This is a genomic window from Shimia haliotis, from assembly GCF_900114415.1.
GTDB classification, from domain to species: Bacteria; Pseudomonadota; Alphaproteobacteria; order Rhodobacterales; family Rhodobacteraceae; genus Shimia; species Shimia haliotis.
Map to the genome: position 1 here is coordinate 1 of NZ_FOSZ01000012.1, position 56,158 is coordinate 56,158.

The 56,158-nt window shown below is 57.6% G+C and carries 51 protein-coding genes and 1 tRNA gene; 19 read left to right on the forward strand and 33 right to left on the reverse strand.

The features are described 5' to 3' along the window. Window positions 1-229 precede the first annotated feature (229 nt). The 5 genes from BM069_RS18650 to BM069_RS18670 all read right to left on the reverse strand — a co-directional run bounded on the left by BM069_RS18650 (window position 230) and on the right by BM069_RS18670 (window position 5,463). Entirely contained in the window at window positions 230-985 is a 756-nt protein-coding gene (locus BM069_RS18650; protein ID WP_093325969.1) for an ABC transporter ATP-binding protein, read from the reverse strand. An 11-nt stretch (window positions 986-996) separates the two neighbouring features. Next, on the reverse strand, window positions 997-1,752 hold the full coding sequence (locus tag BM069_RS18655) for an ABC transporter ATP-binding protein (protein WP_093325971.1): 756 nt from the start codon (window positions 1,750-1,752) through the stop codon (window positions 997-999). 12 nt (window positions 1,753-1,764) lie between these two features. Then, the gene (locus BM069_RS18660) at window positions 1,765-2,964 is read right to left on the reverse strand and encodes a branched-chain amino acid ABC transporter permease (RefSeq protein WP_093325972.1); all 1,200 of its coding nucleotides are present in this window, start codon (window positions 2,962-2,964) and stop codon (window positions 1,765-1,767) included. Between the two features lie 4 nt (window positions 2,965-2,968). Then, window positions 2,969-3,991, reverse strand: a complete 1,023-nt coding sequence (locus BM069_RS18665; RefSeq protein WP_093325974.1) for a branched-chain amino acid ABC transporter permease — start codon at window positions 3,989-3,991, stop codon at window positions 2,969-2,971. A gap of 119 nt (window positions 3,992-4,110) precedes the next feature. Then, window positions 4,111-5,463, reverse strand: coding sequence for a substrate-binding protein (locus BM069_RS18670; RefSeq protein ID WP_093325976.1), 1,353 nt, complete (start codon window positions 5,461-5,463; stop codon window positions 4,111-4,113). Between the two features lie 223 nt (window positions 5,464-5,686). On the opposite strand from BM069_RS18670, the gene BM069_RS18675 reads away from it, so the two are divergent. The 5 genes from BM069_RS18675 to BM069_RS18695 all read left to right on the forward strand — a co-directional run bounded on the left by BM069_RS18675 (window position 5,687) and on the right by BM069_RS18695 (window position 11,586). Further along, window positions 5,687-6,976 (forward strand): helix-turn-helix transcriptional regulator, encoded by a 1,290-nt coding sequence (locus tag BM069_RS18675; RefSeq protein WP_093325978.1) that lies wholly within the window; start codon window positions 5,687-5,689, stop codon window positions 6,974-6,976. A gap of 91 nt (window positions 6,977-7,067) precedes the next feature. Then, window positions 7,068-7,436, forward strand: a complete 369-nt coding sequence (locus BM069_RS18680) for a response regulator transcription factor (protein WP_093325979.1) — start codon at window positions 7,068-7,070, stop codon at window positions 7,434-7,436. Next, window positions 7,433-7,699, forward strand: a complete 267-nt coding sequence (locus tag BM069_RS18685; RefSeq protein WP_093325981.1) for a hypothetical protein — start codon at window positions 7,433-7,435, stop codon at window positions 7,697-7,699. The genes BM069_RS18680 and BM069_RS18685 overlap by 4 nt, the downstream gene beginning before the upstream one ends. Next, window positions 7,699-10,386, forward strand: a complete 2,688-nt coding sequence (locus tag BM069_RS18690; RefSeq protein ID WP_093325982.1) for an ATP-binding protein — start codon at window positions 7,699-7,701, stop codon at window positions 10,384-10,386. Before BM069_RS18685 ends, BM069_RS18690 begins: the two co-directional genes overlap by 1 nt. Window positions 10,387-10,452: 66 nt before the next feature. Further along, on the forward strand, window positions 10,453-11,586 hold the full coding sequence (locus BM069_RS18695) for a FliM/FliN family flagellar motor C-terminal domain-containing protein (RefSeq protein WP_093325984.1): 1,134 nt from the start codon (window positions 10,453-10,455) through the stop codon (window positions 11,584-11,586). Between the two features lie 56 nt (window positions 11,587-11,642). Here the strand turns inward: BM069_RS18695 and BM069_RS18700 are convergent, their stop codons facing one another. Genes BM069_RS18700 through BM069_RS18715 form a run of 4 tightly spaced genes read right to left on the reverse strand, consistent with a single transcriptional unit; the run spans window position 11,643 to window position 13,846 of the window. Continuing rightward, complete coding sequence (locus BM069_RS18700; protein WP_093325985.1) at window positions 11,643-12,065, reverse strand: protein tyrosine phosphatase family protein; 423 nt, start codon at window positions 12,063-12,065, stop codon at window positions 11,643-11,645. Between the two features lie 9 nt (window positions 12,066-12,074). Then, entirely contained in the window at window positions 12,075-12,509 is a 435-nt protein-coding gene (locus BM069_RS18705) for a DUF6691 family protein (RefSeq protein ID WP_093325987.1), read from the reverse strand. Beyond that, entirely contained in the window at window positions 12,509-12,934 is a 426-nt protein-coding gene (locus BM069_RS18710) for a YeeE/YedE family protein (protein WP_093326041.1), read from the reverse strand. The genes BM069_RS18705 and BM069_RS18710 overlap by 1 nt, the downstream gene beginning before the upstream one ends. A gap of 48 nt (window positions 12,935-12,982) precedes the next feature. Beyond that, window positions 12,983-13,846, reverse strand: coding sequence for an MBL fold metallo-hydrolase (locus BM069_RS18715; RefSeq protein ID WP_093326042.1), 864 nt, complete (start codon window positions 13,844-13,846; stop codon window positions 12,983-12,985). Window positions 13,847-14,000: 154 nt separating this feature from the next. Between BM069_RS18715 and BM069_RS18720 the strand changes: the two genes are divergently transcribed. The 3 genes from BM069_RS18720 (at window position 14,001) to BM069_RS18730 (ending at window position 16,760) form a co-directional block, all read left to right on the forward strand. Beyond that, on the forward strand, window positions 14,001-14,330 hold the full coding sequence (locus tag BM069_RS18720) for a TraR/DksA family transcriptional regulator (protein ID WP_093325988.1): 330 nt from the start codon (window positions 14,001-14,003) through the stop codon (window positions 14,328-14,330). A gap of 85 nt (window positions 14,331-14,415) precedes the next feature. Beyond that, entirely contained in the window at window positions 14,416-14,640 is a 225-nt protein-coding gene (locus BM069_RS18725) for a hypothetical protein (protein WP_093325990.1), read from the forward strand. A 101-nt stretch (window positions 14,641-14,741) separates the two neighbouring features. Continuing rightward, complete coding sequence (locus BM069_RS18730; protein ID WP_093325991.1) at window positions 14,742-16,760, forward strand: 3-hydroxyacyl-CoA dehydrogenase NAD-binding domain-containing protein; 2,019 nt, start codon at window positions 14,742-14,744, stop codon at window positions 16,758-16,760. A gap of 10 nt (window positions 16,761-16,770) precedes the next feature. Here BM069_RS18730 and BM069_RS18735 read toward each other — a convergent pair whose 3' ends face one another. Continuing rightward, complete coding sequence (locus BM069_RS18735; RefSeq protein ID WP_093326044.1) at window positions 16,771-16,986, reverse strand: hypothetical protein; 216 nt, start codon at window positions 16,984-16,986, stop codon at window positions 16,771-16,773. 224 nt (window positions 16,987-17,210) lie between these two features. Between BM069_RS18735 and BM069_RS18740 the strand changes: the two genes are divergently transcribed. After that, a complete protein-coding gene (locus tag BM069_RS18740) occupies window positions 17,211-17,495 on the forward strand; it encodes a DUF2312 domain-containing protein (protein ID WP_093325993.1) in 285 nt (94 codons plus the stop codon). Between the two features lie 52 nt (window positions 17,496-17,547). On the opposite strand, the gene BM069_RS18745 is transcribed toward BM069_RS18740, so the two are convergent. Then, on the reverse strand, window positions 17,548-18,420 hold the full coding sequence (locus BM069_RS18745; RefSeq protein ID WP_093325994.1) for a hypothetical protein: 873 nt from the start codon (window positions 18,418-18,420) through the stop codon (window positions 17,548-17,550). Between the two features lie 86 nt (window positions 18,421-18,506). Here BM069_RS18745 and BM069_RS18750 point away from each other — a divergent pair, with 86 nt between their 5' ends. Next, the gene (locus BM069_RS18750; protein WP_093325996.1) at window positions 18,507-20,165 is read left to right on the forward strand and encodes an ABC transporter permease; all 1,659 of its coding nucleotides are present in this window, start codon (window positions 18,507-18,509) and stop codon (window positions 20,163-20,165) included. Between the two features lie 51 nt (window positions 20,166-20,216). Continuing rightward, window positions 20,217-20,292: transfer RNA gene (locus BM069_RS18755), tRNA-Thr, on the forward strand. 97 nt (window positions 20,293-20,389) lie between these two features. On the opposite strand, the gene BM069_RS18760 is transcribed toward BM069_RS18755, so the two are convergent. The 6 genes from BM069_RS18760 to BM069_RS18790 all read right to left on the reverse strand — a co-directional run bounded on the left by BM069_RS18760 (window position 20,390) and on the right by BM069_RS18790 (window position 24,819). Continuing rightward, window positions 20,390-20,998 (reverse strand): hypothetical protein, encoded by a 609-nt coding sequence (locus BM069_RS18760; protein ID WP_093325997.1) that lies wholly within the window; start codon window positions 20,996-20,998, stop codon window positions 20,390-20,392. A gap of 61 nt (window positions 20,999-21,059) precedes the next feature. After that, window positions 21,060-21,416, reverse strand: a complete 357-nt coding sequence (locus BM069_RS18765) for a hypothetical protein (protein ID WP_093325999.1) — start codon at window positions 21,414-21,416, stop codon at window positions 21,060-21,062. A gap of 791 nt (window positions 21,417-22,207) precedes the next feature. Then, the gene (locus BM069_RS18775; protein WP_093326002.1) at window positions 22,208-22,513 is read right to left on the reverse strand and encodes a winged helix domain-containing protein; all 306 of its coding nucleotides are present in this window, start codon (window positions 22,511-22,513) and stop codon (window positions 22,208-22,210) included. A 114-nt stretch (window positions 22,514-22,627) separates the two neighbouring features. After that, window positions 22,628-22,798 carry a helix-turn-helix transcriptional regulator gene (locus BM069_RS18780; protein WP_093326003.1) on the reverse strand — a complete coding sequence of 57 codons (171 nt, stop codon included), beginning with the start codon at window positions 22,796-22,798 and terminating at the stop codon, window positions 22,628-22,630. Between the two features lie 66 nt (window positions 22,799-22,864). Then, a complete protein-coding gene (locus BM069_RS18785; protein ID WP_093326005.1) occupies window positions 22,865-23,629 on the reverse strand; it encodes a hypothetical protein in 765 nt (254 codons plus the stop codon). Further along, window positions 23,626-24,819 (reverse strand): tyrosine-type recombinase/integrase, encoded by a 1,194-nt coding sequence (locus BM069_RS18790; protein ID WP_093326006.1) that lies wholly within the window; start codon window positions 24,817-24,819, stop codon window positions 23,626-23,628. The genes BM069_RS18785 and BM069_RS18790 overlap by 4 nt, the downstream gene beginning before the upstream one ends. A 399-nt stretch (window positions 24,820-25,218) precedes the next feature. Here BM069_RS18790 and BM069_RS18795 point away from each other — a divergent pair, with 399 nt between their 5' ends. The 3 genes from BM069_RS18795 to BM069_RS18805 all read left to right on the forward strand — a co-directional run bounded on the left by BM069_RS18795 (window position 25,219) and on the right by BM069_RS18805 (window position 29,722). Continuing rightward, a complete protein-coding gene (locus BM069_RS18795; protein ID WP_170846795.1) occupies window positions 25,219-26,331 on the forward strand; it encodes a porin in 1,113 nt (370 codons plus the stop codon). A 188-nt stretch (window positions 26,332-26,519) separates the two neighbouring features. After that, the gene (locus BM069_RS18800; RefSeq protein WP_093326009.1) at window positions 26,520-27,743 is read left to right on the forward strand and encodes an NAD-dependent epimerase/dehydratase family protein; all 1,224 of its coding nucleotides are present in this window, start codon (window positions 26,520-26,522) and stop codon (window positions 27,741-27,743) included. Window positions 27,744-27,832: 89 nt separating this feature from the next. Further along, a complete protein-coding gene (locus BM069_RS18805) occupies window positions 27,833-29,722 on the forward strand; it encodes a glycosyltransferase family 2 protein (protein WP_093326011.1) in 1,890 nt (629 codons plus the stop codon). 126 nt (window positions 29,723-29,848) lie between these two features. Here BM069_RS18805 and BM069_RS18810 read toward each other — a convergent pair whose 3' ends face one another. Genes BM069_RS18810 through BM069_RS18830 form a run of 5 tightly spaced genes read right to left on the reverse strand, consistent with a single transcriptional unit; the run spans window position 29,849 to window position 34,393 of the window. Further along, window positions 29,849-30,580: an SDR family NAD(P)-dependent oxidoreductase gene (locus BM069_RS18810; RefSeq protein WP_093326012.1), complete on the reverse strand. Its 732-nt coding sequence runs from the start codon at window positions 30,578-30,580 to the stop codon at window positions 29,849-29,851. Next, the gene (locus BM069_RS18815; protein ID WP_093326045.1) at window positions 30,580-31,155 is read right to left on the reverse strand and encodes a DUF3833 domain-containing protein; all 576 of its coding nucleotides are present in this window, start codon (window positions 31,153-31,155) and stop codon (window positions 30,580-30,582) included. Before BM069_RS18815 ends, BM069_RS18810 begins: the two co-directional genes overlap by 1 nt. Before the next feature lie 60 nt (window positions 31,156-31,215). Continuing rightward, window positions 31,216-32,361 carry a class I SAM-dependent methyltransferase gene (locus tag BM069_RS18820; RefSeq protein ID WP_093326013.1) on the reverse strand — a complete coding sequence of 382 codons (1,146 nt, stop codon included), beginning with the start codon at window positions 32,359-32,361 and terminating at the stop codon, window positions 31,216-31,218. Further along, window positions 32,361-33,116: a DUF1365 domain-containing protein gene (locus tag BM069_RS18825; protein WP_093326015.1), complete on the reverse strand. Its 756-nt coding sequence runs from the start codon at window positions 33,114-33,116 to the stop codon at window positions 32,361-32,363. The genes BM069_RS18820 and BM069_RS18825 overlap by 1 nt, the downstream gene beginning before the upstream one ends. After that, complete coding sequence (locus tag BM069_RS18830) at window positions 33,113-34,393, reverse strand: NAD(P)/FAD-dependent oxidoreductase (protein ID WP_093326016.1); 1,281 nt, start codon at window positions 34,391-34,393, stop codon at window positions 33,113-33,115. The genes BM069_RS18825 and BM069_RS18830 overlap by 4 nt, the downstream gene beginning before the upstream one ends. 244 nt (window positions 34,394-34,637) lie before the next feature. Here BM069_RS18830 and BM069_RS18835 point away from each other — a divergent pair, with 244 nt between their 5' ends. The 5 genes from BM069_RS18835 (at window position 34,638) to BM069_RS18855 (ending at window position 43,928) form a co-directional block, all read left to right on the forward strand. After that, entirely contained in the window at window positions 34,638-35,159 is a 522-nt protein-coding gene (locus tag BM069_RS18835) for a sigma-70 family RNA polymerase sigma factor (RefSeq protein ID WP_244503667.1), read from the forward strand. Next, the gene (locus BM069_RS18840; protein ID WP_093326019.1) at window positions 35,156-35,797 is read left to right on the forward strand and encodes a ChrR family anti-sigma-E factor; all 642 of its coding nucleotides are present in this window, start codon (window positions 35,156-35,158) and stop codon (window positions 35,795-35,797) included. The genes BM069_RS18835 and BM069_RS18840 overlap by 4 nt, the downstream gene beginning before the upstream one ends. A 285-nt stretch (window positions 35,798-36,082) precedes the next feature. Beyond that, window positions 36,083-39,850 carry a calcium-binding protein gene (locus BM069_RS18845; RefSeq protein WP_139216250.1) on the forward strand — a complete coding sequence of 1,256 codons (3,768 nt, stop codon included), beginning with the start codon at window positions 36,083-36,085 and terminating at the stop codon, window positions 39,848-39,850. 77 nt (window positions 39,851-39,927) lie between these two features. Next, complete coding sequence (locus tag BM069_RS18850) at window positions 39,928-40,623, forward strand: fumarylacetoacetate hydrolase family protein (RefSeq protein WP_093326022.1); 696 nt, start codon at window positions 39,928-39,930, stop codon at window positions 40,621-40,623. 92 nt (window positions 40,624-40,715) lie between these two features. Continuing rightward, complete coding sequence (locus BM069_RS18855) at window positions 40,716-43,928, forward strand: 2Fe-2S iron-sulfur cluster-binding protein (protein ID WP_093326024.1); 3,213 nt, start codon at window positions 40,716-40,718, stop codon at window positions 43,926-43,928. A gap of 51 nt (window positions 43,929-43,979) precedes the next feature. Here BM069_RS18855 and BM069_RS18860 read toward each other — a convergent pair whose 3' ends face one another. The 11 genes from BM069_RS18860 to acs all read right to left on the reverse strand — a co-directional run. After that, complete coding sequence (locus BM069_RS18860) at window positions 43,980-44,612, reverse strand: MarC family protein (RefSeq protein WP_093326025.1); 633 nt, start codon at window positions 44,610-44,612, stop codon at window positions 43,980-43,982. A 99-nt stretch (window positions 44,613-44,711) separates the two neighbouring features. Beyond that, on the reverse strand, window positions 44,712-45,875 hold the full coding sequence (locus BM069_RS18865; protein ID WP_093326027.1) for an acetate/propionate family kinase: 1,164 nt from the start codon (window positions 45,873-45,875) through the stop codon (window positions 44,712-44,714). Continuing rightward, complete coding sequence (locus tag BM069_RS18870) at window positions 45,872-46,813, reverse strand: bifunctional enoyl-CoA hydratase/phosphate acetyltransferase (protein ID WP_244503666.1); 942 nt, start codon at window positions 46,811-46,813, stop codon at window positions 45,872-45,874. Before BM069_RS18870 ends, BM069_RS18865 begins: the two co-directional genes overlap by 4 nt. Window positions 46,814-46,942: 129 nt before the next feature. After that, entirely contained in the window at window positions 46,943-47,449 is a 507-nt protein-coding gene (locus BM069_RS18875) for a flavin reductase family protein (protein ID WP_093326030.1), read from the reverse strand. 127 nt (window positions 47,450-47,576) lie between these two features. After that, window positions 47,577-48,986, reverse strand: a complete 1,410-nt coding sequence (locus BM069_RS18880; protein WP_093326031.1) for a 3'-5' exonuclease — start codon at window positions 48,984-48,986, stop codon at window positions 47,577-47,579. 1 nt (window position 48,987) lies between these two features. Beyond that, entirely contained in the window at window positions 48,988-49,506 is a 519-nt protein-coding gene (locus BM069_RS18885; protein ID WP_093326033.1) for a hypothetical protein, read from the reverse strand. 16 nt (window positions 49,507-49,522) lie between these two features. Continuing rightward, window positions 49,523-51,352 (reverse strand): DUF294 nucleotidyltransferase-like domain-containing protein, encoded by a 1,830-nt coding sequence (locus BM069_RS18890; protein ID WP_093326035.1) that lies wholly within the window; start codon window positions 51,350-51,352, stop codon window positions 49,523-49,525. Between the two features lie 104 nt (window positions 51,353-51,456). After that, entirely contained in the window at window positions 51,457-53,244 is a 1,788-nt protein-coding gene (locus tag BM069_RS18895) for a sodium:solute symporter family protein (protein ID WP_093326036.1), read from the reverse strand. Between the two features lie 14 nt (window positions 53,245-53,258). Further along, the gene (locus tag BM069_RS18900; RefSeq protein WP_093326038.1) at window positions 53,259-53,516 is read right to left on the reverse strand and encodes a DUF4212 domain-containing protein; all 258 of its coding nucleotides are present in this window, start codon (window positions 53,514-53,516) and stop codon (window positions 53,259-53,261) included. 69 nt (window positions 53,517-53,585) lie between these two features. Next, on the reverse strand, window positions 53,586-54,269 hold the full coding sequence (locus BM069_RS18905) for an adenylate kinase (protein WP_093326039.1): 684 nt from the start codon (window positions 54,267-54,269) through the stop codon (window positions 53,586-53,588). A gap of 4 nt (window positions 54,270-54,273) precedes the next feature. After that, window positions 54,274-56,158: acetate--CoA ligase (gene acs / locus BM069_RS18910; RefSeq protein WP_093326047.1), on the reverse strand; the 1,885-nt coding region annotated here is incomplete at its 5' end.

Sequence of the window (56,158 nt, forward strand, 5' to 3'; positions counted from 1 at the left end):
CTACACGCTTGCCATGCTCCGCCCAGAAACCTTCCGGGTCGTTGATCGAGGCCGCGTACATCGACGCGTAGCGTGCAGCCGTGATGTGGGCGTTTGCGGTCATGTCCGCAGAGGGCGGGTATGTGGTGTCAGACATTGTCGTACCTCGTGAGCTTAAATTTGAGGCGAGGGTAGGCGGCTGCGCCCAACTGTCAATCAGACCTTGGGCGCAGCCGGCAATTTCTTGCGATCAGATCGCCAGATATTCGGCGCGCAGTTCCTCGTTGGCGAGAACTTCGTCGGCCGCGCCGTCAAAGACGATGCCACCAGTGTCGAGGATCACTGCACGGTCTGCGAGTTCCAGAGCGCGCACCGCATTCTGCTCGACAATTACGGTGGTGATGCCTTGCTCCTTGATGATGCGCAGAGTCTTTTCGATCTCGTCCACGATCACCGGCGCCAGACCTTCGTAAGGCTCGTCAAGCAGCAACACTTTGATGTCACGGCTCAGTGCGCGCGCGATGGCGAGCATTTGCTGCTCTCCACCCGAAAGCGTGACGCCTTCCTGTTTGCGGCGCTCGCCAAGGCGGGGGAAGAGTTCATAAAGACGCTCTTTGGACCAGCCGATAGGTGGTGCGATTTGCGCAAGCTCGATGTTTTCCTCAACCGTCAGGCCGGGGATGATGCGGCGGTCTTCGGGCACAAGGCCAATGCCGGCCTGCGCGGCCTCATGGCTTTTCATCAGGTGCAGCGGCTTGTGGTCGAGCCAGATCTCGCCATGGGTGACTTGGGGGTCATCCATGCGTGCGATGGAGCGCAGGGTCGAAGTTTTGCCCGCGCCGTTGCGGCCCAGAAGGGCGAGGATTTCGCCCTCGTGCACGTTGAAGCTGATGTTTTGGACGATGTAGCTCTCGCCGTAGTAGCTTTCCATGTTCCAGACGGACAGGAAGGCCGGGGCGGTTTCGGCCATGTTATGGCCTTTGGAGAAATCCGGTTTCACATTCATTGTGGCTCTCCTTATGCGGCTTCACCGAGATACGCTTCGCGCACCTTCGGATGGCCTTTGATGTTTTCCGGATCGTCTTCGACCAGCGGGGTGCCCTGTGCCAGCACGGTGATGCGCTGTGCCAGAGAGAACACGACGTGCATGTCGTGCTCGATGATCGCGATGGTGATGTCGCGCTCGTCGCTGATCTGTTTCAGAAGATCGATGGTGTTGTTGGTGTCGGCGCGCGCCATGCCTGCGGTCGGCTCGTCGAGCAGCAACAGGCGCGGTTCCTGTGCTAGACACATGCCGATTTCCAGACGACGTTTGTCTCCGCGCGACATGCTGTCGGCGTGCATGTGTCGCTTGTCGGCCATGTTCATGTCGACAAGCATCGCCTCGGCTTTTTCCACGATGTCCTTTTCGGTCATCATGTTTTTCACCGCGTGCATGCGGAACGCACCGTCGCGGGATGCGAAACACGGGATCATCATGTTTTCCATGACCGAGAGGTCACCAAAGATTTCCGGTGTCTGGAACACGCGGGAAATGCCCATCTGGTTGATCTCGTGGGGGCTGCGGCCCAGAACCGACTGGCCGTCAAACATGACAGATCCGGTGTCGGGGATGAGCTTGCCCACAAGGCAGTTCAGCAGGGTGGATTTCCCGGCCCCGTTGGGGCCGATGATCGCGTGCACGCTGTTTTCCTTGACCGAGAGGTTCACGTCGCCGAGGGCCTGAAGACCACCGAACCGCTTACCTACGTCTTTGACTTCGAGAATTCCCATCTGTCAGTCTCCTTATTCTGCGGGTTCAGTGGTTGCGGTTTTGTCGTCAGACTTGCCGCGGGATTTGATCCATTTGCCGATGCGCTGACCGCCTTCAACAAGACCACCGGGCAGGAAGATCACAACGAGCATGAACATGATGCCCAGAGTCAGGTGCCAGCCTTTGCCGATGAAGGGGTGGATGATGAAGACCACGAAGTCCTCGATACCGTCCGGAAGGAAGGCAAACCACTGATGCAGGATGTTGTCGTTGATCTTGGAGAAGATGTTCTCGAAGTACTTGATGAAACCTGCGCCCAGAACCGGACCGATCAGGGTGCCGGTGCCGCCAAGGATGGTCATCAGAACAACTTCACCCGACGCGGTCCACTGCATGCGCTCGGCACCTGCAAGCGGGTCCATTGCCGCCATCAACCCGCCTGCGAGACCGGCATACATGCCGGAAATCACGAAGGCTGCCAGCGTGTGCGGGCGCGGGTTCAGACCGGTGTAAGACATACGGGTCTGGTTGGATTTGATCGCGCGCAGCATCATGCCGAATGGCGAACGGAAGATGCGGATCGACAGGTAGAACACGGCAATCATGATGATGGCACAGAGGTAGTAGCCTGCGTTGAAGTCAAAGCTCCATGCGCCGACGTTCATAGTGTGCGTGCTGTTCATGTAGATGCCGAAGAAATGCGGGAAGTCCTGCATGCCTTCGCCGTGGAAGATCTGTGGATCGTTCTTGTAGACCTGAAGGCCGGTCTCACCGTTGGTGAGGTTGAACTTCGGGTTCGAGAGCACCGAGTAGGCCAGTGCGAAGGACATTTGCGCGAAGGCCAATGTCAGGATCGAGAAGTAGATGCCCGAGCGGCGCAAGCTGACGTATCCGATCAGCACAGAGAAGAGACCCGCCATGATGATCGCCAGACCGATTGCCGGCACCACGTTGTAGCTCAGCAGTTTGAACATCCAGACCGCGGCGTAGGAACCGACACCCAGAAAGGCCGCGTGGCCGAAGCTGAGGTAGCCGGTGAGGCCGAAGAGGATGTTAAACCCGATGGCAAAGATGCCAAAGATGATGAAGCGTTGCATCAGGTCCGGATAGCCTGCGTTGAACTGCGCCATGGCGCTGTCGGCGGGGAAGGGGTTCAGGATGAAGGGTGCGAAGAGTGTCAGCACCGCAACAACCAGCAAGAGCGTGAGGTCGTTTTTATTTAGTCCAAGCATGTTCTTATTCCTCCATCACGCCTTTGCGGCCCATGAGCCCGCGAGGACGGGTCAGCAGCACGATGATCGCGACAAGGTAGATGATGATCTGGTTGATGCCGGGCAGGGTGGTCGTCGCCCAGGTCGTGGAAGCGAAACTTTCCAGAATACCCAGCATGAACCCGGCGAGCACGGCGCCCGGAAGGCTGCCCATGCCGCCAACCACAACAACCACGAAGCTCAGGACCAGGAAGTCCATGCCCATGTGATAGTTCGGCGGGTTGATCGGTGCATACATAACGCCCGCAAGGCCTGCCACACAGGCGGCGATTGCGAACATGATGGTGAAGCGTTTGTCGATGTCGATGCCCAGCAGGCCCACGGTTTCGCGGTCTGCCATACCGGCGCGTACGACCATGCCGAAGGTGGTGAATTGCAAGAAGGCAAACACACCCGCGATGACCAGCGCCGAGAAGCAGAAGTAGACAATCCGCCAGTTCGGGTAAGGCAGTTCGAAGCCGAACCACGCGCCGAGGTTGGAAACGCCCAACAGGGCATCCGGTGGCGGGGTCTGGATCGGGTTGGCACCGAAATAGTATTTTACGATTTCCTGCAGCACGATGGCGAGGCCGAAGGTCACGAGGATCTGGTCGGCGTGCTCACGCTTGTAGAAGTGCTTGATGAGGCCGCGCTCCATGATCAGACCAACGAGGATCATCACCGGAATGGCCAGAAGGATCGACAGCGGCACGGACCAGTCGATGATGGCGGCGCCCACCTCGGGGCCAAACCAGCTTTCGACATAAGGTGTTTCCACCTTCAGCGGATTGCCGAGGAAGTCTTTCTGGGTTTCGTCGATTGTCACATAGCTGAGTTGCAGCAGCTTGGAGAGCGACACAGCACAGAAGGCGCCAATCATGAACAGTGCACCATGTGCAAAGTTCACGACGCCCAAAGTGCCGAAAATGAGAGTAAGCCCGAGCGCGATCAGCGCATAGGCGGAGCCCTTATCGAGCCCGTTCAGGATCTGCAGGATGAATGCGTCCATTGTCTTCGACCTGTTGGTTGGTATGGCTGCCGGAACGACGTCCTGCCGTGTGAGGGCGGCGCCAGATGTAGCAGGACCGGCCGCGCAAAATGCGCGACCGGCTGGCTATGAGCCTGGGATCAAGCGCCCGCGTTACAGGTGCCCAGTGTCGCTTCGTCACCACCAAACATCGGGTGGTTCGGAGCGTAGGTAACCTGCTCTGCTGGGGTGATCTCGACGATCTCCAGCGTGTCGTAAGCGTTGGTCGGGTTCTCTGCACCGCGCACAACCAGAACGTCTTTGAAGCACTGGTGGTCGTCTTTACGGTACATGGTCTTGCCGTTGCCCAGACCGTCGAACTCAAAGTTCTCCAGAGCTTCTGCAACGCCACACGGGTTGAAGGTGCCCGCGCGCTCACATGCGTCAGCATAAAGCAGAACCTGAGCGTAGCAGGTCTGTGCAGAGTTGGATGGCGGCTTGCCATACTTCTCGCCGAACGACTTAACGAACTGCTTGGAACCTTCGTTCTGAAGCTGCCAGTTGTAGTTCATGGAACCCAGCACGCCTTTGATGTTCGCGCCGGCACCGGCGGCCATCAGTTCGGAGTAAAGCGGAACAACGATCTTGAAGTCTTTGCCGTTCACGACTTTGTCGAGCAGGCCGAACTGAACCGCGTTGGTCAGCGAGTTGATCATGTTGCCGCCGTAGTGGTTCAGAACCAGAGTATCGGCACCAGAGTTCAGAACCGGCGCGATGTAGGACGAGAAGTCCGTGGACGCCAGCGGGGTTTTCACTGTGTTGACAGTGTTCCAGCCCAGAGCTTCGGTGGAGGCCACGATCGACTCTTCCTGGGTCCAGCCCCAGTTGTAGTCTGCGGTCAGGTGATACGCGTTACGGTCGTTGCCCATCTCTTTGGCCAGAACGGGCGCGAGTGCGGCACCGGACATATAGGCGTTGAAGAAGTGACGGAAACCGTTTGCTTTGCGGTCTTTACCGGTCGTGTCGTTCGCGTGGGTCAGACCCGCCATGAAGATCACGCCAGCTTCCTGACACAGACCCTGAACAGCCACAGCAACACCCGAGGAAGAGCCGCCGTTGATCATGACAGCGCCGTCTTTTTCGATCATCGATTTGGCCGATGCGCGCGCTGCGTCAGATTTGGTCTGTGTGTCGCCCGTTACAAACTCGACTTTCTTGCCGAGGATGCCGTTGCCCTTCAGAGCCTTCGAGGTGAAGGTGTTCAGGCAGCCGCCATCGCCTTCGCCGTTCAGGTGCTCAACTGCCAGCTGTTGTGCCAGCAGCTCGTCGTTGCCTTCATCCGCATAGGGGCCGGTCTGGGGCACGTTGAAGCCCAGAGTGACCGACGAACCGGTGGGTTCATTGGTGTAGGCCGCAGCCGACTGAGCGGTAAAGATGGTCGGCAGCGCAACACCGGCGCCTGCGACAGCACCGGTTTTTAGCACGCGACGGCGTGTGTAATTGGTTTTGGACATTTAATCCTCCCGTTTAATCAGTCACCGCCCTTGGGGCTCCTCTTCCCCGACGGACAGCGCGCACTTATGTGCAAAATCATTATCGCGGCGAGTTCGAAAATTTCGCAACAACTGCTTTCAAAGACACAATTTTTTTGTAAAGTAATTCGCGTTGCAGTGCGGAAACTTGTAAAGTAATTTTTCTGCGCTGCGGAAAGTGATTGATTAACGTTAGGAAAACCCCATGGGGCGCGACACTTTGACAGGCAGCCGCATCCGCGAGAGGCGGGCAATGGCGGGCATGCGGCAAGCGGAGTTGGCCAAGGCGGTAGGCATTTCCGCGAGCTACCTCAATCTGATTGAGCACAACCGGCGCAGAATCGGCGGAAAACTCCTGGTGGACATCGCAGCAGAGCTTGGTGTTGAAGCCTCGCTATTGAGTGAAGGTGCCGAAGCTGCGGTGCTGGCTTCCTTGGGGGAGGCCGCAGCGGATGGCGCGCAGGCCGGTGCGGAAATTGATCGTGCAGACGAATTTGCTGGCAGGTTCCCGGGGTGGGCTGCTCTGGTGGCGCAACAACACCGGCGGATCGAGAATCTGGAGCGCACGGCGGTGACATTGACCGATCGTTTGACCCATGATCCGCATCTGGCAACATCGATGCACGAGATGCTGACGATGGTGACGGCAATCCGGTCAACGGCGGGAATTCTGGCAGAGCCAGGTGAGATCGAGCCGGAGTGGCAGAACAGATTTCACCGCAACCTGAATGAGGACAGTCAACGTCTGGCGGAAAGCTCTCAGCAGTTGGTGGCCTATCTGGATGGTGCGGGCGATGCCGCGGCGAGCCTGACTCTGCCAACTGAAGAGGTGGACGCCATGTTGGTGGCACACGGGTTCCGGTTTGATGCTCAAGTGAGAGCACAGCCAGAGGACATCCGGTCTTTCGCCAGCCAGCAGCCGGAATTGACCAGCGAGGCCTCTCAGGATCTGGCCGCGTCTGTTATCCGGCAATTGTCAGAAGATGCGCGGGATTTACCGGAAGACAAGATGGCGGCATTGTTGGCGCGACATGGGACTGCGCCCGTGGATATCGCCAATGAGGCACGGCTGCCGCTGACGGTGGTCTTGCGAAGGCTTGCGGCTGTGTCGGATGCTTTGCTGCCAATGGCCTGCGGGCTGGTGATGTGTGACGCGGCGGGCACGTTGATGCAGCGCAAGGCCATCGACGGCTTTCCGTTGCCACGATTCTCGGCCGCCTGTCCGAAATGGCCGCTGTTTCAGGCGCTGGCGCGCCCGATGCAGCCTTTGCGGCAGGTGGTCACAGTCACAGGCCGCGACGCGCGCAGCTTTGAGTGCTATGCGGTGGCGGAACCGATCGGGCCTCTCAGAGTGGATGAATCGCCGCTTTATCACAGTTATATGCTGGTCATTCCCTTACAGGCCGCGTCCGAGGGGCGGGAGGTCGGATCGACCTGCCGTGTCTGTCCAAGCGTCGGCTGTGAGGGGCGACGCGAGCCGTCTTTGTTGGCATGATTGACGCAAGCCCGCAATTTTCCTTGGCTTTTGGCGGGACGCCGCTAAGAATGGTTCGGCACTCATGAGACTTTCGGGGAGGGGAGGCTGCATGGGCAAGAGCGTTCTTCTGATAGAAGACGAACCCAATATCATCGAAGCGATCAGCTTCATTTTGTCCCGCGACGGCTGGTCCGTGGCCACCCATTCCAATGGGCATGATGCCGTTGGCGTGGTGATGGCGGCGCAACCGGACATCGTTATTCTGGACGTGATGCTCCCGGGCAAGACGGGCTATGACATTCTGCGAGAGCTGCGTGAAGAAAAAGGCATGGTCGACCTGCCTGTCCTGATGCTGACGGCCAAGGGGCAGGTCAAGGATCGTGAAATGGCGGAGCGCGCTGGCGCCAGCCGGTTCATGACCAAGCCGTTTTCCAACGCGGAAGTGTTGGAGGCTGTGCGCGAACTGGTGAACGCGTGAACGAGCGGCCAAAGCGGGTTTTTCTGGAACGGCAGAATTATCGCCGCCGCAGGTTGATTGATTTTATCCGAATGGTGCCGGTGTTTGGCGCGATTCTCTGGGCGGTCCCTTTGCTGTGGTCCACCGAAGAAGGACGCCAAGTGGCCACGTCTGACGCGATCGTCTTCATATTTTTTGTCTGGTTTGCGTTGGTCGGGGTGGGGTGCGTTCTCGCAAGGGCCCTGCGTGATGGCAATGACGGCAGCGCGCGGACACAGGACTGATGGGAACGCTGAATATCCTCGTTTCGGTGTGCCTGATATATGTGGCCTTCCTGTTTCTTGTCGCGTTTGCTGCCGAGCGGGCAGCTATGCGGGGCAACGGGGGGTGGTTGCGCTCGCCGCTTGTCTACACGTTGTCGTTGTCGATTTATTGTACTGCCTGGACGTTTTACGGCGCGGTTGGCTACGCGGCGCGTTCGGGGCTTGAGTATCTGACGATCTATATCGGACCAACGCTGGTGATGCTGGGCTGGTGGTGGATCCTGCGCAAGCTGGTGCGGATCGGGCGCACTCAGCGGGTCACGTCCATCGCGGATATGATTTCGTCACGCTATGGTAAATCGAACCTTCTGGCCGTAGGAGTGACCATATTGGCGGTGATCGGCACCACGCCGTATATCGCCCTGCAGCTCCAATCAGTGACGGTCAGTTTCGAAGTTTTTTCAGATGCTTATGACGCCACGATGCCATCCGGTGGTCAAGAAAGCAACGCGCTGTTGGTGGCCGCTGGACTGGCTCTTTTTACCATTGTCTTCGGCACCCGAAATCTCGACGTCAACGAGCGCCACCACGGGGTGGTGATGGCCATCGCGGTTGAGGCCGTGGTGAAACTGTTTGCCCTGTTGGCTGTCGGCGTGTTCGTCGTGTGGGGGATTGGCGGCGGTGTCAGTGACATCTTGCAGCGCATAGACACGAGCAAAATCGGCACGTGGCAGATCGAGGGCGACCGTTGGGCGACGCTGATCTTTCTGTCGGCGGCGGCCTTTTTGTGCCTGCCGAGGATGTTTCAGGTCATGGTCGTCGAGAACGACAACGAAGATCACCTGCGCACTGCAAGCTGGGCCTTTCCCGCCTATTTGATGGTAATGAGCCTGTTCGTGGTGCCGATCGCAGTGGTGGGATTGGACCTGTTGCCGGCGGGATCAAATCCGGACTTTTTTGTTCTGACCGTACCTTTGGCAACCGGAAACGACACATTGGCGATGCTGTCATTCTTAGGTGGGTTTTCAAGTGCGACATCGATGGTGATTGTTGCGGCTTTGGCACTGTCGACCATGGTGTCCAACCACATTGTGATGCCGATCTGGCTGAACACGAGCTTGGGCGGCGCGACGGTGTCGGGGGATGTGCGCAACGTGGTTCTTCTGTCGCGGAGGATCTCGATCGCGGCGGTCGTGACGTTGGGCTATCTTTATTACCGGATTTCGGGAGGCGGAACTGCGCTTGCGTCGATCGGATTGATCTCGTTTGCCGGAGTTGCCCAGTTCCTGCCGGTTCTGATCGGTGGGATTTTCTGGCGTGGCGCCACCCGACCCGGAGCTTTTAGCGGGCTGACCGTCGGCTTCGTCATTTGGGCCTACACGCTATTGCTGCCCAGTTTCGGTGGCGGGTTGATCTCGGACTCTTTGGTTGCGAACGGGCCGTTCGGTATCGGATGGTTACGGCCGCAGGCCTTTTTCGGGATCACCGGTATGGATCCGCTGGTACATGCGGTTTTCTGGTCTATCCTTCTGAATGCCATGACTTTTTTTGCAGTGTCTCTGATTGGTTTTCCGTCACCGGTTGAGCGGCTTCAGGGGGCTCAGTTTGTCAACGTGTTTGATCATTCCACCACTTTGCAGGGGTGGAGTGGTGACATGGTGCAGTCCGAAGACCTGATGATTATGGCGCAGCGAATTCTGGGTGCGCGAGAGGCGCAGGCCTTGTTTGAACGCGAGGCCAAGCGCCAAGGTGTGACCGGCGTTTTGCCGGAACCGTCACCGGAGTTCCTGCAAGTGCTTGAGCGGGAACTTTCGGGCTCGGTCGGGGTGGCAACAGCCCACGCGATGGTGGAGCAAATTGTCGGTGGTACGTCGGTTTCCGTCGAAGACTTGATGGCTGTTGCGGATGAAACCGCGCAAATTATGGAGCATTCCAGCCAGCTGGAGGCAAAATCACAAGAGCTGTCGCGGACGGCTCGGCAGTTGCGGCAGGCAAATGAAAAGCTGACGCAAATATCCGAGCAGAAAGACGCGTTTCTCAGTCAGGTGAGCCATGAATTGCGCACGCCGATGACGTCGATCCGCGCCTTTTCGGAGATTTTGCGCGACACTGAAAAGTTGAGTGCGGCAGAGCAGACAAAATACAGCACCATCATTCATGACGAAGCGTTGCGCCTGACCCGTCTGTTGGACGATTTGCTGGATCTGAGTGTGCTTGAAAACGGGCAAGTGAGCCTGAATGTGCAAACTGGAAAGCTGGAAGCGCTGCTTGATCATGCCGTGGCTACGGCCTTGACTGGCAGTGGCAGCGACAGTTTGCGGGTGCTCCGCCAGCGTGGCGAAGAGCGGATTGCGCTGCGTACGGATTTGGACCGGCTCAGTCAGGTGTTCATCAATCTGATCGGGAACGCTCAGAAATATTGCGACGCGGAGCATCCGGAACTGCGGATAGATGTCGAAATGTCAGACGGGCGCGTTGTTGTGGATTTCATCGACAATGGTTCTGGTATTTCCAAGGAAGATCAGGCGGTTGTGTTCGAAAAGTTTGCGCGGGTTGGCGTGCAGCGCGCCAGTGGGGCAGGGCTTGGACTGGCGATCTGTCGTGAGATCATGACACGGCTCGGTGGCTCCGTCAGCTATTTGCCCGGCCAAGGCGGGGCGGCGTTCCGTGTGAGCCTGCCGGATGACGGCAAAATGGTGCCACAATAGGTCTGCGAGTAATCCCTTAGTAACCTTATTCACCGAAGACTGCGGTTGGGGAAAAGACACCACAACATGCAGGCAGCGAACATGGGCGACGCGGCAAAGCCATCGATATTGAAGCGCAAGGCATTGGACGGGCTGGCGGGGCATAAGGCCCGGATAATGAGCCCTGAAAAAGCCTTGACACTGGGCATGGCCCTCGCGGCGCAGAACGGGCTTGACCTTGCCTGCGAGGTGACACGGGTTCAGCGCTCGACGGTGTCGCATGAAACATTGGTAGGCATGTTGGACAACGAAAGCCTGCTTGCCATTCTGGAAGGCGAAAATGGCGCGCGGGCGGCGGTGGCCATGGACATGCAGGTTCTGTCAGGCTTTGTCGAAAGCCAAACACTGGGGCGGGTATTGCCAAAGCCAGCGGTGGGGCGGATCCCCACACTTGTGGACGCGGCGCTTGTGGCGCCTTTTCTAGAAGAGTCTCTGGCGCGTTTTGTGACCTTGTTGCAAGGCGATGAAGCGCCCAAATGGGTGCAGCACTACAAATTCGGCGCCGTGACAGAAGACACGCGGACCATGTCCCTGTCGCTCAAAGCGCATGAATTTCATTTTTTTCTGATAGATGTCACGTTGGACGGTGGGTCCAAAAAAGGAACGCTCGGACTGGCGTTTCCAGACTTTGAGCCTGCTTTTGAGGTTGCAGACGACGTGTCGGTTGAAACCACAACAAAGGGCGTATTTCAGGACAGCGTCTTGCAAGCCAATGCTGCTTTGACGGCGGTGGTGGGGCGACTGAGCCTGTCCATCGGCGATGTGCAAGCTCTGAAGGTGGGGCAAACGCTGGCATTGCCAGTTGAAATGACCAAGGAAACCACGTTGGAGGCCACGGGTGGAACACGTGTCACCGAGGTGAAGTTGGGACAGATTAACGGGATGCGAGCTGTGCGGTTGGTCGGAGAGTTTGCCGCTCCTGTGCAACAGCCAGAAGACAGTATGGCCGCTGTGAGCTATGACGCGCCAGAGGCCGAGGCAGCGCCTTTGCCTGATCCAATTCCCGAACCCGCACCGCTTCCTGATGTTGCGATTGCTGAAGTGCCGGAGCTGCCTGATCTGGATTCGGCGCTGGGTGATTTGGGAGATTTTGATTTGCCCGACTTGGGCGATTTGCCGGACTTGCCGGATTTGGCTGATCTTGGGATGACCGGGAGCTGAACACAACAAAGCCGCGCCCACGGTTCTTTGGGCGCGGCTTTAGTTTTCCTGGGGTTTTAGCTTTCGTTGGCGCGCAAGTGAGGTCCAAGCCCGCTAAGGTCGTAGCCTGCCGCAGCGGTGGCCGCGAGCAGGTCATCAGCGGGAATTTTGCCGGCCTGCGACAGCGTCCAGCAGATCGCGGACCGTGTGCCTGACCGACAGTAGGCAAGAACCTTGCCGGTGGCGTCGTTTGCTGACTCGATCTGAAGGGACTGACGATCAGGGGTCATCGTTTCCATGGTTAGCGGGTTTTCCACATAGGCCAGTCCCGCGGCCTCGGCGGCGGCCTGCATGGCTGCAGAGGCCTGATCCGGTCCCACTTCCATATCAGGGCGGTTGTTGATGACGAGGCTAAAGCCTGCGTCCGCCAATGCTTGCATGTCAGACGCCTCGATTTGGGGCGCCACGAAGAAACGGTCGGTGATCTGTCGAATATCCATGGTGATTGCTTACTCGGCAGGTACTGCTCTGTCCATAGTTGCCCGAACGGAGGGCGCAAGCCACATGCCAGCCAGCATTGCGGCAAGGAAAACCCAGCCTTGCCAGCCGCCAAAGCTGAGCGAAGCGATCGCTGGTCCGGGGCAGAGACCTGCCAGGCCCCAACCAACGCCGAACAACACAGACCCGACGACGAGGTTGTGCCCGATTTTGGGCTCAGACGGGGCAGGGAAGCTGCCGCCGACAAGGGGCGTGCGGCCTTTGGTCAGCAACCAAGCCACTGCCATTGGAATGATTGCGCCGCCCATAACGAAGGCGAGCGTCGGGTCCCAGTTTCCAAAGACGTCGAGCCATCCTTGAACCTTGGTGGTGTCGGTCATGCCCGAAATCGAAAGGCCGGTGCCAAAGAGGCCACCTGCGATGAGTGCGAGGATCAGGCGTTGCATCAGATCACCCCCAGAATGTGGCGGAACAGAACAACCGTGAGGCCCCCTGCCATGATGTAAAAGACGGTCGCGACGATGCCGCGAAGGGACAGGCGGGAAATGCCGCAAACACCGTGACCGGACGTGCATCCGTTGGCAATGCGGGTGCCGATGCCAACACAAAGCCCCGCAGCGACCAGCACGGCGACGTTTGAGGTGGCGTTGGTTGTGGCCCCGTCCCGCAAAGGCAGGAGCAACGCGGGCATCAGGAAAACGCCGGCGAGGAAAGTCAGGCGTTCCGCCCAAGTGCTGCGACCGGTGCCATCCACCAAACCGCCGATGATGCCGGAGGCCCCCATGATGCGGCCATTGCCAAGCAGATAAACCGCGCCGCCAAGCCCGATCAGTAAGCCGCCTGCCAGACCCCAGAACCAGTCTGAGGGAATTGATTGTAACATTGGAATGTCCTGTGTTTGTTCGCGCTTGTTGTCGTGTCAGAGTTTGTTGACCGGCACCTTGAGGAAGACATCGCCTTCTTCGTCGGGTTCGGGCATTTGCCCCGCGCGCATGTTGACCTGCAGCGAGGGGATGATCAGTTTTGGCATCGCAAGCGAGGCGTCACGCGTGTCGCGCATTTTGACAAACTCTTCCTGAGATTTGCCGTCACCTACATGCACGTTCCGTGCTTTTTGCGCGCCCACTGTGGTTTCCCAAGCGAATTCGTCCCGCCCAGGAGCCTTGTAGTCATGTCCCACAAAAATGCGTGTTTCGTCCGGAAGGGCGAGGATTTTTTGAATGGAATTGAACAACATTTCAGACGACCCGCCCGGGAAGTCACAGCGTGCGGTTCCGAAGTCGGGCATGAACAGTGTGTCGCCGACAAAGGCGGCGTCACCAATCACATAGGTCAGGCAAGCCGGAGTGTGGCCCGGCGTGTGCAGGACATCTCCGCGCATTTGACCGATGTGGAGGCTGTCTCCTTCGACAAAGAGTTTATCAAACTGCGACCCGTCACGTTGGAATTCGGTGCCTTCGTTGAAGACTTTGCCAAACGTGTCCTGCACCATCGTGATGTTTTCGCCGATGCCGATCTTGCCACCCAGCCGCTCTTGCAAATAGGGCGCAGCGGAGAGGTGGTCAGCGTGGACGTGGCTTTCCAAAAGCCATTCGACGCTGAGGCCGTTTTTGGTGACGAAATCAATGATTTCATCCGCGGATTTGGTGTCGGTTCGCCCTGAGGAATAGTCAAAGTCCAAGACGCTGTCGATGATTGCACAGGATGCGCTGTTGGGATCTTTGACCACAAAAGAAATGGTGTTTGTGGCGTCGTCGAAAAAGCCTGTTACTTCTGGTGTCACGCGTGATTCCTCCGTTGCATTGATCAACACATATCATTTTTAGAATGTGTTTCAAGAGAGCATGTCAAAGAATGCGGCGGGTGGTTGATGTGGGTCAATGCAAGAGCGACGGATTTTGGGCAGAATACTGACCCATAACCCATGGAGTTCTATCATGACTGACGTTGTAGCCCACAAAGAGGCGCTCCTGTCGAGGCTGGCTGAGCTAGACGAGCGCATTCACCGAATTGAGCATGAACTTGAAGCGCCACACACCAAGGATGTCGAAGATCAGGCATTGGAGGTGGAAGGCGAGGAGGTTCTTGAAGCGCTGGAGCAGCAGAGCCAGAGCGAAGTTGTGCGCATTCAGGCCGCGCTCAAGCGCATCCGTGAAGGCGTCTATGGGGATTGCCTGTCCTGCGGCGATGAGATCGCTGAGGCGAGGCTCAAATTGTTGCCTGAAACCACGATGTGCGTGACATGCGCGGCGCGTGTGGCTGGGTAAAAAGTGATCGACCAGGGAATGGTTAGCACCGGTGTCGGGGAGGGGCACCGGACGCTTGAAGAGGATTTTTTCTAGGGAGGGATATATGACCCAAGTGAATTTTGAAGAACTGGTCCAAACCGGAGACCGTCTGATTGCGGAGATCGCCACCTCTGAGGGCAAGCAGCGTTATCAGCTGCACCAAGATCTTCATCGTGTGATCGAAAACATCAGGATGCATGGAGACCGTGTGCCTAGACGTTTCCGCGATATTGACCTTGAACTGCTTGAGGAAGAGATCGAGGACCAGTTCGACAATATGCCGGTTTGATCGGCTAGTTTACTCAAGACTTGCGTCGTTTGCCCGAGAAGCTAGAGTTGCCGGACACGATGTGATGCGCGTTATTGGCGCTGCGCGGGAATTGGGCAGGCATGGCAGGAGCGGTCAGCTATCAGGAAAACGGCGGTGTGGCAGTGCTTGCACTGCAAGGGCTGGCGGGCAATGCCATCACCTTGGAGATGTGCGAGGCGCTGGCTGAGGCGCTGGAGCGTGCTCAGGCATCAACATCTGTCGGTGCGGTGTTGATTGCCGGAACGGATGCGGCATTCAGCGTGGGCTTCCCAGTAGGAGCCATTACGCGTGACGCAATGGCCCAAGTCTCCGATCTTTGCCAAAAGATAGAAAACTGTCCGCTTCCGGTGGTTGCGGCTGTGTCAGGTTCGGCGCTGGGCGTCGGGTTGGAATTGGTGATGGCCTGCCACTATCGCTTGGCCGTGGCCAGTGCGCGGATCGGGTTTCCTGATGTCGGTTTAGGGATTTTGCCAGGTGCGGGTAGTACACAGAGATTGCCACGGCTGGTTGGCGGTGAGGCGGCTTTGCAAGTTTTGATGGCGGGTGCGCCTTTGGCTGTGACCTCGCCCAATATCCGCCGGATGTTCGATCAGATTGTCGGTGCTGATGTGCATGGCACGGCAATGGCCTTTGCCGCGGCCTTGGCCGACATGAATGGCGGGCCTCGGAAGTCGGCGGACAGTTGTGCCGGATTTGAGGATGCGGCAGAGTTTGATGCGGCGTTGGCGCACTGGCGAGCCAAACCTGCGCCGTTTCCGAACGCCTCCACCACCGACATTCTCGAGTGCGTCGAAGCCAGCAGGCTGCTGCCGTTTGAGGCCGGTTTGGCGTTTGAATGGGAACGGTTTGAAGCGCGTGTGGCGACAGAAACTTTCCGCGCTCTGCGGCATATGGTTGTGTCCGAGCGTCGCGCGGCCATGTTTCCAGAACTCAAGGACGGGCGCGCTGGCGCCATCAAGCAGGTCGGCGTGATCGGGGTTGGGTCTGTCGGATCCGCGTTTGCGATAGAGTGTCTGATGGCCGGATACAGTGTGGTTGTCGTTGAACGCAACGCCAAAGCCATGGCCCAAGGGATGCGTCGCATTCACGCGGTGTTGGAGCAAAGCGTCAAGAGCGGGCGACTGACGGCTACGGATCGGGACCGGCTGGAAGCATCGTTGCATCAGGCCGATGACTTGGTCGCTGTGGCTGAGGCGGATTTTGTTCTTGAGGCATCAGGGCAGGTGCCGGAAATTGAGCGTCAGATTTTTGTGCAGTTGGACGGGGTTTCCAAAGAGGGGGCGGTGCTTGCCGCACATGGACCTGCAGTGGATGTCGCGCGTCTGGCCTCGGAAACCGGCGACCCGAACGAGGTGATTGGCTTGCACTTCCCTGTGACCGCGTCCGGCGGGCAGGGCGTGGAAGTAGTGGTTGGCGACAGCACCTCTGCGGATACCGTGGCGACTGTGGTGTCCTTGCTTAAGCGGTTGCGCAAACGTCCGGTGCGGGTCGCGCCGCATGACGGATTGATCACTCACACTGTATGGGCTGCAGCGGTGAGAGCTGCGGAGCACATGGTGCTCGCGGGGGCGGACCCGTACGAAATTGACCGGCAATTGCGCGCATGGGGCATGGCGGGTGGCCCGTTTCAGGTGGCTGACAAAGTGGCAATAAACGCGCCCTGGTTTGAAGCGGCGGGCGTGACACTGTCACGAACCGTACGCGACCGCACGTCACACGGCGCCGGATGGTATGGGCCAAACGCGATCAAGGAAGATTTGCACCAGTGGCTTACGGACGCGCGCCATGCCTCGGGCCGCCCCCAACAGGAATTCAGCCCAACCCAAATCACAACGCGTATCCTTGCAGCTATGGCAAACGCGGGTGTGGGGCTGCTGCGCATCGGAGTGATACGGGCGCCACGTGATGTCGATGTCGCTATGGTTGCAGGGGCGGGGTTCCCTCGGTGGCGTGGTGGCCCGATGATGGCCGCGCAAGCCGAGGGCTTGGTACGGATACGAGCAACTCTGAGAGAGATGCAGGCGGAGGGAGATAGCCTGTCGGCGCCTGATCCGGTGTTTGACCATCTTATCAAGAATGGCGGGTTTCTGGCGCGCTAGGCGCAACGCGTTAGGAAAACGATATTCCGACGATCACCGTCATCAGACCCAAAACCGACAGAAACAAAGACCCGAGGTTGAGGGGAATGACCTTTTGAACCGCGGCCCGCAGTTCTTCATCTTCGAGGCCCGCCTTGCGGGCCTTGTTGACCTTGAGGATCGACAGAACCAGCCCAATCAAACCGATCAGTGAAATGGCGGCGCCTACCCAGATAATCCAGCTCATGTCGCGGTTCCTTGCGTCTGTTTGGCCAAGGCGCCTAACGCATAGCGTCGCGCCGCGCAAGGTGTCGCGCAATTCCTGCCAAGCATCCATATCCGCTGTTGCAGGGGCGCTTGGGGGGCGCTAGGTTGCGGCCTCGTTCGCCAGCGCGTTTTGATGCGTCGGCGGCTCATCCGTTTCACAATCCGCCGACAGGCCGCCGGGCCGGGCCCCTTTCAGGAGTTTCCATGTCTGACTTCTCGTCCGATACCCCGACCGAAAGCAGCGTCGACAGCAGCTATCGCGTGACCGCAGGCGAGTTGCGCCAGTTTGTGGAACGCTATGAGCGTCTGGAGATGGAGAAAAAGGACATCGCCGACCAGCAGAAAGAGGTGATGGCCGAAGCCAAGTCGCGCGGCTATGACACCAAGGTTCTGCGCAAGGTTGTTGCCCTTCGCAAGCGCGATAAAGACGACATCGCCGAAGAAGAGGCGGTTCTTGAGATGTACAAAGAAGCCTTGGGCATGACCTGACTACGGTCTGCACCGGATTTAGAGAGAGCGCCTAGGGGCGCTCTTTTGCATTTTAGGGGGTGATCAGCGTCACGCCGGGAATGCGTTCGATCATAAAGACGTCTTCGTCATAGATATCGGACATGGCATTCATGAAGTCTTCGTTCCAGCCTGGCAGGTCGAGTTCTTCTTCCACTTCGTCCTCGATGGCAAATTTGTCCAAGAAGACAGCAATTACCCGCCGTTTCTGCATTTCTGTCATGTCGGGGTGTTGCGCCAGATAGCTGTTGTAGCGCTTGAAACCCTCGGTCGACATGATTGTGCGCAAGAGGTCGGAACCGCCGTTGATCGGCATGCCGGGATCAAATCCGGCAAATTCGCGCAGCACTTCCTCCCAAATCAGGGGGGTGTCTTCGTTGCACCAGACAGTCACCGGAACGTCCGGCAGCGCCTGCCGCACACGCATAATCAATTCGGACCACCTCAGAGCCGTTGGTGCGGAACCGCCGGTGACAACCTCCAGCGGTTCGGTGCTGCCTTTGACCAGCGCCGGCAAAAACGTGGCAGGGTCGCGGATAGAGATAAAAACTTCGATGTCCTCTTGGTCGAAGATTTTTGCAAAGTCGCGCAACCGCTCAACCGCGTTCGGATACATGCGGTTGTCGCGCACGGCCCCGCGGGGCACCCCGAAAAAGTTGCTGTTGGACAGAACAACCCGATCAGGCAATCTGTCCCCGATCATACCCCGCAAAAGGCTCGCACGGTGCTCGGGCACGATCGGATAGACATCCACATTGTCCATGATATCGCGAATCTGACGGCGGTAGGTCCGTGGCTCAGGCACGATTACGCCGTGCTCGGCCAGCTGTCCTGCGTTTTTAACAAGACTTTTGACCAGCTTGTTTTCGTCGGTGAAATGGGCACCAATGTGCTGAACGAGCTTCATTTTATGTCTGATTTTCTACGAGCGTGTGGGTTAGTATATCTTCGTTTCTGGACAGTGAAACCAGATTCAGGCAACAGAAGGGCGCAATGAAGGAAACACATACGTCCTCCCGTCCGTTCTCACCCATGCGTTTGGGTGTAAGCCCCTGGTCTGTGGGTGCTTTTGTGATTGCCGCGATTGTGCTGTCGCCGATACTGGCTGTGATTTGGATGGCCTTTCATCCGGTCGAGAACATTTGGCCGCATTTGATGTCGACAACGTTGCCGCGATACGTGCGCACGACGCTGATCCTGATGGTCTCGGTTGGATTCTTTGCCGCTTCAATCGGGGCAACGACCGCTTGGCTGATCACGCGTTATGATTTTGCCGGCCGACGCTGGATCGAGTGGGCCTTGCTTTTGCCCTTGGCGATACCGGCCTATGTCGGGGCCTATGCGCTGGTTGATTTTCTGGAATACGCTGGGCCCGTGCAGACCGCTTTGCGCGACATTTTTGGCTGGCAAACGTCGCGGGACTACTGGTTTCCGGAAATTCGGTCTCTGGGGGCGGCGATCATTGTGCTGTCGGCGGCACTGTTTCCGTATGTGTATATCCTCGCCCGCGCGGCGTTTCGCGAACAATCCGGCGCCGGAGAGGAAGTGGCGCAATCTCTTGGGGCAGGGGCTTTTGCCCGTTTTTGGCGGGTCGGTTTGCCGCTTGCGCGGCCGGCTATCGCGGCGGGCACTGCCATTGTTATGATGGAAACCGTGAATGATTTTGGCACGGTGGACTATTTTGCGGTCCAAACGCTGACCACCGGAATTTTCTCCGTATGGCTTGAAAGCAACAACGCGGGCGGCGCCGCACAAATCGCAACCGTGGTATTGGGACTGGTGATTTTCCTTGTGACGATGGAGAAGGTCAGCCGCCGTAAGTTTCAGTTCTTTAGCCTGACCACCCGCCATCGCCCACCGGAGCGCAAGCGTCTGGCGGGATTTGCGTCGGGCATGGCTTTGGTAGCGTGTTTCTTGCCCTTTGCCATCGGATTTCTGCTGCCGTTTTCGGTGATCCTGAAGCATGCACTTGCCAATGCGGACCGATGGACCGATCCGGATCTGTTGCGCGCGCTGGGCAACACGTTGCGGGTTGGAGGGATCGCTTCGGTACTCACGGTTTTGGCGGGCGTGTTCATGGTTTATGGCGTGCGCTTGTCCGGCAAGGCTTTGCCCCGGCTCTTGTTGCCGGTGACAACCATCGGCTACGCCGCGCCGGGCGCGGTTTTGGGCGTTGGCATTCTGATCCCGTTGGCGACGGTCGATCATGGCTTGGCGGATTTGGTTGAAAGAATCACTGGCCGTCCATCGGGACTTTTGCTTACCGGTTCGGCCTTCGCGATTGTTCTGGCCTATTGCGTCCGATTCTTTGCCATAGCGCAGGGGGCCGCAGACGGGGCAATGGGGCGTGTGCCGCCCAGCCTTGCCATGGCGGCACGCTCTTTGGGGCGCACCAAGGGGCAGGTCTTGCGCGAAGTGTATGCACCTTTGATCCGCGGTACGGTAGGCTCGGCGCTGCTTTTGGTGTTTGTGGATTGCGTTAAGGAATTGCCTGCAACGATGCTGTTGAGGCCCTTTAATTTCGACACTTTGGCGACGCAGGTGCATGATCAGGCCAGCCTGGAAAACCTCGGAGATGCCAGCCCAGGCGCGATCCTGATTGTGCTGGTCGGCTTGGTCGCAGTGGCACTTTTGGCAAGAGCGAACAGATAGGCGAAAAAGGTCTTGCAGCGCCCGCACAATTTGCGTATCTCCCCCGCCAGTGCCCCTATAGCTCAGCTGGTAGAGCAACTGATTTGTAATCAGTAGGTCCGCGGTTCGAGTCCGTGTGGGGGCACCACTAAAATCCCATAAGTATCTGATATTAAACATTTTGTTTTTAATTTATAGTCTTTAAACCACCTTTCTAGCCACCTTTCAGCGCATGGTAGCGACAATCAAGATAGGTCGAGATTGCCAAACCGTGAGAGGAAGTACTGGGTAAACCCCGAATCCGATTTCCGCTCCCAGAAGTCTAACTCCGCTACCAAGCGGTCAAACGTCCTTGAGTGCATTCCTTTTGGCTTCAGGCCCCAGTCTTGGTCCCATCCCAAACGGTTCCTAATACTCTCCGCTCTGCGATGGTGACGCTGGTAGCTTTCTTCTCTTTGTGACGTATAGGCCAGTTGGTAGCAGTGTCGACACGCAAAGATGCGCCCGCCGTAAAGAATCGCGACCCGCCGCCCGCACCCTTGTGCTGGGCATTCAAACCAGTTGCGAAAGCCACCGTAGTGGCAGGGAGTCCTTAGCAACCTCACCGGATAGTCGAGAAGTTCCCAATCATCACCGTGGCTCCGTGACTTGTAGACTAACCTCATCCGGTTGTTTTCGACGGCAATCTGAATGTCAGCGACCTTTTCACCATCGCATGACCATTGCCAGCTGATCCGCGTGCCGGGGTTTAGAATGCCTTCTCGCGCCAACCTGCGCACATCCAGTTCGCGCATTTCATGGGTCGTGGCTTTTGCGCCCCAATGCCAGTGCCGCCCGCTGCCCAACCCGCCCATGTGCGCCTCCGGTTTTTACCGAAATCAAAAGCAAAAATCATGCCATTGATTTCAAAGACTACTAAATCGGCAAGCAGCGCCCAAAGTGTTGCGCTGCAACTATGTCGCCAAAAATTACTGTGTTCCTTGAGTGAACTGCAAAACCGTCTCTTGTAACTGTAGTAGCCTGTACTGCGCCGGAATCTATCCTTTCAATGAAAGAAAACGCTGAATCCCCAAAATATATTTCAACTTCAACGAACCCAGCATTTCCTTCCATCCAAGCTTTTTTTGATATGGTATCGACTGTGAAATAGAGCGGCATAATTTCCCTGTTTACACCTTCTGCGTCTACTCTGGTTTCGAATTCGCAATCCCACTTTAGCACCTCACTCACAGCCGCATTTGCACCGAGCGTGACAGCTGCAACGAATGCCATTTTCAAACAAGCCCGTGTCAACGTTTGCCTCCAATGATTTCGAGCGCCAAGACCCCAAAAACTCTTTGGTTCTTAAAAAGCTTTTGCCCAGCGCATCCATTCAATTCATGTCTGTCTACATGGCAACATCTATATGTGTCCCGTTTTTTGTGCATCGGAAACACAAAGAAAATCAGGTATCTGGCACAATTTTCAGGACGGGTCTGGCAGATCCACTGGCCGTTTCTGGCGAGATGGCACAATCATTGTGACGGGGTGGCACAGTCATTGTGCGGGGCTTTTTTGTTTCTCGCCACTTTGCAAACTCTTTAGTGGCGGGTTTCCCATCCGTCGTTGGCAGCTCTTGCAAAGCCCAGACCGATGCCTGCCCAACCCCAGACGGACCGAGATACGGGGCTTGGGTCATAGCTATGAAGCCGCGCCGCTCCAAGTCAGCAAACCAAACGCCTGCCGTGTTGCGATGGCAGTTCAAAGCTATCGCGGCTTCCCGATAGCTGAGAACGATGCGCCCATTGTTGCGTCCGTTATATCTCCGTTTCAGTTCGATGTAGAGCGCCCTCGGCCCAGGCGGCATGGTTGCCCATGCTTCCGTCGCTTGCAGATATTCGGGAAGCTGGACGTGACGCCCAGTTCCCTTCTTGTTGTTTTTGTAGGGTTTGCTCGCCATCAATCTGGCCTCTTGAAATGCAGTTCATAGACAGTTTGCGCGATGCTTCGTTTCAATCCGAACTGGTGCCGAACCCGTTTTGCGAACTGCTCGCGCGGTGTGGGGCGGTTGTGTTGTTTGAAAATCATGCTGCGCGGCCCTCAGAGCGCCTTACAGACGCCTTGAGCACGTAGCGGGCATGAGTGCCAGAAAACGGTCCGCTATGCGCCTCGGTGACGGTTTCAATAGGCACACCCAGCTTTCGCAGATTGTGGACATATCCCGACCAACGCGGGCCGGGTGTGTCGATGGGAGTGCACCCAAAGGATCCGGCGGCGATAAGCGCCTCAAGCGCCCAGCGGTCGCGACCTGAGACAGCAACGCTGTCGGCGTCGCCGCTTGGTAGGTGAATGGTGAAATGGGCCATGCCCCATTTGTCATTGGTAGTCATATGGCAGTTACCTCTGCTTGATCCGCAAAGGCGCTGGGCGTATGTGTGGGGAATACCGTGCAAGGTATACTCCCGCTCAACACGCCCGCACCAAGGCGGAAGGTTGAGCGGGTCTTACCCCGCATGTGCCGAGATAGCGGCGTCGATGTCAGCCTCATTCCAATACAGGCGAGAGCCGAATTTGATTGGTCTGGGAATCCGGTTCGCTTCCAAGTCACGATAAATTTGTGAACGGCTACGGCCACCCAGTTTGCGTTGTAGTTCTTGGAAAGTAATCAGGTTCATTCGCTGCTCCATGGTTATCCATGGGGCAGTGTAAGGCTCATAAACGAACAGTTCAGGTTGGGTAATTCAGGCCGTTTTTTCTTGTGTGGGAGGAAAAGTCCCCAGAATATCCAACACATCTCTTTTTGCGGCCTCTTGCCAAAATTCGCTAAACTCCGGTGCCAAGGCGTTTCGCGGCGCATCAATGTTCCGCCAACGCGAATAGATTGCGCGACTTACTTCGAATTCTTTACGGCGGCGGGCCCGGTCCGGATGGACCATAAGATTCTTGATTTCTGTATACTTTGTTGTCCGGCCACACACAGTGAGCGCTTCGGCAACAGCGTCACACGCGCTAAATTGGTTCGGGCTTTCGTCGTTTCTCGAAAGCTCCAAGTCAAAGTCCTCAACTAATTCAAGGGTCAGGCTCCACAAGAAGGATTTTGCCAGCCAATCTTTTTTCCGAGGCCTTCTTGCCTTACGCGGGCGGACAAGTTCGCCTTTGAGGGCATTTGCGGCGAAATCGTTTAACGGCTCCAATAGGATGACTTTCGCGGCTATGTTCGTTGCGCACACTTCGACCAAGTAATCGAAAAACTCACAATCAAGTTCAGCCAGCGCCCAAAGATAAAAACCGACAAAGGGTTGGATCTCCCAATAGCTGACTTCTGACTGTTCGTAGCTTGGGTGCATTCGGTTGAATAAGTGCTTTTTTTTCAGAACGATGTGTTCAGAGTAGTGAAAAACTGAGTCTGCGAATGTGCTTGAAGGAAAATCGAGTTCGCCTTCAGCATCGATGTTTGTCTCGACCATGTCACACGCGTAGTTTGTCGCTTTTCGATAATTGTTCATGGGCGCAACACCGCCACTTTCTGAGAGTTAGTTCTATAAAGCACCTCGGCCCAGCGCTTAGCTAAAACACGCCTTTGCTCCAAAAAATCTGTGCGTCGGTAGCTGCGTTCCACTGCACCGCCAACTGTGTGACCCAGTGCCGTTTCAGCCACATCATGCGGAGTGTTGGTGGTTTCGGCCACCCAATCGCGAAAACTGGAACGAAACCCATGTGGACGCTCGACCATGCCGCGCCGGTCCATGAATTTGCCCATCGTCATGTCGGAAATTACGCCCTTGCGGACGCCCGGAAACAGAAAACCTTCCCGAGCAAACTTGCTGGCCTCCGCAACGACTCTTTGCGCCTCTTGGGACAAGGGCACCCGGAAATCTTCAGTCGCGCCCTTGCGGCCTTTCATAGCCTCTGCCGGGATGGTCCAGGTGTCACCGTCGATCTGGTCAAGGTGCAAATTGCGCAATGGGTAACTGCGCACCGCTGTGAGAATAAGAAGGCGCAACGCGAGTTCGGTAACAGTGCCACCGTCCAAGGACTGATAGAAGGCAGGCGTGTCCTGCCAAGAAAGGCTTGGAATGTGCCGAGGCTTGTGACGTTGCTTTCCCAATAGTGCCTTGGCTTTTTCGGTGGCTTGCAGGTCAACGTCCAAGCCCAGCGCCGCTGCATGGCGCATAACGATGCTGAGTCGGTTCATGGCCTTTCGCGCGGTATCGGCCTTGTCATGCCAGATTGGGGCCAGCGTGTCGCGAATATCGCGCTGGTCGATCTGCGACACCGGGGTTTTGCCCAGCTTGGGGAGGACGTGGAGTTGCAACGGACTAAACCAGCGCCCTGCTTTTCCATCACCTTTGAGTTCGGCCTTGCGGCTTTCAAAGGCGTCCAAGGCAATATCGCTGAGAATGTGCAGGTTGCGTACGGCTTCCCGGCGCTGCCGTTCCCGCTCGCGAATGGCGTCCTTGCCTTCTCGAACCACCGCTTGCCATTTCTCCGCCTCTTGCCGCGCGGTTTTTAAGGTAACGCTCGGATAAGCGCCAAGGCCCATTTCATGCCGACGTCCAAAGCTGGTGTAGCGCAAGAACCATTGCGCCCCGCCATCCGGTCGCTTGTGAAACCACACCCCCCCGCCATCGGAATACTTGCCGGGCGGTTTGGCCTTCAATTCAGCATTTGTCAGCTTGTGTTTCGGGCGTGCCATTTTCCATCCACCTTTCCAACCACCCTCAACATATGGGGTATCATGGGGCAGAATGAAACAGTGTGAGACACAAAACTCCAATAAAATAGAGGGAAGTTGAGAAACGCTTTAACTCTTGGTGTATCAAGATTTAGGTCTTGGATGCCGTGTGGGGGCACCACTAACTTCCCGAAATGTCTAATTGCTGGTACCATCCGGCACCTTCTCGTGAAGACGTCCCGCGCAGCTCTTCGTTGGAAATCCCGGTGATCAACAATTGGTCTGGCTGCTCGGTCGAGTTACGTCGCCATGTTTCCTGCAGGGTCATACAGAGCGCCGGTTTCACTGACGCGCGTTTGCTTGCGGAGTTTCAATACAAATTCTCTTTCTTTTCATGCGCAACCGTGGAAGCCTAGCTTCATGGACACAAATGTTTTTGGCAAAACGGTATTTTGGACTGTCGTCGCACTTTCTTTGCTGGTCGCGGGCGGATTGCCGATTTCGGCATACGCACAAGACCTTCCAACAACCCGAGTATATGGCCAAATCAACCGGGGCATTCTTGGGTTTGATGATGGAGAGGCTATCAACAGTTATCTCTTTGTCGACAACTCAAAGTCCGTTTCCCGTATCGGCGTGACCCATGATGCCGCTTTAAGCGGTGGGTGGAAGCTTCATCTTCGTGGCGAACTCGCTTTGCGATGGAAAGAGACCAATGCGGTCAGCACCGATGACCCCAATCATAGTAGCTACAAGTTTGACCGTACGGAAATCCGAAAGATAGAAGCCGGATTTAGACATGATCGCTTCGGCACGTTTACAATTGGTCAGGGCGCGATGGCGGCGGATGGCATCACGGGACTGGATTTGTCCCTGACCACTGTAGTGGCGGGAACGCCTGTGCAGGACGCAGCCGGTGGGCAGTTTTTGTTGCCGGAGGATCCCAGCGGGGCGCGTATTCGTGTCAAACAGGCGTTCCGATCTATGGGCAGCTCGCGACGTTTGCGTATTCGTTATGATGCGCCCGTGGTCAACGGGTTCCGGTTTGTCGCGGCGGCTGGGCAAGAAGTTTTGTCCTACACTGACGATCAATACTATGCCGATGCCTCGTTGCGCTGGGATGGCGAGCAGGGGGATTTTCGGTTCCGCGCCGGGGGGGCTTTTCGGTGGATAGAAAACAGGCCCAATGTTTTTATAGCGTCCGGTTCTATCCTGCACCGTCCGAGTGGTTGGAATGTGACCCTTGCCGGAGGGTATGACAGCGATCAGGCTCGCTACATTTACGGCAAGATCGGGTATATCGCCCGATGGTTCCCCATCGGTCAAACCGCCCTTTCCATTGATGTGTATGACGGTGACAACATCGCCACCCAAAATGGGTCAAGTCGCTCCGTCGGCTTTGCCGTGGTGCAAAAGATCAAAGATCCCAAAGTGGATTTATATGCTCTTTTGCGTCGATACGATTACGACGAGCCGGGGCAAGCCTACAAAGATGCTACGGCACTTCTGTTTGGGGCCCGTTGGAGCTTTTGACAGGGAACGTCAGATAAGCCAAAAATCGCCGTTGGCAGGATTTTCAATAAAGTTGTCTTAAATTCGAATGTTGAATTACATTACACCCCCCATCTCTTGTTCATGAGATGAAGCGCGAACTTCTGAGGAAACGAAAAGGGAAACGCACATCTCTCCAGTACACACAGATCACCTTGGAGGGAACTGACATGGAAAAGAACATTATCGTAATCGGCGGAGACGGCTTCTGCGGTTGGCCAACATCCCTACACCTGTCCCGCGGCGGCTTTAACGTGACAATCGTTGACAACTTCTCGCGGCGAGCCATTGACGAAGAACTGGGCGCTCAAAGCCTCACACCGATCGCATCGATTGATGATCGCATAGCGGCCTGGAAAGAAGTCAGCGGCAACGACATCCGTTTCGAAAAAATTGACGCCGCTCAGGAATTTGACGCTCTCTACGCGCTGCTTGAAGAGCTGCAGCCTGAAGCGGTTGTTCACTTTGGCGAACAGCGGGCGGCCCCGTACTCTATGCGCGGTGTTTCTCAGAAACGCTACACAGTGGACAACAACATCAACGCCACACACAACCTGCTCGCGGCCATCGCGGCGCTCGATCTGGACACACATGTTGTGCACCTCGGTACAATGGGCGTCTACGGCTACGACGGCGACGGTTTGGAAATCCCGGAGGGTTATCAGAAGGTTTTGGTGCCAGGGGACGACAACATCGTCTACCAGCGCGAGATCCTTTATCCGACCAATCCGGGCAGCGTGTATCACATGACCAAGTCGATGGATCAGCTCCTGTTCCAATTCTATGCCAAAAACGACCAGATGCGGATCACGGACCTTCATCAGGGCATTGTTTGGGGCACCCAGACACCGGAAACCAAGCTGGACGACCGCTTGATCAACCGTTTTGACTACGACGGCGACTATGGCACGGTGCTCAACCGCTTCCTTGTTCAGGCGGCTGTCGGACATCCGTTGACCGTTCATGGCACTGGTGGTCAGACCCGCGCGTTCATTCACATTCGCGACACTGTACGCTGCATCCGTTTGGCGATTGAAAACCCGCCAGCACGTGGCGACCGCGTAGTGATCCGCAACCAGATGACTGAAACCCATCGGGTACGTGATCTGGCCAAGTTGGTGTCTGACATGACAGGCGCACAGTTGGCCTTGGTCGACAACCCTCGCAATGAAGCTGCAGAGAATGACCTGCGGGTGTCCAACGAGAGCTTTATTGCCTTGGGATTGCGGCCGACAACTCTTGCCGAAGGTTTGATGGAAGAAACAGTCGAGATCGCACAACGGTTCGCTGATCGGTTTGATCGCAAAACCGTTGCCGCAGCCTCGCTCTGGACCAAGAACCAGAAGCCAGGTGTTGTTGCGAATGCGCCGACGCCCACTACAACCGCTGCTTAAGCGCAAAGACGGTTTCTTAATCGAGCCCCGGCCTTTAACGTTGCAAAGGTCGGGGCTTCCCCGTTTGTGGATCAAAGGGATAACGGCAGTTGCAATTGGACACTTCCAAAGCGTCGCAAAACGAATACTGGTCCGTCGATAGCCAGCCTGCCGATCTATCGGGGCGTGTGCCGCTCTGGAAGGCGCCAGCTGTGTTGCTCTGCTTTTTGGTGATTTCCTCTGTCACGCTGTTTGCGCTGCAATATGATCCGCTTCTGGGGCGGTTTTTTCCGCCCAACGATTGGGTGTTCCTGCCTGTAGAGGGGCAACATTTTATCGCCATCCGTCACTTTCTGATGTCTTTTTTTGTCAGTTTTGGGCTGTTTGCCAACGGGTCGTGGCGCCATCGACTTGGGTTTATTGCGGACTTGCTGATTTCCTTTGTTGTTGTCTGTCTGCTGATTGATTTTTTTGCCTATGCACTTTGGATTGGTTTTGGTGCGCCAATCCAGTTGCGAAACATTCAAATTGCCACCGGCTTGATTGGTTTTGCGTTGTTTTCAGCCCGGCTGTTCTCATGGGGCAAGATGCCATTTCCGGTTTCAATGGAGATAAAGCCAAGGTCCGCAACAAAATCATTTCTGAGATTTGGAATTGTGTTGGTTTTGGCCGGTCTCATTTCTTGGTATGTGGCACAGTTGGATTTGGAATTGGTCGCAGTTTTGCGGGATGCCTCGCTGCTTGGGGGATTGGGGCCAGGCGTATTTTTGTTTTTGCCGTCCCTTTTTCTAATGTTTTACTGTTTGGCCAAGTGGGACACGTTTTGGCGCCATGAGACAGCAGAGTTTGCGCCGGACATCACGATTGTTATCCCCGCACACAACGAAGAATACATACTTGCCAACACACTCAAAGCGATCGATGTGGCTGCGGCGCAGTATGACGGCTCTGTGTTCGTTTTTGTCGTGGACAATAATTCCACTGACGCGACGGCCGAGGTTGCTCAGACAACGTTTGACGCTTCTCGGCATGCCAATGGGGTGGTGTTGAAGCAACCTATTGCCGGCAAGGCAAATGCGCTCAACTTGGGGTTCAGTGGGGTGGAAACAGAGTTTGTGATCCGCATTGATGCAGACACTCAGATCGAGCCCGACTCCCTGCGCCGCGCGATGCGCCACTTTTCCGACCGCTCACTTGGGTGCCTCGGTGGCGTTCCGAACACCCGTGGCCGGTCATTTTTTGAGCGCGCGCGGCTGGCTGAGGTGTTGGTCAATCACGGCTACTATGCCATCGCCAACGAAGCTATTGATGCGCAAGTGGCCGTTCCGGGCATGTTTGCGGTGTACCGGTCCGATCTGGTCAAGTCGCTCGGTGGATTTGCTTTTGGATTGAACGGCGAGGACAGCGACATGTCCATGCGTATCGGTGAGTTGGGATATCGCATTTCTGTGGATCCGCAGGTGCGCTACGAAAGCGAAGTGCCCGCCACTTATGCGCACATGCGCGAACAGCGGATGCGGTGGTTTCGGTCTGCGTTTCACATCACCGCGCGTTGCTTTGAAGCGACACGGCTTTCCAAGCACTCACTTCGCGGGACCATTATTCTTCCGATCATGCTGCTTAATACGGCCGTACGTACGATGGGGCTGCCGCTCATCCTTTTCGGCATGATTGAGTTGCTGGAGCCATTTGATACCGGCCCCCGACCGCTTTGGGTCGCTGTCGGTGCTGTGGTCATCGGCGCGCCAACGATCGTTTCGGCAATTGCAATTTTCTTTAACCGCACGCCGAGGGCGCTGATCTATTTGCCTGAGTATACAGTTTTTCGCGGTTTACGGAGCTATTTTACGTTGGAAAGCATGCTCAGCATTTCATTGGGTCAGCGAGGATTTCACCGCACCCCCGTTACGCTAAAACCGCTTTCAAAAACGTCAGTTCCTGTTGAGGCGCATGATTCCCACATTTCCGGTGACGACAGGGTTTCCTCACCTGCCAGCTAAGTAGATGCGTCGGTGAGCGGGCGAGAAACTACACTCAATTGGCGTGTCCCTAAGAGGTGGAGGAAACCGTGTGCGCTTTGTCCCCAATTGCCAGCGCCAATCCGGAAAAATGCAGACTCTCGCGTATCAGGTGTTTTTTTTGAAAATGGCCTGAAACCATTTGATCGGCAGGATGCGACCCAATGAGAATAGCCATGCAAAGGGGGCAGGGAAGGAAGTGGAGAAACGGTTTGATTGCATCGCTTTCAGCGTGCGGTCGGCGGCGTCCTCGGGGGCCATGATTTGCGGCATCTCAAAGGCGTTTTTGGCGGTGAGGCGGGTGCGGATAAAGCCGGGGTTGATAACTTGAACTTTTACATCGGTGCCGCGCAGATCGGCGCGGATGTTTTCTGCCAGATGCATTGCAGCCGCCTTTGACGCCCCATAGCCTATGGCATTGGGCAGGCCGCGATGGCCGGCGAGTGAGCCGATCATCACCACATGGCCTGCGTTGCGGCGGGCCATGTCAGGGACGACATGCCCAAGCACACGCAGGGCCCCCATAAAGTTGACGTCGGCCATTTTCTCAGCGGAATCAACATCCCAATCAGCTGCTGACATCGGGTCATACGCCCCAGCGCAATAGATGACGCCATCCACGTTGCTCAGCTTGTCTGCCGCCTCTGCAACAGAGGCTTTGTCGGTCACATCCAGAGCCAGAGCTTTTGCATGTGTTAGGCTCTTGGCGAGGTCTTGGAGAGGAGGCAGCGAGCGCGCCGAAAGGATCAAACGGGCGCCCCTGTCATCCAGCGCATGGGCGAGGGCATGGCCAAGCCCGTGGGAGGCCCCCACGAGCCAATAGGTTTTGTTTTCAAACATCACTCGGCTGCCAAGCTTTCAGAGGCTGCCTGAGAAGCTGGGCGCATGGTTGCGACGAGTTCGGCGACTTTGATTCCGAACTTGCGCATTTGACTGCGGTTTATGATCACTCCGTCGCCGGTGTGATACATCCAGTCGGTCACATCAAGCACATGCCCGCCGGCCTCCTCAGTCAGTTTTATGCGGTAGCTCATGCGTACTGCATTTCCGCGCTGAATGCCTCTGGCTTCGCCGATGATATCGTCCGCCGTGGCGGTGAATTGGCCGTTTTCGCCCAGCGTCAGATACCATTTGCGCAGCTGTGTGTTGCCGGTGGAGTAAGTGAAGTCTTCCGCCAAAGTGCCCGTCGTACCATTCCATTCCCCCGACATCTGAGCGACAAATGTGCTGCTCACGCGGCCGAGGGGACCGTAAATGATACCTTCGCAAAGGATCGGGCCATTCAGGTGCTCTGTCAGGACAAACTCGGGCCCGCTTTCGGCATAGAAATCAGGATTTTGTGCCCGAAAGCCAATCCACCGACCCGCGATTGCGGCCAGCAGGAGGAAAACGGCGAGGGGGATAAGCCAGCTCATCAACATTGATTGTCTCATTTCGGTCCTAGGTGGGTGGCCCGATGCGGGGCCGGATCTGGATTAGGCGTGGGCGAGTTCGACTTGCACCACGTTGGCGCGACCCGCGGCAAAGGCGGCTGCGCCGGAGCCGAGGTGATAACGCCAGCTGCGCAGGAAGCTGTCGTCAAAGCCCATACGGTTCAGGCGTGGAGTTTTGGCCTCCATACGCGCCTGCCAGTCAGAGCAGGTGCGCGCGTAAGACAGGCCAAATGAGTAGTCGTCCACCAACTTGAGACCGGCGAGGCCAGCCTGTCGGGCAATTTCCGCGCGGCTGAGAGCCGCAGCGCCAGGCATAATGGATTGGCGCACGAAGTCCGAGCTTCGCAGGTAGCGCGACAGGGTGTCATCCGGCACGACAATGGTTTGCAAAACGATGCGCCCGCCAACAGCTAGACGATCCCGAAGGCTGGCAAAGAAAGCGGGCCACTGGCGTGGGCCTAGACGTTCAAGAGTTTCGATGGCGACGATATTGTCAAATTGGCCCGACACTGAGCGATGATCGCCACGGATCACATTGGCGCGTCCATCCAGCCGTGCGTCCGTATAGCCCTTTTGGCCGGCCGATCGTGTAAGTGCGGTCACGTTATGGCCCTGTTCTGCGGCCATTTCTGTGAAGCCGCCCCAACCGCAACCAAGTTCCAACAGGCGGTCGCCTTCGGAAAGGCGGTCCAGAATACGGTTGTTTTTGCGGCTTTGGGCTTTGCTTAGGTCGGCGCTTGAGTCCTCAAAGAGCGCGGAGGAGTAACTCATGCCATCATCCAACCAGAGTTGGTAGAATTCGTTGCCCACGCTTGTGCTGGCCGGGGACGACAGCAGGCCGGAGGGGCGCAGAAGACGGTCCGCGATGGTGTATTTCAGAGAGTGAAGGGCACCCGCGTGCGCGTACGCGTGGAAGTGGTGCAGATTGCGCAGGCCGACTTCGGCCACGTCGCGGATTGAGGGGCTGTCCCATAGCCCGTCCACATAGGCTTGTCCCAGCCCAATATCTCCGCGTGTCGCGGCAGCGGTGATCACAGACCAGTCATTGATCTGCATTTCACCCTGCAAAGCGCCGGTGCCGAAATCATGCACGTGGCCTTCGGGTGTGCGAATGCGCAAAGCCCCGTGGGAGATCGTTTCACAAGTGGCGAGAAAGTCGCGTTTTACGCGGTTGGTGACATAAAACATCAGGAGATTTCCTCGGTCGGGGGTAGGGGGCGCTGACGCCAGATCGCGCCTTTGAGTTTAAGCTTGGCAGCCTGCCAGTGGATCAGGACTACGGTGCGGATCGTGCCCAACGGGCGGCGCAGGGATGCTGCGATGATAGAGCGGTTCGTAAGCGGCTGTCGGGAGCCGGAAAGAGTGGCGATTACTCCTTCGGACCCGTGTTCGTAGAAGATACGTATCGCTATGCGGTCTGGCTTGATTGAAAAGGTGAACGTGTAGTCACCCGCCACATCCTGAAAGGGTGAGACATGCAGCTGCTTGGTGGCTTGCGTGGTGTCCTGAGGCCCCATGGGGGCAAAGTTCGGCAGGTGAGTCAGATAGGAATGACGATCCTTGAATGGCGTGCTGACCTCGGAAATCACCGCAATGAGTTCTCCGTCGCGCAGGGCGAGCCAAAAACTGACAGGGTTGAACACGTGGCCAAGGAAGCCAGGTTGCGTGAGAAAACGGAGATCATAAGTGTCGGAGCTCAACCCGCGCGCGGCAAAGGCTTCGCGCGCCCAGTCGGCGCCGCGTCCATTTCCCAAAGGTCCACCAACAGCTACGTCGTTGACACTCATCAATCCGGTACCATTGCGTGAGAACAGGCGGGGTCCCGCGCTGCTGTCAGGGTCGATCAGCACAAAGTCCACGCCATATTTGAAGGCGTTGTCGATTGAGCCGCGCCGTGCATGTGCGGTCACGCCGCGAATGTGGTCGGGCCAGAATTCTGTCATGCCGCCACCAGTTCCAGCTTGCGTGCAACGCGTACCGCACTGGCAAAGCCGTCCTCGTGAAAACCGTGACGTGTATAGGCGCCCGCAAACCATGTGTTCTGCGCTCCTTGCAACGATTTGATCGCCTCCTGCGCTTGAAGTGCGCCCGCGTCAAAGACCGGATGGCGGAAGGTGTTGTCGTCATAGATCAGCTCATCCGGAATCGGATCCGTTGGGTTTAGCGTGATAAAAAGCGGGTCGCTTTCGGGGATGTTCTGGAGGCGATTCATCCAATAGGAGACACCAATGGCGGGCTCTGGTCGAGTGGTATCGGCCTTATAGACCCAGCTTGACCACACCGCGCGGCGTTTGGGCATCTGGCGTGGGTCACGGTGTAGAACGACTCTGTTGTCCTGATACTGGAAGGGCTCCAGTGCATGGCGCTCTGCAGGGCTGGGATCGGTTAGCATCTTAAGTGCCACGTCGGGATGACACGCCATGATAACATGGTCGAAACGTTCAGGTTCTGCTCCCTGAGCGCGGATCGTGACACCCCCAGCATCGCGCGACACTCCAAGAACCGGCGTTCCGGTACGCAGCGCGACGCCAATGCCGCGCAGATGAGTCTCAAGCCGGCGAACATACTCGATCGAGCCGCCATCAACGGTCCACCATTGATGCTGCTCCCGTCCGGACAGCAGCGAGTGATTGCGGAAGAAGCGCACCACGGCCTGAGCGGGGAAGTCGCGGATGCGGTCAGTGGGGGTGGACCAGATCGCGCCGCAAAGTGGCGTGAGATAGTACCGTTGGAACCACTCGCCGGTGTTTAGTTCGTCCATCAAGTCGCCAAGCGGGGTCAGGTCGTCTTTGGCCAAACTTTCCGCACGGGCGTTAAATCTCAGAATGTCGCGGATCATGCGTTGAAAGCCGGGGCGCAGGATGTTGCGCGGCTGGGCGAAAAGCGCGTGCACGGATTGAACAGAATACTCAATACGGCCCTGATCAACTGTGGCGCCAAAAGTCATGTCGGATTTCGCGACGGGCACATCCAGATCCGAGAACATGCGGGTCAGGTGCGGATAGTTCGCGTAGTTAAAAACAATGAACCCTGTGTCGACGGGCTGATCCCCGTTGATGCCGGCAGTGACCGTACGGGCATGACCGCCGAGGCGGGCGTTCGCCTCAAAAAGTGTAACGGAATGCTGCGGAGCCAGTAGATAGGCCGCCGCCAGTCCTGAAATACCGCCGCCAACGATGGCTATTCGTTTTTGGGGCATTGGGGGGGCATCAAATGACATGTGGTCCTCGCTGGTCAGTTCGTAGGAATTACGGGGGTTTATCAGAGGCGGATCAAAAAACGCGTCCTTGGGTGATCCAGGTTTTGCTAAGCCGCGTAATCTCGGTATGTTGACACTAACAGAACATAATGAACGCGTTGAAACACCGGCGAAAAAACCGGTGGCGCACATCGCGCGACGCAACAGGGACAGACGGCACGTGTCAAACAGAGAAGCAAAGACCTATACAGAGCAGACCACTTGGATGCTCGCCGTGCGCGACGCGCGGGACAAGACGGCCTTTGCGGCGCTGTTTGATCACTATGCCCCACGGATCAAGGGTCTCTTGATGCGAAAGGGGTGCGGCCACGGGCAAGCAGATGAAATTGTGCAGGACGTGATGCTCACGATCTGGCGCAAGGCAGCTATGTTTGATCCAGAGCGCGCACAGGTGTCGGCTTGGATTTACCAGATTGCGCGAAATCGCCATATCGACGTCATCCGCAAAGAAAACCGCCCCATCCCAGAGGAATTGGGCGAAGCCCCTGATGCGGAGCCTGACGCGACGCAAATTCTGGGTATGGAACAAGAATCCCTGCATCTGCGCGAAGCTCTGTCGCGGCTCAAGCCTGCACAGCGCGAGATGATTGAGGCCGCCTACTTGGGTGAAATGTCTCACAGGGAATTGAGCGAAAAGACTGGCCTGCCACTTGGCACGATCAAGAGCCGAATACGTCTTGGTCTTGAGAAGCTGCGCCACGAGCTAAAAGGAATACGTCAGGAATGACCCCGATCACCCACCATATCCCCGATCCGCTTCTGGCGGCCTATGCGGCTGGCAGTTTGCCCCGACCGTTTGCCCTGGTGATAGCGGCACATGTCTCCATGTGTGAAGACTGCCGTGCGTCGCTTTCGGCCCATGAACATATCGGCGGCGCTGTCTTGGAAGACATGACCACAGCGCCGGTAGAGGCCGACGTAAAAGCGGCTCTTATGGCGATGCTTGACATGGCCGAGCCGATTGAAGAGCCTCCCGTCGCCAAGCGATCCGGTGTGTATCCGGGGCCGGTTATGGAGGCTCTGAAAGGCCGCGCGCCCAAATGGAAGAAGCTCGGTATGGGCGTGAAGCAGTGCATTCTGGACGCCGGTGAGGCGGGCTCAGTGCGGCTGCTGCATATTCCACCAGGACAGGCGGTTCCGGATCACACCCATGGCGGCCTTGAGCTGACTTTGGTGCTGCAGGGAAGCTTTAGCGATGAAACCGGTCACTTTGGTGTCGGGGATGTCGAGGTAGCGGATCAAGAACTGGAGCACACACCAGTTGCCGATGAGGGGGCCGCTTGTATTTGCCTTGCGGCCACTGATGCACCGCTCAAATTCCGTGCCTTTGTGCCACGACTGTTGCAGCCGATTTTCCGAATCTAATCTCATTCGGCAACCTAAACGTGAAGTGTGAGGCCGGGCATTGTTTCCGGCTTACAAAAAAAAGACCTTACTTTTTTCGACTGTTCTTCAGGCGGTTATGGCGGAAAATTGGCAAAAGTGCCTTTGAAACCCGTTTTCGGACCGAAGCATTGTTACAGAACGGGAAACAATAACCCTAATATTTAGTTAACATCTTTCGCGCGAACGGTTTAAGCTGGGATATCTGACTGCGAAGGCCGGTCTCTTAAGTTTTGGTCGGTTTCGCCATCGATAGCGGGGGCGCTCATGTTAACGGCACTACTTTTGGCTTCGGCAGCCGGACTATTGGCATTGGCAACACAAATCTCAGATGAGGACAGCGCCGACAGCGCTGCGGCTTTTGCCGACGATGCTGGCGAAACAACGGACGCCTCTGGGCAATCTGACACCGGGGTCGCCGAAGACGAGACCGTGGAAAGCTTTGCGACCGAAGAACCGGCAGCCGATGCCGCGCCTCCGGCGGAGGAGACTGACGTCAGCATTGCAGAACCGCAGGACGCAGCGCCAGGCGAAGTGATCGCAGGTGACGGCGGGGATAACACGCTGATCGGAACCGAGCGCGATGACACAATGGACGGGCTAGCCGGCGATGACCGGTTAGTCGGCTTGGCAGGCAACGACCTTATGACCGGAGACACCGGCGCGGACACGCTTCTTGGCGGCTACGAAGTGGACGTGATTTCCGGTGGTGAAGGCGACGACCGGATCAAGGGCGGACGCGGCAATGATTTCCTGTTTGGGGACGACAACGATGACACGCTCATCGGAGGCCAAGGCGATGACCTTCTAAGCGCGGGAACAGGAGCGGACTATCTGCGCGGTGACGAAGGCGATGATGTGCTTTACGCCTTAGATGTCGGGTCTCAGGGAGCACCGGACACTTTGTTTGGCGGAGAAGGGAATGACCGACTGATTGGCGACGACGGCGACACTTTGACAGGGGGCGAGGGTGTCAACAGGTTTGAAATTGTCGTTGGAGATGGCAATGAGGCGGTGGTGATCACCGATTTGTCTCTGTTTCATGGTGACGAGGCAGAGCTGAGAACTGATTTGGTATCATTTCTCGACGACACCGGGGCGTTGCTGACGCGTGCGGAATTACTTTCTTTGAATGCGAGATTGGAAGACGCAGAAAACGGCAGAGATACACAGGTGCTAATGGCGGATCAGGTTGTGGCTGTTATCGAAGGCTACACAGTTGCCGATTTGGATGCTGACACGAACTGGGTCGGTAACCTTTCACCAGGGCTCACTGGACAATTTGATGGCGATGATTTGCTGGTTGGTGATGAGACGGGCGTCACAGATGATTATTTTGAGGGGGCTGATGGCGCAGACACACTGGTCGGCGGCAATGGAGCTGACTATTTGCTCGGTGACGCGGGCAACGACCTTGTGGACGGTCTCGATGATCCTGAATTGGCGGGCGCTGCGTCCGATACGTTGGTTGGGGGCGAAGGGGACGACACACTACGCGGAGACAACGGCGATGTGATGGCGGGAAATGAGGGGCGCGATACTTTCGAAGTGCGTGTGCCTTTGACGGGAGAAGACGCTCCGGTCGAGATTTATGGTTATGAGCTGCGCACGGAAAGCGGCCATATCGAGGTGATCACTCTTCTTGGTGCCGACGGAACACCGCTGACCGCCGAAGAAGTCGCAGATTCCGTGGTGATTTATCAAAGCGAAGAAGGTGGTGAGGCGCTTGTTGAGTACGACGGGCGGGTTGCGGCTGTGCTTTATGGAGTGGATTCTCACTTTATGCAGGATCAGACGCTTTGGCTCGGCAATCTGAACCCCGATCCTGACGCAGAAGGCCCCACGCCGGTTCAAACCACTGGGGATGTTATCAATATGACGCTCCAGAGTGCGTCGACCACAGGAAATGCGGTGACTTCTGAAATGTTCGGTGCCAACGCGATTTATAGTGTGAACACAGAATTTGGCGTGCCCTTGGCGAATTATGTTGCTGCGGTGGATGCTCTGGATGTGATGCATGTGCGTTTCCCTGCGGGGCAGTCGGATCCTGAAACCGGCGAGGAAGAAGGCACCCGTTGGCTCAACGTGATGGAATTGGAGGAAAACGACGAGGGCGAGATGGTGCTCCGTGAGGAGGTTGTTGCCGCACTTGACGCTGTGATAGCCGCCCATGAGAACGGCAATGATGTCTATTTGACACTCAGCACCCCTACGAAAATATTCTCCGTGGAAGAGTACGAGGCCATGTACGACGACATGGCCCGCTTTGCGGAACTTATCGTCACACAGTATGGTGACGTGGTCGAAGCCTTTGAGATCGGAAACGAATATTGGATTCAGGGTGAAACAGCATATGGGCAGAAAGCTGACATTGCTGCGCGGGCCTTTGCGGAAGGTATGGAAAATGCAGGGGTGGCCCCTGAAGATCAGCCATCCATCATAGTTCAAATGGGCACGCCCAATAACGGATCAGAATTCCACACCTCTGTGGATGACCGTCCCTTTGGCGCACGCCGCGACGATTCCAATCAACAGATCATTGATCAGCTTTCAGACGAAGCGCGTGATGCAATCGACGGGGTGGTCGAGCACTACTACTACAACAAACACTACGATACCTTCACAGATGATGGGAATGAGCGCGGCTTTATCGACAGCGATTATGCCATCTGGGAAGAAAATTTCGACAAAGAGCTGGATCTGCACATCACAGAGTGGAACATCCGCACAACCAATTTCCCCCAGAACGGCATGCGTGCGGCGGGTATTATTGCCGAGCAGTTTGAAAACATGATCGAGATGGGCGCGGACGCAGCGCACGCATGGCCGCCGGTCCACAATACCGCAACACACCACGCAGGCACGCGTACCGATATGCCCATTGTAGACGACGAGGATCGAGTTCTGAACTCTGTGCGTGGCGCCATGTTCGATGTCATGTCGACGGAGTTGGTTGGTACCGAACTGATTGAGACAGAATTTAGCAATGACGACGGTCAGGTAGAGATCCAAACTTATGCCAACGATGAAAAAGTTGTGTTTCAGGTTGTTTCCCGCAGCGACGAAGTTCTGAATCTCGACTTGGATTTTTCAACTCTTATGCCGGAATTCGATGACGCATATGCGGTGCGTATCGGATATGACAGCTCCCCCAACAGTTCTGACGGCGTGTTCCGCAACGGAGACGGGGACATTGAAGCGGCGGAATATACAGTCATTGATGGGGAACGCTACTATTTCAATGAGTTTGATACACTCGCGACAGTCACGGATGAGCCCGTTGATAGCGACGAGGTTCTGGTGCAACTCAAACCCTATGAGGTCATCCAGATTACTTACGTACTGGCACCAAACGACATCCCGCCGGGAGAGACTCCCACCCCGCCACCCGGAAGTGCCGTTTTGGGAACAGAACAAGATGATCTCCTGACTGGAACCGACGGCAACGATTCCATTGATGCTTTAGGCGGCTCTGACACCGTCAATGGTGGAGACGGTGTCGACACGATCTATGGGCAAGACGGCAATGACAGCCTGGAGGGCGGCAAGGGCGACGACTATGTGCGTGGCAACGACGGCAATGACGCGATCTATGGCTTTGGCGGCGACGATGACATGAAAGGCGGCGACGGGGATGACTCGATTTCCGGCAATCAGGGCAACGACACGCTTTCCGGTAGCAAAGGCAACGACTTGCTGCGTGGCGGCGACGGTGATGACACCATCAACGGCGGCGTCGGCACCGATACGATCTCTGGCGGAGAGGGGCGCGATACGCTGACGGGCTGGTCAGGCACTGATATCTTCCGCTTTGAGGGAGAGGATATGGCCACGGGTGATTTGATCACCGATTTTGAAGTTGGCTTTGATGTGATCGAACTGGAATACGACGATATCACCTCGGTGAACGATCTGACGATCTCGGACATTGACGGGGGGGTTGTGGTGCATGTCGGACCGCATGGCAGCCTGTACCTTGCCGGGAGCCTGTCTGCTGCAGAGGTGCGTGACGCGGCCAATTTCGTTTTCCTCTAGCGCCGCTGATGTGCAACTGGATTGAACAACAGGATCGTGGTTAAAGGGCTGGGCCTGAACCTGTGAGGAGCCCACTCATGCCATCTCTGTTGTTTGATCCGTTGCCCGTTTTTGCAATTCCTGTGAAAGGGCGCGATTCCGGGTTTCCTGTGCGTCGTATTTTTTGCGTGGGGCGCAACTATGCGGCCCATGCAGCCGAAATGGGAGGCGAGGTGGATCGCGAGGCACCTTGGTATTTCACCAAATCGGTTGCCCACGCGGTGATTAGTGGGGCAGAGGTGCCGTTTCCTGCGGGCACAGACAATTACCATCACGAAATGGAACTCGCCTTTGGTATCGGGGCTGAAGTGAAAGACGCAACTGAAGTCGAGGCGGCGTCTGCGATCTTTGGGTATGGCTGTGCGCTGGACATGACCCGCCGCGACCGTCAGCAGGACGGGAAAGACAATCGGCGGCCCTGGAGCCTTGGTAAAGATGTTGAAAACTCGGCCGTGTTTGCTCGGATGACACCTGCAGCCGTGTTTGGTGGGCCCGCATCGCAACGCATCCATCTAGAGGTGGACGGCGAGGTAAGGCAGGATGCGAGCTTGGCGGAAATGGTATGGAGCCCCGTCGAGTTGGTGATGCATCTGTCAAAGTTTTATACGTTGGTGCCTGGCGATGTGGTGATGACCGGCACGCCCGCCGGAGTGGGCGCCGTGCAGGCCGGTCAGGAGATTACCGGCGGCATAGACGGGTTGGATCCGATTGGCCTGACGTTGTTGTCCAGCTAACCCATCCACTGAACGATCATTCATTTTTAGCTTGCCAGTCCCGCGCGTCCTGTGCAGTTTAAGCCGACTGACGCGGAAGGGAGCGCTAGGCAATGGGGATTAAGTTCTTTTCGGATAAGGCACGACCGGTTCATTTGGGGCCGTATCCTCTAGAGCGGTTGGAGCGTGGGGCGATGCCTGCGTTGGGTGATCTTCCGCGCGATCTGCCTTTGAGTTTTGCCCGCCCTGAACGGCCTGAAAGTATCGTGAATGCGATGGGTGAGTTTCAGGCGATGATGGATGCCTTGCGGGACGGTTTGGTCAATAAGGTCCGGTCTGCGGTGCCTCAAGATTCAACTGAACGGTCCAATCATCTGAAATCCTTTGGGTATTTCAACGACGTATCGATGGTCGGCATCGGCCCGGTGGTGCCGGAGGCGGTGCTTGAAACCCCGCGTCGCAACCCCGAGATTGACCGGCTGGCGCATGCGCTGAAAACACGGCAGACCAAGACGCTTGCGGCGGGCATTGACCTGATTATGGCGGATCTCAAGGAAAGCATGGAAGCCCCGCCGAGCAGCACCAATGGCCAAGGCACGGCGCTGGTTTTCCTGATTGAACACATGCGCGACCCCGAACGCGGAGAGCCGGGTAGCGACTGGATTTTGGACGCGCAGGATCACCGAGCCTGTTTGCGGGCGACCGAAACGGCGATTGTGATTGCAAACTATATTCGGTTGTTAGGCTGGAATGCCAAGGCGCATACGGCGACCTCCACAGATGTGGATCTGGGGAGGCTAGGGGTTGCTGCGGGGCTGTTGAGTGCGGAAGGGGATGCGCTTGTCGCGCCTTGGCTCGGGACCCGCTACGGGTTGGCGGTAGTGACGACGGATATGGATCTCGCGCACGACAAACCCCTGGCACCAATGGACAAACAGCCGTGGTTCCGTACACAGGGTCCGGCTTGGTGGTTGGGCAAAGGGTTTGCTAAATCGGGGCTAAATCAGGATCCGTACCGCAATCGCGACTATGTTAAAGGCGCGCAGCCATTTGAGCTGCTGAAACGCGTGCCAACCCCGACAACATACATCGACGAAGCGCGCGTGGCGCGGGTTCCGAAGCGGGCTGATATGTTTGCGCGGGCGCAATTTGGCGACATGGGAAAGACCCTTCAGGACGCGGCCAAAGGGGGCTACTACGTGCGCAAGGCTGCGCCAAGCATGGCACAAAGACGCGCTTTGGGGGCTTTCGTGCTGTTGCAGGATGGTGAAAGTGCAGTAGTAGAAAAGCCAACAAATTCAGAACGTAACGCGGCAAACTTGAAAGCAGCGAGCCATTTCTTGGGCGTTGACGCCGTTGGGTTGAGCCGATGTCCTGAGTGGGCGTGGTACAGTCACGACGCGACGGGTGAGCCAATCATCCCAAGTCATGATCAGGCGATCAGTATGATCATTGATCAGGGTTACGAAACCATGGAGGGGGCGAGCGGCGACGATTGGATCAGCGTTGCGCAGTCCATGCGGGCCTATTTGCGGTTCTCGCTTTTGGGCGGGGTTATTGCCCAACAAATCAGAAACCTCGGCTACAAAGCTAAAGCGCACACGGTGATGGACGGTGAGGTTCTTCAACCGCCGTTGTTGTTGCTGTCGGGGTTGGGTGAGGTCAGCCGGATCGGCGAGGTGATCTTGAACCCTTATCTGGGGCCTCGGCTGAAATCCGGTGCAGTCACGACAGACATGCCCATGGATCATGATCAACCTATTGATTTCGGGCTGCAAAACTTCTGTGAGAGCTGCAACAAATGCGCGCGTGAATGTCCGTCTGGCGCGATTACGGCCGGTCCGAAATTGATGTTCAACGGCTATGAAATCTGGAAATCCGACAGCCAGAAATGCGCGACGTATCGTGTGACAACCCCAGGTGGGGCGATGTGCGGGCGGTGTATGAAGACCTGTCCGTGGAACCTTGAAGGGCTGTTCGCTGAGGCGCCTTTCCGGTGGGCGGCGATGAAGTTTCCGCGCCTTGCCAAACCGCTGGCCGAACTGGATGACAAGGTTGGCAATGGCGGTCTGAATGACGTCAAAAAATGGTGGTGGGATCTGGAACTTGAGGCGGATGGAGCCTATCGGCCGACCAAAGAGCCGCTGAACCGACGCGATCTGCAAGTCGATCTCGATCTGAAATACGCAGATCAGACATTGGCGGTTTATCCTGCTCCGTTGGCGCCGCACCCTTGGCCTTATCCGTTCCCGATGGATCGTGAGGCCGGAATTTTAGCATATGAATCAATGGTTTCCGCAGAGGAATATAAGGCGAGAATTGCCGATGGAGACATGTCGGTTGTGCATTCCTATTCGGTGCCGTCCGCGCAGGACGCGCCGGTGGTGCGGGTCGAAATCAGCGCGGTCGAGGCGATGACGGCGGATGTGACCAAATACGAATTCCAAACGCCGGACGGATCTGCGCTGCCGGAGTGGACGGCCGGTGCGCATTTGGACGTGTTGGTCGCGCCGGAATTTCTGCGCCAATACAGCATGTCGGGCAATCCTAACGATCGCTCTACCTATCAGATCGGTGTGTTGCGTGAAGATGAAGGGCGAGGTGGAAGTGCCTTACTTCACAGGATTTTTTCCGAAGGTCGACGGGTTTTTGTGTCCAAGCCGATCAATCACTTCGAGTTGGATGAAGCAGCCAGCAAGACCTTTCTTATGGGCGGCGGGATCGGCATCACTCCAATGATTGCCTTTGCCCACCGTCTGCATGAATTGGGTAAGGATTTCGAGCTGCACTATTCGGCCAGTCGCGAAGAAGGTGCTGGTTATATCAACGATCTCAAGGGGATGCCTTGGGCAGAGCATGTCACGTTCCACTTTTCGGACAAGGGGACGCGCGCGGATTTGGATGCGGTCTTGGGGGGATACAAGCAGGGGTGGCATGTCTATACCTGCGGGCCGGATCGTTACATGGACGGGGTTATGGCCGCCGCGGAACGGCAGGGCTTTCCGGAAGAGGCGCGGCATCTGGAGTATTTTTCGGTGCCGGAGCAGCCTGAATACGAGAATTTTGCCTTCAAGATCCGGTTGAAAGATGGTCGGGAACTTGTTGTTCCAGAAGATAAAACTGCCACGGATGTTCTATTGGAGAACGGTGTGCATGTGGACGTGAAGTGCAGCGATGGCATTTGCGGTGTCTGCAAATGCGGGCTGGTGTCTGGTGAGGTGGAGCACCGCGATTTTGTGTTGTCAAACAAGCAGCGCGAGGCCTCGGTGATCCTTTGTCAAAGCCGCGCAAAAGACCCAGACGGGGTGATCGAAATCGACCTTTAAGGCGGTGTCGGTATCACGTCGGTAAAACGTCGGTATTGCGTCGGTGCCAGTTCAGAGGCCATTGGCGCTGATTTCCATCAGGGCCGAGAGCACAAAGTCCGCCGCGACAGAGGCCAGCAGCATGCCCATAACGCGGCTGACGATGGCCGCACCGGAATTGCCGATCAAGTGAATGATCGGGTCTGCCAGCCGCATACAAACGTAGGCGATGGCGAGAACGGCGATCATGACAGCGGCCGTTAGGGCTTGGTCTGTGAGCGCCACGGAATTGTTGTCTGTCAGCATAACGATGGCAAGCATCGCTCCGGGGCTGGCCAGAGATGGCACGGCGAGCGGGAACACTGCGGGTGAAGGGCGGTGGTCGCCCAGGTCCTCGTCCGCGTCGGCAGCTTTTTTGTCGGTCTCCGGTTTGGCCTCGCCAAAGATCATGGTGAGCGCGAACAGAAACAGGATGATGCCGCCTGCGAACTGGAACGACAAAAGGCTTATGCCCAACGCCTCGATCAGGATTTGTCCGAGCAGAAGGAAAAAGAGCAAGACGCCGAAAGCGGTGGCTGACGCCAAGAGCGCGGTTTGCTTGCGTTGTTGGCTGGTCATGGCGGCCGTCACGGCGATAAATACCGGTATGGTGCCGATGGGGTCGATCACGACCCATAGAGTGACAAAGCGATCAAGCAAATCCATGCGGAGAGTTGACCATGTTTTGTCGCGAGGGTCACGCTTTTTGACTGGCAGAGTGGCGCGCGCGCCCGCTGGGCGCGCGTTTGGCACTACCGGCAGCTCTTAGGTCGTTGCGAGGCGGCGGGTTTCGCCGGCGATGATGCCTTCTTCGTCGGTCGGAATGACATGGGCCGCAAGCTGGCTTCCAGCGCAGGTGATGCGGCTTTGGTTGGCGGCATTGGCAGAATTGTCGATTTCAGCGCCGAGCCAGACGCAGCCTTGCAAAATGCGGGACCGCACGGCGGCGGAATTCTCGCCGATGCCACCGGTGAACACGATGGCGTCCAGACCGCCCAGCGTGGCTGCAAGGGCACCGATCTTTTTGATCGCCTGATAGGCAAACAGATCGACGGCTTCAGCGGCTTGCGGGCTGTCGGAGGCCAAGAGGTCGCGCATGTCCGAGCTGAGGCCAGAAACACCGAGCAGGCCGGATTTGCTGCCCAATGTGGTTTCGATGTCGGCCACCGACATGCCGCGGTCACGCAGCATGTGGAAAATGACACCGGGGTCCAGTTCACCACAGCGGCGGCCCATGACCAGACCGTCCAGCGCGGTGTAGCCCATGGTGGTGGCCACGGATTGCATGTTTTGCATGGCGCACATCGATGCGCCGTTGCCAAGGTGGGCGACGATCACGCGGCCGTTGGGTTTGTCGAGATGATGCGGCAGTTGCGTGGCAATATAGTGATAGCTGAGCCCGTGAAATCCGTAGCGCAGCACGCCGTCGTCGGAAAATTCGCGAGGGATCGCAAAGAGTTGCGCGATGCGCGGCTGGGTGCGGTGAAAGGCGGTGTCAAAGCACGCAACCTGCAAAATGTCAGGCCAGCGGCGGGCCACCGCGCGGATGCCCGCGAGGTTGTGCGGCTGATGGGCGGGGGCAAGCGGGGCCAGTTGTTCCAACTTGGCGATGACATCGTCCGTTACTCGGGCGGGGGCGGCGAATTCGCGACCGCCATGTACCACGCGATGGCCCGCGCCGACGATGCGCAATTCGTGGGAGAGCCCTTCGATGTGGTTGAGCAGCCAATCCAGAACTTCGGCGTGGGTTGCGTTGGGTTCAACCGGCAGATCAATCTGCTTTTTGCCGCCGTGATAGGCGGGGCCGATGCCGATGCGGTCGACCTGACCATGCAGATGTTGGGTCAGGTCGGTGCCGTAGACGGCGTATTTGATTGAGGATGAGCCTGCGTTCAGAACCAGAAAGGCATCTTTTTTGCCGTTGCTCACATCAGCTCCTTTCCGAGGTTGTGATGCACCATGAGTTGCGCCAGCGCCGCGGAGACAAGGCGCGAAAGCGTGCCGTCGGCGCGGCTGGTCAGCATGATGGGCACACGCGCGCCAAGCACCAGACCGGCGCTGTCGGCGCCCGCGAGATACATCAGCTGTTTGGCGATCATGTTGCCGGCTTCAAGATCGGGCGCGACAAGGATATCGGCGTCACCTGGCACATCGGAGGTGATGCCCTTGGTTTTGGCCGCCTTGGCTGAGATGGCGTTGTCAAAGGCCAGAGGGCCTTCGAGTATGCCGCCGGTGATCTGGCCGCGGTCGGCCATTTTGCAAAGCGCAGCGGCCTCAAGTGTCGACGGGATTTTGGGGTAGATGGTTTCCAGCGCCGACAGAATGGCGACCTTGGGGATGTCCACGTCCAATGCCTGAGCCAGCTCGATGGCGTTTTGCACGATGTCGGCCTTGGCCATGAGGTCGGGATAGATGTTGATCGCCGCATCGGTGATCAAAAGCGGTTTGGGATAGGTCGGAACATCCAGCACAAAAACGTGGCTCATCCGGCGGGAGGTGCGCAGGCCTGTGGTTTTGTTGACTACTGCGCTCATCACCTCGTCGGTGTGCAGAGCCCCTTTCATCAGAGCCTGTGCGCGGCCTTCGCGCACCAGACGCACGGAGGCCTCGGCGCTGTCGTGGCTGTGTTCCGTGTCCACAATTTCCAACCCTGAAATATCGAGGTCGGCCTCTGCGGCGGCGGCTGTGATGCGGCTTTGCGGCCCCACAAGGATCGGCGTGATCAGTGTGCGGTCACGGGCTGCAAGTGCGCCCTCCAGAGAGGGAGCATCGCAGGGATGCACGATTGCGGTCGTGATCGGGTCCAGCGGCTCGGTTGCGGCAAGCATGGCGTCAAAGCTGTTTTGATGGGGGGCGTTGGGGTCCACGGGGTTCTCCCTGAAAGTCATATCTTGGTTGCAATTGGACCAGAAGGTTTCACGAATGCAAACACCGGCCGCGCTTGGGCGGAGTTTCGCTGCAATGCGGCGATCTGGCAAGGGTGTCTTGGGGGCGGGTCAGACGCCTGAGGCGAAAGTGCCGTAGTCGCGTTGCGACCAGATCAGCGGCGCGCCTTCGTTGAGAAGCACGCGGGTGACATGGCCCACCATAATGACATGGTCGCCCGCATCATGCGCGGCAGCGGTGCTGCATTCAAACCGTGCAAGGCAGTCGTCAAAGACTGGTGCCTTATCAGAGCCAGGCATCACATCGACCATGTCAAACGCGTCCGCGCGACGGGCAAAGGCGAGCGCCAGATCGTATTGGTCGTGGCGCAGAACATGGATCGCGTAGTGACGGGCCTCGGTGAAGGGGACAAAGCGATCCGAGCTTTTGGCGGGACACCAAAGCACCATGGGCGGGTCCAGCGACACAGAGGAAAACGAGTTGGCGGTCATGCCGATGGGGCCGGTGTCGGTCAGGGTTGTGACAACGGTCACGCCCGTGGCGAAGCTGCCCAAGGCGTTCCTATAGGGGCGCTGGTTGTCTACTGTGGGTTCGAAAACCTCTGAGATGATGTCCATCGGCGGGCCTGTGTCTGTCCGGTGTGCGTGTTTCGGGCAGCATTGGAGGGAAATAGGCGCTGTTGCAAGAGGGCGCGCACATTTCCCGTGGTGGTGCGGGATTTGTGCCGCCCCTGCGAGGCCTGCCTCAGTTCATGTCTTCCAGCAGTCGGCTGTGTTTCTGGCACTGCTCAATGACCTTCTCCAGCGTGGTGTACCCCTGAGATTTCAACATCGGCAGCATGCGGCAGAGGACTTCGGCGGTGGCCTGTGCATCGCCAAGCGCGGTGTGGCGCAATCGGGCGGGAATGGTCACACCAAGGCGGGCGCAAAGGGCGTCGAGCGTGTGGCTTTCGGTGGTGCCAAAGAGCACAGCCGACAGGAGCACGGTGTCCAGAATGGGATGCTGCCAGTCGAGGTCGTATTCTTCGGCGCGGCGGTGCAGGAAGGCCATGTCAAACGGCGCGTTGTGGGCCACAATCACGGCGTCGCGGGCGAAGTGGTGAAATTCGGTGGCGACGGGTTGGAACGACGGGGCGCCTGCGACCATGGCATCGGTGATGTGGTGAACTTTGGTGGAAGCCGGCGGGATCGGGCGGCCGGGATCAACCAGGCGGTCAATCTTTTCGCCGGGGACGATCATCCCGCGCAACACGCGGACCGCGCCAAGTTGTATGACCTCGTCCTTGTGCGGCAACAGGCCAGTGGTTTCGCTGTCAAACACCACAAAAGGCACGCGGTCGATCGCCAGCTTCATCAGGTTGGAAGGCCCCGAGGGTTTCAAAAGCTCAAAATCATAGGTGAGGGGGCGCGAGGCTTCGGGCGACAGGTGGCTGTGGGCTTCGTCGATGAACATCATATAGCCGCGGGCAGAGCCCAGCGGTTTCAGGCGGGCGGCGAAGCTGACTTCGCCATTGGGGCAGGTCGCCTCGAAGGCCACTTCGCGGTCGGTTTTCACCAATTCGTCGTGGGCGGCGATCAGGTTGGGTTTGGCAAAGTAGTCAAAGATTGAGGCATTCAGGCGCGGCGGAGCAATTTGGGCCAGCGCGCTTGCGGCCTGACCGTCATACAAGACGATGCGGTGGGTCGGGCTGATCAGGACAATCGCGAGGGGAATTTCGGAGAGCAGCGCGGTCAGGCGGGTTTTCTCGTCTGACAGGGCTTCGGTTTCCAGAGCCACCATTTCGGCCGCATCCAGAGTCTGTTCGTTGAGCTGTGTTGTCACCGCATCCGCGGCTGGGGCCAGATCCCCCAAATAGCGGGCGGCGTGTTTGTCGAGTTCAGCCGGCACACCGGCATGGGCGCGTACGCGTAGAGTGGCCGCGAGTTTCTCGATGGGTTTGGCAACGTTTTCGTCAAACAGAAACCAGATGCCGGTGGCTAGGCCAAGCAGGCCAAAACCCGCGATAATGGCCGACAACATGAAGCCCGGGCCAGAGCCGCTTTCGATGCTGTGGCGATAGCCCACAATCAAAGCCAGCGCCACGATCAGGATGCCACCCAGAGCCAAGAGGGCAAAGAATAGCAAAATACGAAGGCGCAAGCTGAGGCGGGTCATGTCAGATCTCACATATTGCGGTCAGGAGGGGGTCATCGGCAGGCACGCTGACCCATGAGGCGCCTTCGATGGCGCCTGTGGCGGTGAAGTCAACGGTGTCCACAATTGCGGCTCTGCGGGCGTTGAGGCAATCGCTCAGAACGGTGATGCGGTTCAGGGGTGCCCAGCGGCCATAAAAATAGGCATCCGCCAAGCGTTGATTGGGTAGCGCGGCGTTGGTTTGCAGGCTGTTGATGTCCAGCGCAACAAAGCGTTCGGTGAAAGGCTTGATATAGGTCCAAGGGCGATAGAGCGCCTTGTTTTCCACGGTCTGCACCACTTCAAACCCCTCGGGCATCGTGGCGGCGGTGCGGTTGTACCAACCGTATTCAGAGGTGATCGTGGCCGCCAGCATGGCACCACCAGCCGCCACGGGCGTGAGCCAACGCGGCAGGCGATTGCCGGTGAGCCGCAGGATCAGCATCATGACGCCTGCGCCAGCGAGGCCGGCGATGAAAGTGGCGATGAGTTCGATAAACATTTAGTGGTCCTTACGGTTAACCGAGCATGCCTTTGCCATGACCGATAGCGGATTGCAGAGATTTCACCACGACAAATGCGTCGCGTAAATGACTTCGCTCAAAATCGGAGAGGGCGGCAGGGCTGAGGAAATTGTCGGGTTTCTGGCCCGCGGTGATCTGGCGGGCCTGATGTTCAAGACGGGTTTCGGCGATCAGGTCATAGGCGTCCAGAAGGTCGGCGGCGCCGCTTTCAGACAGGACTTGGGCCGATTGCGCGGCCTTTAGGCGGGCGCGGGTGTTGGCCTCGGGCAGCTGACCTTGCAGGGCATATAGGCGCGCGAGGTCGATAATGGGAACCACGCCGTTGTGTTTCATGTCGAGTTGATTTTTGTGCTCGCCGGAGCGGATCGTGGCGAGGCCGTGCAACATGCCTAGGGGCGGTTGGTGGCCCAGTGAGTTGCCGGTCATATGGGCGACAAAGATCGAATTTGAGGCCGCTGCCTTGAGGGTGTCTTCCTGCAAATCTGCAAAGAGATCGAAGGTGCCGCCGATGGGGCGGAGATCGAACATGACACTGGCGAGCATCTGGGCTTCGGGATTGGGCGTGTCGATCCAGCCTTTGAAATAACCACGCCAGACCGATAGCGGCTGACACCAGCGCGGGTTCGTGGCCATCATGTCACCGGGGCAGTAGAAGTATCCGATGGTATCAAGGCCATCGCAGACAATCTTGGCGAGCTTTGCAAAATATCCGGTGCGCATGTCGTCGGTGCAGGCGTCGTCCAAGATCAGGCAATTGTCCTGATCAGACACGCCGGTCTGTTCCTGCCGCCCTTGCGACCCGCAGGCCAGCCAGAGGTAGGGCACCGGCGGTTCGCCCAGTTCGGCCTCCGCCATGGCGAGCAGGCGGCGGGTGGCGGTGTCGGCGATGTCGGTGATCAGACGGGTGACGATTTCATGGCGGTTGCCGCCTGCGACCAATTGCACAAGCAGTTGCGGAATACGGGCGGTGACAGTGGCCATTTGCTCGGCGGTTTCGGCGTTGGCGACTTCGGCCACCAGTTCGGCGGAACTCACGGCCTGAATGCGGGTGAGGTCGGTCTGGGTGACGATGCCGATGAGCTTTCCGGCTTCGACGATGGGCACATGGCCGATGCCGCGTTCCATCATCACATGCAGCACGTCCGAGCCGATGGCTGTCGGGGGCAGGGAGATTGGGGCGGTGGTCATGACCTCAGACACGGGCGTGGTCAGGGGGCGGGCTTCGGCCAGCACTTTGCCGACCAGATCGCCGGAAGTGAGGATGCCTGACAGTGCTTTTCCCTCGGTGATGCACAGAGACGAGATGCCCTTTTCGCGCATCAGGCGGGCGGCGTCGGCCACGGCGGCATCGGGGGATACGGTGATTGGGTTGCGGGCCATAAAACTATCGACCCGCGAAGTGGCAAGATCGTTGGTCTTGGCTTTTCGGGCGGCGCGTGAGCGGTCAAAGAAACGACGCGCTGGTTCATGATCCGCGATCAGGGCGCGGAAACTGGCAGGGGGCAGCACAAGCAGCAACGCATGTTCTTCGGCACGGGCCGAGGTCACGGCGCGGCCCTCGCGCAGAAGTCCGCGCTCGCCAAAAGAGTTGCGCAGGCCAAGGTGGGAGACCACCACATCGTTTTCGTCGCGGACCTCGATCACGCCTTCGTAGACGATGAACAGGCCAGGAAGTTTTTCGCCCAGATCGTAGACGGAGAAATCTTTCTCGACCTCCCAGACGTCAAAGCTTTCGGCCAGCGCCGGGAGGGCGTCAGGCGGCAGCGCGTCATAAGGGTGTACGGAACGCAGAAAGCGGGTGATCTGGTCTTGGGTCAGGGGCATGTGTGCAACCTATAAAGAAAAAATCCCGCCCGACAATGTGCCGGGCGGGACAGGGGAAGGGCGGGGCCGGGAGGCGCTCCGCCCCTGATCGGTGGGGAAACCGATCAGTGATCCTGTGCCGCGCCGGCCCCTTTGGGGATACGTACGCTTTCCACGAGGTCTTTGATCTCCTGCGGGGTCTCTTTGGTCATGGAAGCGACCACATAAGCGACACCGAAGTTGACCAGAGCACCGATGGCGCCAAAGCTTGTGGACTTGATCGTGCCGAGAAGCGGATCAGCGTCGGTGAAGCTGTTGGTGCCAGGGATGAAGAGCCAGCCCTTGTGCAGGAAGATGTAGACGAGCGTCACGGAGATACCCGCGATCATGCCTGCAACCGCGCCGGTGTTGTTGATCTTCTTCCAGAAGATACCCATCATCAGCGCCGGGAAGATCGAAGCCGCTGCCAGACCGAAGGCCAGTGCCACGGTTTGCGCCGCAAAGCCCGGAGGGTTGAGACCAAGGATCGTCGCAACCACGATGGCCACGGCCATTGCGATCCGTGCGGACAGAAGCTCGTTCTTTTCCGAGATCTGCGGAGCAATCGCGCCTTTGATCAGGTCGTGAGACACAGCGGAGGAGATCGCGAGCAGAAGGCCTGCTGCGGTCGAGAGTGCTGCGGCGAGACCACCGGCGGCCACGAGACCAATCACCCAAGAGGGCAGGTTCGCGATTTCCGGGTTGGCCAGCACGAGGATGTCGCGGTTAAACTTGGTCAGCTCGTTGCCTTCCCAGCCTTTTTCCGCAGCAATCGCCTGAAGATCAGCATTCTTGTCGTTGTAATACTGGATCTTGCCGTCGCCGTTTTTGTCTTCCCAATCCAGAAGACCGGTTTTCTGCCATGTGGCCATCCAGTCGTACTCGGCTTCGTTCTCGATCTGCTGCGTGGTCACAGCGCCGCCTTCGATGCCGCCATTGGGCCACATCAGTTCGGAGATGTTCAGGCGAGCCATGGCGCCAACAGCCGGAGCCGTTAGGTACAAGAGCGCGATGAACACCAGAGTCCAGCCAGCCGACCAACGTGCATCAGACACCTTGGGAACGGTGAAGAAGCGCATGATGACGTGGGGCAGACCCGCAGTACCGATCATCAGAGACAGGGTGAAGAGCACCATGTTCAACGTGTCGGCGTGATGCGCGGTGTATTCCTTAAAGCCCAACTCGGTCACAACCGCGTCGAGTTTCATCAGGAGCGGCTCACCAGAAGCAACGTGGTCACCAAACAGGCCCAGTGCAGGGATCGGCGTGCCGGTCAGCTGCAGCGAGATAAAGATCGCCGGAATGGTGTAGGCAGTGATCAGAACGCAATACTGCGCCACCTGCGTGTAGGTCACACCTTTCATGCCGCCAAAAACAGCATAGGCAAACACAACACAGGCACCGATCAGCAGACCAGCGGTGTTGGAAACCTCAAGAAAGCGGCCAAAGGCCACGCCCACGCCGGTCATCTGGCCGATCACGTAAGTGGTGGAGGCCACGATCAGACAGATCACGGCCACGATACGCGCGGTCTGGCTGTAGAAGCGGTCGCCAATGAATTCCGACACGGTGTATTTGCCGAACTTACGCAGATAAGGCGCAAGCAGAAGCGCCAGCAGCACGTAGCCACCGGTCCAGCCCATCAGGAAGGAAGAGTTGTCATAGCCGGTGAAGGCGATGAGGCCCGCCATCGAGATGAACGAGGCTGCCGACATCCAGTCAGCTGCTGTCGCCATACCGTTGGTGACTGGGTGAACGCCGCGGCCGGCGGCGTAAAATTCAGACGTGGACCCAGCGCGGGCCCAGATCGCGATGCCGATGTAGAGCGCAAAAGACGCGCCCACAAACAGCAGGTTGATTGCAAATTGGCTCATTGTCCCTCAGCCTCTCACTCTTCAACGCCGTGTTCGGCGTCGAGTTTGTTCATTTTCCAGGCGTAGAAAAAGATCAGTGCCAGGAAGACGAGGATCGACCCTTGCTGGGCGAACCAGAAGCCAAGGTCAGTGCCGCCAACAGAGATGCCTGCCAGCATCGGGCGCAGCAGAATGCCAAACCCGAAAGAGACCAGCGCCCAGATGACGAGGCTGATCAGGATGATGCGAACATTGGCGGACCAATATGCGCTGTTGGATGAGTTGTCAGACATGGAATGCCTCCTCCCTCTCGTTTCCGTTTCCTCCATGAAAAGGCGGCCAAGGCTGCCTCTCCAATCCCTTCAGGCCGTCGCCGTTGCGACGATGGCCCCAAGCTCTTGTGCGATCACGTCGATGTCTCCCATGGCATCAACGGATTGCAGCGCACCCTTCGCCTCGTAGTAGGCAATCAGGGGCGCGGTTTGTGCGTGATAGGCTTCAAGGCGGGACGCGACCGTTTCGGCGTTGTCGTCCGCGCGGCGTTTGAAGTCCGTGCCGCCGCAGGTGTCGCATTGACCGTCCTTTGCGGGCTGTTTGAAGCTGTCGTGGTAGCCTTCGCCGCAACCGCCGCAGGTATAGCGGCCGGAGATGCGGGTCACCATGGCGGCGTCCTCGACCTCAAGGCTGATGGCGGCGTTGATGCGCTGGCCGCTTTCGGTAAGCAGTGTATCAAGGGCCTCGGCCTGCACCGTGGTGCGCGGGAAGCCGTCAAGGATCACGCCTTGGGCGCAGTCCGCGTCGGCAAGGCGGTCGCGCAGGATGTTGATGACGATCTCGTCCGAGACCAGATCACCGGCTTCCATCACAGCTTTGGCGGCTTTGCCCGCCTCTGTGCCAGCGGCCACAGCGGCGCGCAAAAGATCACCGGTGGAGAGCTGCACGAGACCGAATTTGGTCTCGAGCATGCGGGCCTGTGTGCCTTTGCCGGCCCCGGGAGGGCCGAGCAGGATCAGAACGGGCGCTGCGGTTTTTGCTTTGTCGAGCATGCGCTTAGCTCCGATTCATTCTGTTTTCGATGAGATCATCGACGACGGATGGATCAGCGAGCGTTGAGGTGTCGCCCAGTGCGCCATAGTCGTTCTCGGCGATCTTGCGCAGGATGCGGCGCATGATTTTGCCGGAGCGGGTTTTCGGCAGGCCGGGGGCCCATTGGATCAGGTCGGGGCTGGCAATCGGGCCGATTTCCGTACGCACCCAGGTGCGGAGCTCCTTCTTCAGATCGTCGCTGGGCGCCTGATCGTTCATCAGGGTGACGTAGCAGTAGATGCCCTGACCCTTGATGTCGTGCGGGTAGCCCACCACGGCGGCCTCGGCCACGGCGGCGTGAGCCACGAGCGCGCTTTCAACCTCAGCCGTGCCCATGCGGTGGCCGGACACGTTGATCACGTCATCCACACGGCCGGTGATCCAGTAGTCGCCATCGGCGTCGCGTTTGCAGCCATCGCCGGCGAAGTAGTAGTTTTTGTAGTCGGAGAAGTAGGTCTTCTCAAAGCGTTCGTGATCGCCCCAGACGGTGCGCATCTGGCTTGGCCAGCTTTCCTTGATCGCCAGCACGCCTTCGACGTCATTGCCGGAGATTTCTTCGCCGGACTGCGGATCCAGCACGACGGGATGCACGCCAAAGAACGGCTTCATCGCGGCGCCCGGTTTGGTCGCATGGGCGCCGGGCAGGGGGGTCATCATGTGGCCGCCGGTCTCGGTCTGCCACCAGGTGTCGACGATCGGGCAGCGGCCGCCGCCGATGACGTCGTTGTACCAGGTCCAGGCCTCGGGGTTGATCGGTTCACCCACCGTGCCGAGGATGCGCAGGGAGCTCAGGTCGCATTTCTCGACGTATTCGTTGCCTTGACCCATCAGCGCGCGCAGGGCTGTCGGCGCGGTGTAGAACTGGTTCACACGGTGCTTTTCACAGACCTGCCAGAAGCGGGAGGCATCCGGATAGGTCGGCACGCCCTCAAACATCAGGGTGGTCGCGCCGTTGGCGAGAGGACCATAGACGATATAGCTGTGGCCGGTGACCCAGCCAACGTCGGCGGTGCACCAGAAGATGTCGCCGTCTTTGTAATCAAACGTGTATTCATGCGTCATGGACGCATAGACCAGATAGCCGCCGGTGGTGTGCACCACGCCTTTTGGCTGACCGGTGGAGCCGGAGGTGTAGAGAATGAAGAGCGGGTCTTCGGCGTCCATCTCGGCGGGTTTGCAGTAGTCGCCCACCTCCATGACCATTTCGTTGTAGTCATAGTCGCGCCCGTCAATCCATGTGGTCTGATCGCCGGTGCGTTTCACAACAAGGCATTTGACGGTGTCTTTGGTGTGCAAAAGCGCCGCGTCGGTGTTGGACTTGAGCGCGGTCTTGCGTCCGCCACGGGGCGCGCTGTCGGCGGTGATCACAACTTTGGCGTCGCAGCCGTTCACGCGGGCAGCGAGGGCGTCGGGAGAGAAGCCGGCAAACACAATCGAGTGGATCGCACCGATGCGGGCGCAGGCCAGCATGGCGTAGGCCGCTTCGGGGATCATAGGCAGATAGATGACCACGCGGTCGCCTTTGCGCACGCCCAGCTGCTCCAGCACGTTGGCCATGCGGCAGACGCGGCGGTGCAGATCGGCATAGGTGATGGACTGCGCCGGCTCGTTGGGATCATCGGGTTCAAAGATGATCGCGGCCTGATTGCCGCGGGTTTCCAGATGGCGGTCGATACAGTTGGCGGCGACGTTGAGCGTGCCGTCCTCAAACCACTTGATGTCGACCTGACCGGGCGCAAAAGAGGCGTTCTTCACCTTGGTGAACGGCTTGATCCAATCTACACGCTTGCCATGCTCCGCCCAGAAACCTTCCGGGTCGTTGATCGAGGCCGCGTACATCGACGCGTAG

Coding starts and splice junctions, on each gene's coding strand:
- BM069_RS18650 (WP_093325969.1), bottom strand. CDS start 985: ATGAATGTGAAACCGGATTTCTCCAAAGGCCATAACATGGCCGAAACC.
- BM069_RS18655 (WP_093325971.1), bottom strand. CDS start 1,752: ATGGGAATTCTCGAAGTCAAAGACGTAGGTAAGCGGTTCGGTGGTCTT.
- BM069_RS18660 (WP_093325972.1), bottom strand. CDS start 2,964: ATGCTTGGACTAAATAAAAACGACCTCACGCTCTTGCTGGTTGTTGCG.
- BM069_RS18665 (WP_093325974.1), bottom strand. CDS start 3,991: ATGGACGCATTCATCCTGCAGATCCTGAACGGGCTCGATAAGGGCTCC.
- BM069_RS18670 (WP_093325976.1), bottom strand. CDS start 5,463: ATGTCCAAAACCAATTACACACGCCGTCGCGTGCTAAAAACCGGTGCT.
- BM069_RS18675 (WP_093325978.1), top strand. CDS start 5,687: ATGGGGCGCGACACTTTGACAGGCAGCCGCATCCGCGAGAGGCGGGCA.
- BM069_RS18680 (WP_093325979.1), top strand. CDS start 7,068: ATGGGCAAGAGCGTTCTTCTGATAGAAGACGAACCCAATATCATCGAA.
- BM069_RS18690 (WP_093325982.1), top strand. CDS start 7,699: ATGGGAACGCTGAATATCCTCGTTTCGGTGTGCCTGATATATGTGGCC.
- BM069_RS18695 (WP_093325984.1), top strand. CDS start 10,453: ATGCAGGCAGCGAACATGGGCGACGCGGCAAAGCCATCGATATTGAAG.
- BM069_RS18700 (WP_093325985.1), bottom strand. CDS start 12,065: ATGGATATTCGACAGATCACCGACCGTTTCTTCGTGGCGCCCCAAATC.
- BM069_RS18705 (WP_093325987.1), bottom strand. CDS start 12,509: ATGCAACGCCTGATCCTCGCACTCATCGCAGGTGGCCTCTTTGGCACC.
- BM069_RS18720 (WP_093325988.1), top strand. CDS start 14,001: ATGACTGACGTTGTAGCCCACAAAGAGGCGCTCCTGTCGAGGCTGGCT.
- BM069_RS18725 (WP_093325990.1), top strand. CDS start 14,416: ATGACCCAAGTGAATTTTGAAGAACTGGTCCAAACCGGAGACCGTCTG.
- BM069_RS18730 (WP_093325991.1), top strand. CDS start 14,742: ATGGCAGGAGCGGTCAGCTATCAGGAAAACGGCGGTGTGGCAGTGCTT.
- BM069_RS18735 (WP_093326044.1), bottom strand. CDS start 16,986: ATGAGCTGGATTATCTGGGTAGGCGCCGCCATTTCACTGATCGGTTTG.
- BM069_RS18740 (WP_093325993.1), top strand. CDS start 17,211: ATGTCTGACTTCTCGTCCGATACCCCGACCGAAAGCAGCGTCGACAGC.
- BM069_RS18745 (WP_093325994.1), bottom strand. CDS start 18,420: ATGAAGCTCGTTCAGCACATTGGTGCCCATTTCACCGACGAAAACAAG.
- BM069_RS18750 (WP_093325996.1), top strand. CDS start 18,507: ATGAAGGAAACACATACGTCCTCCCGTCCGTTCTCACCCATGCGTTTG.
- BM069_RS18760 (WP_093325997.1), bottom strand. CDS start 20,998: ATGGGCGGGTTGGGCAGCGGGCGGCACTGGCATTGGGGCGCAAAAGCC.
- BM069_RS18765 (WP_093325999.1), bottom strand. CDS start 21,416: ATGGCATTCGTTGCAGCTGTCACGCTCGGTGCAAATGCGGCTGTGAGT.
- BM069_RS18775 (WP_093326002.1), bottom strand. CDS start 22,513: ATGACTACCAATGACAAATGGGGCATGGCCCATTTCACCATTCACCTA.
- BM069_RS18780 (WP_093326003.1), bottom strand. CDS start 22,798: ATGAACCTGATTACTTTCCAAGAACTACAACGCAAACTGGGTGGCCGT.
- BM069_RS18785 (WP_093326005.1), bottom strand. CDS start 23,629: ATGAACAATTATCGAAAAGCGACAAACTACGCGTGTGACATGGTCGAG.
- BM069_RS18790 (WP_093326006.1), bottom strand. CDS start 24,819: ATGGCACGCCCGAAACACAAGCTGACAAATGCTGAATTGAAGGCCAAA.
- BM069_RS18795 (WP_170846795.1), top strand. CDS start 25,219: ATGGACACAAATGTTTTTGGCAAAACGGTATTTTGGACTGTCGTCGCA.
- BM069_RS18800 (WP_093326009.1), top strand. CDS start 26,520: ATGGAAAAGAACATTATCGTAATCGGCGGAGACGGCTTCTGCGGTTGG.
- BM069_RS18810 (WP_093326012.1), bottom strand. CDS start 30,580: ATGTTTGAAAACAAAACCTATTGGCTCGTGGGGGCCTCCCACGGGCTT.
- BM069_RS18815 (WP_093326045.1), bottom strand. CDS start 31,155: ATGAGCTGGCTTATCCCCCTCGCCGTTTTCCTCCTGCTGGCCGCAATC.
- BM069_RS18820 (WP_093326013.1), bottom strand. CDS start 32,361: ATGTTTTATGTCACCAACCGCGTAAAACGCGACTTTCTCGCCACTTGT.
- BM069_RS18825 (WP_093326015.1), bottom strand. CDS start 33,116: ATGACAGAATTCTGGCCCGACCACATTCGCGGCGTGACCGCACATGCA.
- BM069_RS18830 (WP_093326016.1), bottom strand. CDS start 34,393: ATGTCATTTGATGCCCCCCCAATGCCCCAAAAACGAATAGCCATCGTT.
- BM069_RS18835 (WP_244503667.1), top strand. CDS start 34,638: ATGCTCGCCGTGCGCGACGCGCGGGACAAGACGGCCTTTGCGGCGCTG.
- BM069_RS18840 (WP_093326019.1), top strand. CDS start 35,156: ATGACCCCGATCACCCACCATATCCCCGATCCGCTTCTGGCGGCCTAT.
- BM069_RS18845 (WP_139216250.1), top strand. CDS start 36,083: ATGTTAACGGCACTACTTTTGGCTTCGGCAGCCGGACTATTGGCATTG.
- BM069_RS18850 (WP_093326022.1), top strand. CDS start 39,928: ATGCCATCTCTGTTGTTTGATCCGTTGCCCGTTTTTGCAATTCCTGTG.
- BM069_RS18855 (WP_093326024.1), top strand. CDS start 40,716: ATGGGGATTAAGTTCTTTTCGGATAAGGCACGACCGGTTCATTTGGGG.
- BM069_RS18860 (WP_093326025.1), bottom strand. CDS start 44,612: ATGGATTTGCTTGATCGCTTTGTCACTCTATGGGTCGTGATCGACCCC.
- BM069_RS18875 (WP_093326030.1), bottom strand. CDS start 47,449: ATGGACATCATCTCAGAGGTTTTCGAACCCACAGTAGACAACCAGCGC.
- BM069_RS18880 (WP_093326031.1), bottom strand. CDS start 48,986: ATGACCCGCCTCAGCTTGCGCCTTCGTATTTTGCTATTCTTTGCCCTC.
- BM069_RS18885 (WP_093326033.1), bottom strand. CDS start 49,506: ATGTTTATCGAACTCATCGCCACTTTCATCGCCGGCCTCGCTGGCGCA.
- BM069_RS18890 (WP_093326035.1), bottom strand. CDS start 51,352: ATGCCCCTGACCCAAGACCAGATCACCCGCTTTCTGCGTTCCGTACAC.
- BM069_RS18895 (WP_093326036.1), bottom strand. CDS start 53,244: ATGAGCCAATTTGCAATCAACCTGCTGTTTGTGGGCGCGTCTTTTGCG.
- BM069_RS18900 (WP_093326038.1), bottom strand. CDS start 53,516: ATGTCTGACAACTCATCCAACAGCGCATATTGGTCCGCCAATGTTCGC.
- BM069_RS18905 (WP_093326039.1), bottom strand. CDS start 54,269: ATGCTCGACAAAGCAAAAACCGCAGCGCCCGTTCTGATCCTGCTCGGC.